The following is a 44,756-nucleotide window of genomic DNA, read 5'->3' on the forward strand; positions in this document are numbered from 1 at the left end:
GATACGTCGGGTTTTAGGAGAAGGTCGGTACGGGGACCCCAGGATGTGGAGCCTGCCGGCACTTCTTCGTCGCCCCATTTGATTTTGTCATTTAAAAATTCCACGGAGAGACGCTTTTCCTGTCCGATGGCGGGTTTGTGTGCGTCGAATGCCTTCATGTCGATGCGGTAATCGCCTTTTTTGTTTTGCTTTTCATCGGCAGTCGTTTGTTTGCCGGTGATCATATCCCAAAGATCCCTGCCGTCGTTGCCGGATACAGAGAAGACTTGTACTTGTGTACGTTCATCTTGTTCGTAACCCATGGCAGGGACATTTTCCCAGTCGTCGCGGTTGTAATAGTTTACGGTGTTCACGACGATAACGCCGACGGCGCCTTTGTTTTTAACCTTTTGGAAGGCGTATTTCATGTCGGTGGAGAAAATCCGGTCCATGACGACGATTTTGCCTTTCACGTCTTTTCCGGCAATGTCTGCATCTTGGCATTTACCTAAGTAAATAAAGTCGTAATCTTTTTGGTTGAAGTGTTTTTTGTCGAAGAAGGCGCCGATTTGTGCATAGCGCATATCTTTTCCGCCGATCTTTACGCCGTTAAATTCCACGACAGTGTTTCTCGACGAGGCGACGGCGATGGCATCTTCGTGTGCCGCCGTACGGGTGACGTTCCCCGTGTCAGTCATTTTAAGGGCATTGTTGCTGTAGCGGTCCCATGAGGAGTCCGACGCAGATGTAGCGTAGTTCCCCGTGGCGACACAAACGGGAATGTCGGCTTTCCTCAAGCCGCGAATGGCTTGCCAGTATTTTTCGCCTACGAGGCCCGTGCCTGTAAAGCCCGACGAAATGGAAATAACGTCGGCGCCATGTTGGATACAGTCTTCAAAGGCGTGGAACATGGTTTCGTCGCCGGCAAAGCCGTCGCTGGCATCGGAGTACATTTTGTACGCCATTAATTGAGCATTGGGGGCAATGCCGCGGATCCCGTTTTTAGCCTGAAGATCCTGTTTCGTGGCGTTGGCTGCTAAAATCCCGGAAATGTGCATGCCGTGGGGATCGTGATAATCGCTGCCGTCGTCGTACATTTCCTTCGTAATCGTGCCGCCGCTTAAATAGTTGAAGCTGCGGGGCACTTTCGGCGACAAGTAAAAGGGCTTGTCCTCAGGTTTTAAATTCTTTTCCTGCATTTTGGCGGCAGACAAGGCATCGTCATCTAAACGCATGTCCTTGTGCTTATAGTCCATCCCCGTGTCGATGTTGGCGATAAGCATGCCGCGGCCGTCGTAATGTTTCCCGATTTCGGGATTGGTGGCATTAATGGCCTTTAAGTAATCGGTGGCTTTATCCACTTTGACGACTTTGCGCGCGTTTTCCATTAAAGGCTCGAGGGTTCCGCACCGCTCCACGCTCTTGACCCCCTGCAAGGTTCGGATAACTTCCGCCTGTTCGGGATAGGTCTCCACGGAAACCGCATTAAAAAGGATGTGATAATCGTATAGAATTTTCACATCTTTCATCTTTTTTAATTTTTCCTTCACCGGAGCACGCATCGCTTCCTGTGAAAATTCTACGATATAGGAAAATTTCTCGTTCTTCACTGCCACATTTTTCTGTGACGCTTCGAATTTTTTTACAATGGCACTGGCTTGCGGTGCTTTCTTATGAACCGTCGCCTCTTTAGTGCCGTCAACAGCTGCTGCAAGGGCGCTTTCAGCCGACGAAAAAATCATCGTCGCCGCCAAGAGCAAGCTAATTATCTTCTTCTGCATCCAAAACCTCCTATGGTGGACCGCTAAACTATTCTTGGGAACGATACCCATTATCGTCCATTTGGGATTATAAGCTTCTAACTATTTCACGTCAAGGGGCTTTTTACTTTATTGAAAACAAAGCAAGTCTTTCATTGGATGCGAATCATTATGATCGATTTTTTCGCGCGAACGGTATAGTTGATAATATTAATCGAAATTAATTTGTTCCTTTCTCGAAAATTCTTCGATTACTTTATCTTCTCTTAGAATAAAAAATGCCTCCTTATAAAGAAGGCATGCAAAAATTACACGTCAAGCACGATTGGTCGATGGCGAGGATTTCTCCAATACATCGATGGAATTAATTTCATCCGGAAAAAATAGAATAAGATGATTTCCCACACTCACATCGATGCTTTCTTCTCCCTCTGGATTATTATTGGAATCCGCATAGCCCTCCACAAAGCCGATCCACTCGCCATCATCAACGTCCACCAGCCTAATGGTTTTACCCCAATAGTTTATTAAATACGCCATCATTCACCTCATGCTTTTGCTCTATTAGGTTGATGTAGACTCTCTACTCGTCGTCACACATCCGAATTGCTTTTCTTAATGTGTCGTTTATTATTTCATCAATTCTTGAAGAAGCATCATATTCAACACCGATGTCCATAAATGATTCGTTCAGAAACTCCAAGATCGGTTTGTTCTCTCTATTTTTTTCCAGTCGTTCATAATCGTCTGCAAATTCGATTGCGAAGTATTCATTGATATTGTATGGCGATTTTGATATAAGGGATAACAAAATCTCTCGCAACGTTTTTTCCAATGTTCACTCTCCCTTTTTTCGCTATACATCACAAGCCAAGTTTCGGGCTCTGCCACACTTCTACCTCCGAAGCACAGCCCTTTTTTCTTCTATCCTCTACTGGGAAGATAAAAGCATCTTGTCCATAATGGAATGGATGATTTTTCTTCGTCACATGCAAAAAATCGGGATCGAAGTCGGGAAATGGGGATCAACGCCCAACAAAGAGATGGCGTCGGACAGTGAAGGAAAATGAAAAAACGGCTGATTTACGCCGTTAAACGTAATCAGCCGTTATCACAATTGGTCGAGATGACAGGATTTGAACCTGCGACCCCATGTCCCCCAGACATGTACGCTACCAAACTGCGCCACATCTCGATGCAATAATGGTATTATAACAACTTTGCCTCGCCTTTGCAAGTACATGATTCTATTTTTATTTTTCACATATTCACGCGGCTAAAGAATAGTCTTTTTATCCACGATGTTGTACAATAGTCGTGGTACATCTGATAGGAAAAAGAGGAGGGTACTATGAGTGAGAGAGTAGACGGAAAGGCCATTTTGGAATTGTTGGCCAAAAATGAACTGGAGGTGGCGAAAGTCTATCGCTACCTTGCCGAAGAGGCAAATTTCGGCGATCTGTTTTTTGAATTGATGGCAAAAGAGGAAGATCGCCACCACGATGTGTATTTGAATCTGGCGAAGCAGGCCGAAGCCGACGGCGGCTGGGTCGTAGAAAAAGACGACTACGACTACTTCCGCCTTCGCTTCGAGCGAAGTCTCTTGTCGAAACCGGAAGAGCTCGTGGAAAAGGCGAAGAAAATCCGCGACAAGATGGATGTTTTAGAATTGGCCGAGCGCATCGAGCGGGAAACCGTGGAAATCGTGCGGGAACTCCAAGACATCGTGCCTCGCTTTGCGCCAAAGGAATTAAAACTCATCGAACAACAGGAAAAGGCCCACTTGAAAAAAGTGACCCAGCGAATTCGCGACAATATGCTTAATGTAAGAGGCATGTAGTCGCACGAAAAGAGCGTCCCGAGGGACGCTTTTTTTATTAGCTGCGGTCACGCTCTTTTCTGTAGCGGACAAATTCGTCGAAATCGTCGATGACGAGGAAAGGATTCACCTGCTTTTCCTTTCCCATGGTGGTGGGGAGAGTGACGGCGCCCTCATCTCTCAGGCTCCGCACTCGCTCCAATTCGTTTTTCGTGGCGTCGTTTTTTAAATAGTTCACGCTCTGTTCAAGATTGGACAGGGAGTATTCGTGGGCGGAATAGATTTTTACTTCATCGTCCATGGCTTTTAAATCCTCCAGGGTCTTAAACATGGCTTCGTAATCGCCGCTGAAGACCCGCCCGCAGCTGGAGAGGAAGAGGGTGTCGCCGATAAAAAGATGCTCCTTCATTTTGTAGGCCACGTGCCCTTGAGTGTGGCCCGGCGTGGCGATGACATCAAAATTTTCTCCGAGAAGGTCGATTTTCTCGCCGCCTTTTACGATTTCCGTGGCCAGGCCCGTTTCCTCGGGGCCGTAGATCGGCGCCGGGTTAGATGCGATTAACTCTTTCACGCCGCCGATGTGATCCGGGTGCTTGTGGGTCAAGAGCACGGCATCGAGATCGTAGCCCTTCGTCGCCATAAGCTGCAGGAGGAGATCCGCTTCCGAGGGATCCACGACGACGATGTGCTTGTCTTTTTCGATGATCCAAATGTAATTATCCGACAGTGCCGGCAGGGGCATAATGTTCATTTTATTCACCTCATTCACCTTATACCCTATTTCCCTCATCTTTCAAAGACGTTGTTGTTTCCTTTGTTCCCGACGTGCGATCGGTATTCAACAAAAAAAGAGCCCTCGAGGCTCTTTCTTATTGCAAGCGTTCCACCACGCTCTTTAAATATTTTCCAACGACCACGGAGAAGCGCTCCAGGTCTTTGATGCGCACGAAGTCCGTGCCGAAGATGAGTCGTTCCTGATCCAATTCCTCGTCTTCGCCGGTAAAGACGCCTAAAACGGCGCGCTGCTTCAGTTTGCCCTGAAGCACTTCCGCCGCCGTGTCGTAGACCGCGTCTTCCCCTTCGTAGTCGACGACATCACCTTTGCCCGTATCCAGGCCGACGGAGAGCAAGTCGTTGGGCATGCCGTCGGAGAGGACGATGAGCACTTTCGTGTCCGACTCGATTTCTTCCATGGTTTCGAAGACGTAGCGCAGGGCGAAGCCGTCGCGATTGGATCCGCTGGCTTTGTAGGAGAAAATCTCGCGATTTTCTTTGCTGTCGTCTTTGTAGTCTCGGAAGATGCGAATAATTTGGTAATTAAAGAGATTGCAAAAGCCCATGACCCGCGTGGGAATGCGAAGTTGGGTTAATGCCTCGGCGATGAGAAAGCCCTGAATGGCCACTTCCGCCTGCCGATCCTGTTGGGAACCGCTCATGTCAAGAAGAATGTCCACGGCAAAGGAATTTTCCTGCTCGAAGGAGTTTTTCTTGAAAATGCGGTCGTCGCCTAAAATGACGTGGCGCCACAAAAGGCCCGTGTCGATGGCGCCGTTGGCGGCCCGCACGGATTCCTGGGAGGAGTCGTCCAGCAGGTTTTTACGAATGATTTCTCTTAATTCAAAGATGGATCGTTCGTAAATGTGGCGGTCTTTTTCGTAGATAGCTTCGGTTTCTTGCCTTTGGGCGAGGATTTGATCCTCGAAAAACCGCGCTCCCATGTCGTTTTCGAAATTGCCCTTCGTGACGTGCAGGCGCATGCCTTGGTGCAGGCCCGTGGCGATGGTTGACTCGATTTTTTTTGCCTTGGCGGGAGAAAGGGTCTCCTTGCCGTAGTGTTTGCGTACCCGAGCCAAGGTGCGGGCTTCGTTGTCGGCGCGGGTCCTGGTAATGGATGCGTCGGATTCCACCACCTTCGACGTGTCCCGAATGACGCCGGAAAATTCCGCCGACTCGATGATTTCCGTGTCCTTGTCTTCGATTTGCTCCGCCTTGGTCTCCACGATTTGGCGGCGCTTCTTTTTCGGTTCCGGCTCCTCCGGCGGAGGCGGCACGTCTTTAACCTCGATCTTTTTTTCCACTTCGAAGGTTAAAGTGGGATTCACGTGGAAATGTTCCCGCCAAAGTCGCGCCAAGTACTCGTAAAATTCGCCTTCGCTTTTTAATTTGTCCCCGGCGATGAGCTTGCGCATTAAGGGCTCCAGGAACGTACCGGCGCTCATGGGCTTGCCCATGCGGTAGGCGGCGTATTGCATTTCAATTTCCTGCGCCAAGTCCCTTTTGTTTAAAAAATCCAAGGTGCGGTAGCGGGTTTTGTAACTATCTTTGGCCATGGCCTTGATTCCGGGCCGCTCGCTGTACAAGGTATTTTTCGTATACTGCAGGGCCAAGATCCGCGCCACGGCATTCATGTCCTTACCGTTGGTGACATTTTGCGTGTTTTTTGCCACGAAGTTCACCAGGCGATTTTTCGGAAAAGCCCGATCGATCATTCCCGATTCCGCCGCGTCGAAGCCGTCGCCCTCGCCGCTGTAGCGCCGCTGATAATTGCCGCCGACGGTCCAGTACACATTTTGTCGCCGCTTGTCCGTCCAGGTCATCGGAAGAGTTCACCTTTCGTCACGCCTTTTGCAAAAAGGGTATCGATGACATCTTCCACCACTTCTTTTTCGAAGCGGTCGAAGGATTTATTGACGATGCCCATGTTCAGGGCCTCTTTCACATCAAGCCCCCGCTCGATCATGGTAAGGGCGCCGAAAAGGCCACGCATATCCACGGCCTTGGAGGAAATTTCGCCTTCCAAACTTTTGTTTTGCAGGTCCGTAAAGAGGCGGGCAAAGAGGAGCATGCCTTCTTCGTTTAAATGGGTTTCTTCCCGCAAAATTTGTTTCAGTCCTTCGCCTTCCAAAATCGGCATGTCGATGACCATAAAGCGGCTGATTAAGGCTTCGTTTAATTCACGAGTGCCCATGTAGCCGTAGTTCATGGTGCCGATGAAGCGGGTGGCATCGTCCAAAGGAATGCGGTCGTAGCCCGCCACATCGATCATGCGGCGAAAGTCCAGCGCCGAGTGCACCACGGAAAGGGATTCGTTTTTCGCCATGTTGATCTCATCGAAAATAGCGAAGCCGCCTTTTTCCGCCGCCAGGGTGACGGGGCCTTTTTTCAACACCACTTCCCCGTTTCTGAAAGTGTCCACGCCGATTAAAGAGGCGCTGTCTACATTGACATTAAGGGACATATTCCACATGGGGCGATTAAAAAGTTGGGCCAGGTTTTCGGAAAAGACGTTTTTCCCCGTGGCTTTCGGGCCGGAAAGCAAAATGTGGTAGCCGGATAAAATAGCGTAAATGGCTTTTTCCCAAATGCTTTTTCCGTAGTAGCGGTAAATGGATACGGGCACGCGATCCGCCACGGCGGGATCCACTTTGTGTTCTGCGACAAAATCTTCTACGTCTTTCAGCAAGGTGGCGTCGATGGCTTGTTTGTTTAAAAAATCTACCAGTTGTTCTCTCTTCATGCTCTTCCCTTCTCTATATGATTTATTAAATTTATAATCTCGCTCTAGTTTATACCTCTTTCTTCTTGGCATAAAGCAATTTTTTTATCTGTTCGATTTCATCAAATTTCATGACCAGGGCCAAGAGGAGGTAGCTTATTCCCGCCACGACCATGGCGCCCAAAAGGGCCACATTCGGCGAAAGAAAGCCCAGAAGGATTTTCTCCACGCCCTTGGCAATAAGGCCCATGACAATCGATGCCAAGGCGATTTTTGCGGGATTCTTCGCTCCGCAGGCGAGTTTCAAATCCATGGACGTGTTCTTTAAATGGATCAGCATGCCCACGGCCCCCACCCAAAGGGAGACGGAGGTGCCTATGGCCAGGCCACTTAGGCCCACGACTTTTCCGAGAATAAAACTTAAAGCCACGTTCACCGCCGCCATATAGGCCGCGTTAATTAAGGGAACTGCGGCGTCTTTTCGGCTGTAGAAAATCCGTACGCCGATTTCCCGAATACCGATGGCGAAAAGGCCCAGGGCGTAAAACAAAAGCACTTCCCCTGTGGCCCGCACATCTTCTGCGGAAAAGGCGCCGCTTAAAAACAAGAGCTGCACGATTTCTTTGTGAAAGCACAGGACGCCGACGGTGGCGGGCAAGACGAAGGCCGCCATCAAAGAGAGGCTCTCCCGCATCACACGAGACAGTTCCTCGCTGCTTTTATCTTCCACCAGCTTCGCCATGCGGGGATAGGTGACGGTAACGATGCTGGTCACCACAATGCCCGTAACGAAGCCCTGAATCTTTGTGGCGTAGTTAATCACCGCGACCCCGGTGGGGGCGATGACGGAGGCCATGGCCTTGCTAACGATGTTGTTCAGCTCCAAGACCGAAGTGGAGATTAATATGGGAAAAATTAAGCGCCACATATGCCCCATGGCCGCCCCTTTCAGGGGGTAGCCTCTACGCAGGTGAAAGCCGCTTTTTTTCAGATAGGGCAAAAAGATCACGTATTGAAAACAAAAAGCGAACAAAATTCCCAGGGCCAGAAGGCGCAAGTCGCCGGCGCGGCCCAAAAACATGGCCACGATTAAAATGCTGTTCATGACCACGGAGTGGAACATGGAGACGATAAAGTGTTCGTGAATTTGCAAATAGGCTTTAAAGATGGAAAAGACGGCGCTTACCGTCATGCTCAGTGCCGTCACTCGGCTCATGGCCACGGTTTTCTCGAAGGTGGCGCCTTGAAAGCCCGGCGCCATCACATGCACCAGTACCGGCGCAAAGATAATGGCGAGGACGCTGAGGATTAAGGCGATGACCGCCACGGCAAAGACCAAGGTGGTGGTGAAGCGATTCGCTTCCTCCTCGCCTCCTCTGTGGGCCATTTCCGTGTAGACGGGAATGAAGCCGCCGGCAATGGAACCTGAAAAAAGATTGGATAAGACCATAGGCAAAGTAAAGGCGATAAGAAATATATTCGCCACATCGGATGTACCAAAAAAATGGGCTAGGGCTTTTTCCCTAGCCAATCCAAAACATTTGGTCCCTATGGTAATGAGCATTAAAAGTAGGGATGTGTGCTGCATAATTCCCTACTTTAAGATACCGAAGCTGTAGCCGTCGTCCCGAAGGGCGTCGATGACGTGGGGCAAGGCGTCGGCGGAAAGCTGTTTCGTTTCCGCATCGTGCATTAAAATGACGATCACCGAAGCGTCGCCGTTTTTCGGCATGGACTTCTTCAAAAATTCCACGAGGCCTGCAGCCGTAGTGGGGCGGCGACTGGCCGGTTCCGCATCGCCGGTGAGGGCGTTCCAGTCGATCCAGGAAATGCCCATGTCTTTCAGCTTTTGATCGGCCGCATCCAGGCCCTTCCAGCTCATGTGCCCGCCGGGGTAACGCCAGGCGCCGGAATGAAAGTTTTTCCCTAAAATGCTTTGCAGGGCTTTTTGCGTTTTAATGGCTTCCCCTTCGATGGCCGCCGTATCGGCGATGCGTCCGGGATAAAGCTTGGTGTAATCGTGGCTGTAGGAGTGCAGGGCAATGGCGTTGCCTTCGACTAATTCCCGTAGCAAAATATCGCGATTTTTTTCATGGACGCTTTTTCCCACGACAAAGAAAGTTCCGTGGACACCTTTTTCTTTTAGCGTGTCCAAAATTTGGGGCGAAATCTTGTGATTCGGGCCGTCGTCGAAGGTTAAGAAGGCGATTTTTTTCTTGCCCGTATATTCCCGCTTGCCTTGAATGATTTCGGAAATTTCTCCCGCATCGTAGGCGTAACTCGAAGCGCGGGTAATGTGGTTTTCACCTTTGGCCAGGCGAATTTCAATGCGGTCGTTAATAATATTATTGGTTAAGTTGCCGATTTCTTGCGGCGTGTAGCTGCCCACGGTATGTAAGGCATCCATGTTTTTAAGGACAAACCATTCGATTTGGTTTCCGCCCCCATCCGATGCGCCCTCACCGGCGAGACGCTTTAATTTATGAAAGGCCCCGGCGAAGACGATTAAAATCACGGCCAAAAGCACGAGGCCGCGAAGGCGCGCCTGTCTCTTTCGCTTTTGAATGCGCATTTTTCTGCGCCGCCGTTGTCTTTCCATTTCTTCTTTATTCATAGCTCCTCCTTAAGGACGCACCGTAATGGTTTGCGCAATTTTTCTGCCGTCGCCGTAGACGTAGCCTTTCAGCACACTGCCGTTGTATAGCCACACCACGCGGCGGTCCTTTAATGTATCTTCAATATTGACCATGTCCAATAAATAGGTCGCATCGGAATCTAAATCCTTTAGCTGTACCAAGCGCCCCTGTCCGAAAGCCAGGTACCTGTCGCCCATGAGCTTGACGCTGTGGCCTTTGTTCTTGTCGTAGGCTGCAAAAGACACGGCCTGTAGCGTATCTCTATCGAGAATGGTGACAAGGCCTAAATCCCCGTCGTCCAGGAGAATGTAGGACGCACTGAGGCTGAAGTGGCCCGCCTTGGAATCCAAGGGCCTGTCCTCTCGGTCGTCTTCGTGTATAAACAAGGCGCCGCCTCTTCGGTAAATGATGCGTCCGTCTTGAACATCGAAGTCTTCCGTGTCCCGATCCACTACCCGCTTTAACACTTTCGATTTCGGCGAGTAGGCGTAGATGCCGCCGGGCCTTTGAAAGTACACGTGGCCGCGGTCGTAGCAGATTCTTTCTGCGCCTTCCATGGCGTAGGGCAAGGGATAGAATTTGCGGCTCATTTTATCGAGCGAATAAATGACTAGCCGCTGACCGTCCACAGCCAAGGCCGATTTCGTTTCGTCGTCGTAGTACACCGGCGCGTCTAAGGCCAAGTCGCCGATAAAGCGAATGGACTGTTTTTCGTTGATTTGAAAAAAGCTGCCCATGCCTCCGGGCACTTTTTCGCCCCAGCCCCTGATCTGCGTGGTGCTGATATCGTAAATTTCCGTGGCCATGGTGCCGTCGCGATAGGGGGAGATGCTTCCCACCTTCACGGCGCGATCGGGGACCACTTTCGCTTGATCCTCCGGCGGCAGAATCAACAGGCGGGATCCGTCGTCTGACAGATTGATTCCATAGCCCATTTCCTTCAGTGTAAAGACCAGGGGCACATAGAGTGCGTCGCCGTCAAATGTGGGATAAGACGCGGCCTCTGCCCGCCCCGATGGGCGAACCACCACGGCTTTATCCGCCGCCATGTAAATGCGATTGATTTGATTGATGGTAATGATTTTTTCTTCGGGAAAATAGCCCATGCGCTTTTCTCCCACCAATCGGATAAAATCCTTGTAGGCAAGGGCCCAATCGCCGTTTATTTTTTTTACGGGATAGGTGTAATGCACCGGGACCGCGCCCTTGGATCGCCGAAAGATAGAAAGCTCCGGCACATGGTTGGGCGTTTCCACCACCGGCTTTTTCGATGGTATGTCGCGAAAAAATTTCTCCTCCGGCGAATAAGGCTTCGCCGCCACTAGGAAGGCGAGAAGAAAACACGCCGCCAAAAGGGCTTTTCTTTTCATCATCTTTCGCCTCCGCCATTATTTTACCACAGCCCGAGGGCTTGAAATTCTAAGATAAATAGGATTTATCACTCAAAAGGTGCGATGACATTGTCCTTTTCCAAAAGGCCCAGATAACTAAACGCCGCCTCGCCGAAAGCCGTGGGACGGAAGATGATTTTCCCCTCGTCGTTTACGGCCATGTCGTATAAATCCAGGTCCCGACCCAGATCCATGATGCGTCTCAGAATCACGTCGTCTTTTTCACCGACCACTTCCCTGAAAAGCTTGGCGCCCGGCTTGAGGCATTGGGCATAAACATCTCGAAAAGGCCATTGGCGGAAATACATATCTGCGCCTTGGAATTTTTCGTTAAACAGAGTGCTTACCCAAAGCACCAACTTTTCTTCGTCTTCCATTTGCATGTATTGCTCCAGGCGAATGGTGGGAAGAAGCAGGCCCTCTTCCACAAAGACCAGGCTCTTTAAAAGGGCGAATTTTCTGAAAAACACCAGCTCCGGAAAGCTGCTCTCCCGATTGGCCTGGCTCTTTTGCAGAAAAATCGGCACATTTTGCCGCATGCGCGCCAAGCTCTTCTGGTTCAAGGCGCCGGTTTTCGTCACCATTAAATCTTCGTCGAGAATGGTTTCCATGTAGCGATCGAACTGATCGAGCCAGCGGGAGGAGCGCTTCATCTCGCCCCGGGCCTCTGCCAGGCTGTTTACCCGGTACATTCCCCGCACCGAGTGGGCGAGGCGCTTTTTATAGTCGAGAATTTTTTTATCCGCCGGCTCCAGGGAGCGAAGGCCCGCATCGTTTCCCCGCATGCGGCACCAGTGGCGAAAGAGGGCGTAAATCCGAAGCATTTGGGCGTCGTCAGCGAAATCCCCGTCGTTTGAGGCCGCCACCATAAGCTCGTCGTAGTGGGTGAAGCCATTGTCTTCCAGATTCACCCCTTCCGCCATAAGCACCGCCGAGTCCATGTGCTCGAGAAGGTACATATCCGCCACCACGGCGGCGTCGTCATCGGCAAATTCCGGTGCCAGGGCGAGAATGCCCTCGGAGACATCCAAAAGCGCTTCCTCCTCGTCGAAAGGCAAACTTTCCTCGTCCTCCGCCCGAGCATAGGCCAGGGCAAAGAGAAAGAGGATTTCCGGATTCCCGTTTTTTAAGGTGTCCTCATAGGCCTTTGTGTTTTCCTGCATCATGGGCTGACGCTTTTTCAGTTCCATGACCTGTTCTCCAAAGGCATCCCGTAATTTTTCAGGCACAACCTTCGCCTTGTTGAAGAGAAAATGGCCCACGGAAGTTTCCACGATGCGACCCAAAAAGAGATCTCCCTCTTTCAGCGCCTTCGCCTCTTCCGTGGCCTCGAGGATGACGGCAGGCTCGGGAAACAAAAGGCTTTGCACATAAATGCCCGCCTCGCTTTTGTAATTGACGCGGTAAATGGACAGATAGGAATCGAAAATCCGCTCCAAATAAGGCTCCACGCCGCGCATTTTGTGAATGTGGCGCCACAACTGGCCCACCAATTGGCTCGTCGTGGGGCGATTTTCCTCCGTGTCGAACATGAGCCAGGCGGCCAAGTCGAAATGAGGAATCGACACGCGCATGGGCGCATACATTTCCTCGTCTTTAAATAAGTCGTCCATGGGAATGTTGTGGCGAGTGGAATCCACAATGGCCACAATATCCTCCAGGGTTTTCAGCCAAAGCTGTGTATTAGACATGGGTTACTCCTTCGTCGTAAAGGGCTTTTGTGGCTTGGAGCTTTTCCAAAACCACATGGACGTGAAAATTCACAATGGGATCGGGAAGCACCTCGTCCATGCCCTCAAACAGTTCCGTGTAGTGGAACAGTTCTTGAATAATCAATTTATTTTCCGTCGTTAGTTTGCTTTCCATCAGATTCATATGAGACAAAACCCGCAGCGAAATAAAGCATTCGCTGAAATGATCCAGGAGATTTTCCACGCCGTAAAGGTCTACGTCTCGGGCAAAGGGCTCAGACATTTCTTTTTTGATGAGCTCAAAGGATTCCTGGGTTTTGGCGAGCTCTTTTTGCAGCGCATCGAGCCCGATCTTTTCGTCGGCGAGAATCACGGCCTCGGAAAGGCGGAAAATATCTTCGTATGTCTGCTCCAAGAGGTTTTCGAAACTGCGCTTCGGCGTGGGCCGAGCGATGAGGTAATTAATGACCAGGGAAACGAAAATCCCGAGAAAGGTCCCAATAAGGCGGTTGACGCCGTAAATTAATTGGGATTGCGTCGATGAAAAGCTGGCCACGAAAATAATATTCGTGAGATTAATAAAGCGGTTCATCTTAAATTTCAGCAGGGTTAAGATAATAATGACGATGCCCACGCCGGCGATAAAGGGACGAATGTAAATGTTGTCGGTGATCAGTGCCAAAACATAGCCCAGGACCACGCCCATGACGCAGGTAAACATTCTGAGTCTGACGGCTTTGTGGGTTTCGTGAACCGAAGGCTGCATGGTGGTCATGGCGGCGATGGCCACAAAAAGGGGCGTATGAAGCCCCAGTATATTCGATAAAAACAATCCGATGACGACGGCCAGAGCCGTTTTAAATGTACGCATGCCGACATGGGGCAAATGATCTTTTACCGGTGGAATGTTCAAATTCTGTTCTCCTTTTTGCACTTCTAGAAAAAGTATAGCAAACTGAAAAAAAACTGCAAGGGAGAGGCCCGTTTCAATCTCAGGAATCGGGGTATTATAATAAAAAGTAGTGAGAGGAGACATGACTATGCGTATTGAATTTTACGGAAAGAATATTGAAGTGACGTCGGCTTTAAAAAATCAAGCGGAAAAGAAACTGTCGAAACTGGACAAGTACTTTGCCGAAGAGGTAAAAGCGAAAGCCACATTCTCTGCCACCAAGGGCGATCACACCACTGAAATTACGGTGTTCTTACCGACCAGCATTGTCCGCGCAGAAGAAACGACTCAAGACATGTACGCCTCCATTGATTTGGCCGTGGACGCGCTGGAAAGGCAAGTCCGCAAGTACAAGACCCGCCTGAAACGGCGCCACCAAAATGCCGATACCATTCGCTTCGAAAATTTCGAACAGGCCATGCCGCAAAGCGAAGAAGACGAACAGGGCAAGATTATTTCCAAGCGGAAGCACTTTAAACTTCTGCCCATGCACGAAGAAGAAGCCATGCTTCAAATGGAACTGTTGAACCACAATTTCTTCGTCTTCTTAGATGCCGAAGACAGCGCACCGGCCCTGCTTTACAAGCGCCGCGACGGCAATTTCGGTCGCATCGACTTCGATATTTAATCTTAAACACGCCCTATAATAAAGAAACCGGACGCTCGTCCGGTTTTTTAATTGGATTCAATTTCTTTCGGTAGCTCGATAAAGACCTGGAAGTAGTCTCCGTCGATAATCATGCGAAATTCGCCGCCTAAAATTTCCACCAAGTTTTTGGCAATATAAAGACCCAGGCCGCTTCCTTCCGTGGTGCGGCTCTTGTCCCCCCGAATGAATTGATTGGACAATTCGGCGGTGGACTGGTTAATCTTGTTTTTCGACAGATTCTTCATATTGAAGTAGATCTTTTCCCCCACCACCGAGGTGTTGGCGGTGACGGTGGTATTTTCTTTCGCATACTTATAGCAATTACTAAAGAGGTTTTGAATGACGCGGCTCAAAACATTGCCGTCGGTGTAAATGGGAATGTCTTCCGCATCGGAGGTGTAGACGAAATTTAAATTCCTGGATTCATAATCGGCGGCAACGTCGCCGTAGATCTGGCTGACTAATTCATTGAAGTCGATAATCACCGGCTCCAGAGTGACATTGCCGCTTCCCGTCTTCGAGGCTTCGATCAGATTTATAATCATGCTCTTGAGCCGCTCGGAATTGCGCCCCAGAATATGAATGTAATTTTTCGCCTCGTCGTCCATGACGTCTTTTTTGCTTAATATGTCAGCGTAGTTAATGATGCTGGTCAAAGGCGTTTTTAAATCGTGGCTGATGTTGGTGATGAGCTCGGTCTTCATCTTTTGCGACTTCACCTGGGCCTGAGCCGCCTGATACATGCTGTCTTTGATCCGGGTCAGATCCATTAATGCCTCGTAGGTGGATTCCTTCATCATAGGCGAGAAGGCCGTAATGTCCACATAGCTTTGGGTCTCGGCAATGGCGGCGCGAAGGATGCGGTTTTGAACCACCTCGTCTTCCCCCATGAGCATGAGCCGCAAAACGGGCATAATTAACATGCCGTAGAGAACGGGAAAGCCTGTAAACACCATGAGAAAGTAGATAATTAAAAACAGATTCATGAAGCAAAAGAAGCCGTAGATGGTTTCTTTATTCATTTCTTTAATCATGCTCGCCGTGAGCCAGGTGCGGGTGGTGGCCCGCATAAAAAGCTTCACGCACCAAAAGACCAACAGAAGCACCAAGACCGTCAGGCTGTAGAAGGCGGAGCGGGAAGGATCGTAAACGTGTCCGCCGAAAAAAGACGCGAAAAGACTCATGCACCCCATGATAAACCACAGGTCCACCCAAATGATTTCCAGGTAATTGCCCCGGCAGTACTTATAGGCGCGGGCTTTGATCCCTTCGAAAAATTGCCGACTCTTGTCGGTCATTTAGTCCACGTCCTCGAATTTGTAGCCCATGCCGTAGACGGACTTAATGTAATCGGGCTTTCTCGGATTGATCTCCACTTTGTCCCGCAAATGGGAGATGTGTACGGAAATAACTTTTTTTACGTCGTGGGCCGATTCTTCCCACACAATTTCGTAAATTTCGTCGCTGGAGAAGACCCGCCCTTTGTTTTTCATGAGCAGACGCAGAATCTTGTACTCGTGGGGCGTTAAATTGGCCACTTCCCCGTCTACCCGTACTTCCTTGGCGTTGTCGTTTAAGCTGATGCGGCCCACGGTGTAATTGCCGTCGTCGATTTCCGCAGCACCTAAAGAGGTGTAGCGGCGAATGCCGGAGTTGACCCGGGCGATGAGTTCCACGGCGTTAAAGGGCTTGATGATGTAGTCGTCCGCCCCCATGTTCAAGCCGATGATCTTGTCTGTGATTTCACTTTTTGCGCTTAAGATAATAATGGGAATGTTGCTGGTTTCGCGGATTTTTAAAATGGCGGACATGCCATCCATATTAGGCATCATTAAATCCATTAAGACCAGGTGAATGTCCTCTTTTTTCATTACTTCCAGGGCCTCGAGGCCGTCGTAGGCGGGAAACACCCTGTATCCTTCCGCTTCCAAGTAGATTCTTATTGCCGAGACGATGTCCTTTTCGTCGTCGCAAACCAAAATATTGTATTGCATAAATCATCCTCCATCTTGGGTCTATTCTATCATAACTATGATATAATCGCCTTAGGAGGGAAGAAGGATTCTATGAATAAATTGAAAAGGAAACTCAAAGGTTTCGTTACAAAAAAGCCTTTCGCTTTTTTCGATATCCTTTTCTACAACATTTTGAAAAACGATTCGATACAAAAGGCGGCGAGCCTGTCCTACTTTTTTGTTTTGGCCATCTTCCCCTTTTTTATCGCCCTGTTAAATATTCTCAACGTGGTGAACCGAAGCTATCTTTCCAAAGTGTCGCAAATACTGGACAATTTGCCGCCGGAGATTCAAAGCATTGCCACGAGTTTTTTTAAAGACCTGCAGCTGAACTCGTCTTCGGCCCTTTTGTCGATTTCCTTAATCGGTACGATTTATGTGGCCAGCAAGGGCATTAAGCAGCTGATTAAGAGCATTAACGACAGCCTTTCCATTGCGGAAGATCGAAACATTTTGTCTCTCACCGTCCTGTCGTTTATTATTACCATCGCCCTTTTCGCCTTGGTGATTTTGCTCTTTGTCACCCAAGTCATCGGCTCCAATGCCCTGCGCTTTGTTTTTCAGTTTTTGCAGCTGCCCCCGAAGGCATTTACATTCATCCGCCGCATTACCACCTTCGTGCCCCTGGTGTATATGTTTTTGAGCTTCTACTGCCTCTACCGCTTCGCACCGAAGTGGCCTGAAGGCACGAAGCCGAAAGCCGGTGTACACTTGGCAGCGGCTTTATTTTCCACCGTAGGCATTTTACTTTCCAACGCGGTATTCGGCTATTATGTAGCGAATTTTTCCAATTATTCCAACACCTACGGATCCCTGGCGGGGATGATTATCTTTTTAGTATGGCTCTATCTGTTCGGCTTGATTCTGCTCGTCGGCAGTTCCGTTCAGGCGAGTCTTTATCTATTGAACACGAAAGGCGCCCAATGGCCACGGGAAGAAACCCTGCTTTCGGGCCTGATCTCGTCGCACACGCAAGTGCTCTGATTAGTATAGGAGTTATTTATGAAACAATTTATCGTCGATACCTTTACGGAAAAAGTATTTAAGGGCAATCCCGCGGCGGTCTGCCTGCCTGATCGCCTCTTAACCGATGAGCTCATGCTGGCCATTGCCAACGAAAACAATTTGTCGGAAACGGCCTTTGTCATTAAAAACGGAGATAAATACGTGCTCCGCTCCTTTACGCCGGAAGAGGAAGTGGATTTTTGCGGCCACGCCACCTTTGCCGCCGCTTACATCGTATTTTTGATTTTGGAGCGGGAAAAGGACACGATTTATTTCGAAACGAAATCCGGCACCATGCCCGTCTCCAGAAAGGGCGATCTCTTTACCATGGACTTGCCCACTTTCCCGCTGAAAAAAGTCCCCGTTACCGATGAAATGACAGCAACGGTGGGCGCCACGCCCAAGGAAGCTTACATGGGCAGGGATTTACTCCTGATCATGGAAGATGATTTTGATTTGGCGGGATACGATCCGGACATTTTAAAGATCAAGACCTTGGAAGGCTCCATGCTCCACTTGACCAAGGCAGGCGACGGGGATTACGACTGCATCTCCCGCTCCTTTGCGCCGAAGCTCGGCGTGGACGAAGACCCGGTCTGCGGTTCCGGCCACTGCCACATTTGCGTCTACTGGTCGGAAAAATTAAACAAGCCCGACATTTTGGCCTACCAAGCCAGTCGCCGCGGCGGCATTTTGGAAACCTACGTCACCCCGGGCCACGTCAACTTAACGGGCCACGCCGTCATGTTTTATCGAGGCGACATTCACATCTGATCCCCTGCACAAAAAAGCGATCCCTCTTTTTAGAGAGATCGCTCTTTTATTGCCTTTATTCGTAATCAACATCCCGGGCCTTCATGCACACGATGCCGGAAACAGACGCCGCCCCAGCGTCCATGCATGCTTTTTGCGCGGCCCTCATGGTGGCGCCGGTGGTGTAGGTGTCGTCGATTAACAAGAGGCGCTTCCCCGACACATGGCTTGCGGCGAAGGCGTTCTCGACATTCAATGCCCGAGCCTTGGCCCCGAGACCGATTTGATCCTTGACCTTTTTTGTGAGCACAAGCCCCTCTTCAAAGGGCAGATCCATCTGTGTCGCCACTTTGCGGGCGATGAGCCCCGGCGGATTGTAGCCCCGAATGCGCCGCTTCTTCGCCGAGGTGGGCACGCAGACGATGGCGTCGAAGGGTCCGAGGCCGCTGTGGCGCAAAAAATCCGCCGCCATTTCGCCGAAGACATCCGCCCAATACCGCTCTTCGCGAAATTTTAAGCCTTCGATCATAAAGGACGCCGCCTTATTTTCCCGAAGCAGAGCATAGACGGGAAAGGCCTTTTCGCTTAAAATTGCCTCCCCCATAAAAGAGAGAGTGTCTAAACAGCTTTCGCAGAGGTGAAATGTGCTCGCCGCCTCTTTTTTGCAGAGTGCGCAGTCTCCAGATGCGAAAAATCCTCTTACCATGCTCGCTTCTCCTTTAAAATGACATCCAAATCGGAATAGCGCCAGCGAATGCGGTTGTTTTCAACCATGCGCTTTAAGACCTGAAAGCTTCCGACGATGACCACGAGCTTCCGCGCCCGGGTGACGCCGGTGTAGAGCAGGTTTCTCGTATAAAGCATGGGCGGGCCGTTTAACAGGGGCATGACCACCACGGGAAATTCCGATCCCTGAGATTTATGCACGGTGCTGGCATAGGCGGGCATAAGCTCCGGCAAGTATTCGCTCGTGTAGGTGCAAAGCCTATCGTCGTAGAGGACCTTGATCCACCCGCCGGCGGGATCCACTGCCGTGACTCGGCCCAAATCGCCGTTAAAGACGCCTTCGCCCTCGTTGTCGAAGACTTTGTTTTGTGACTTCCAGGGCATTTGGTAATTGTTTTTCGTCTGCATCACCTTGTCGCCGACGCAGTAGGTGAAGCCCCGGCTTTCAAGGCCTTTCTTCCCGGGATTCAATGCCTTCTGCAGGGCTTCGTTTAAATGCTCGATGCCGCAAATGCCCTTTTTCATCGGCGCCAGAACCTGTATGTCTTCCATGGAATCCACGCCGTAGTAGGCGGGCAGGCGGTTTTTCACCAAATCGCAAATAAGCGCCAGGGCCTTGTCGGGATCGCTCTCTTCCATAAAAAAGAAATCCGTGCCCTTTTCATTGACCCGGGGCAGTTCCCCGTGATTGATGCGGTGGGCATTTTTTACGATGTAGGAGGTTTCCGCCTGGCGAAACACTTCGTCCAACTGCACGGAAGGCACTTCCCCGGAATCCAAAATGTCTTTCAACACATTTCCCGCCCCCACCGGCGGCAGCTGATCCACGTCGCCGACGAGTATGAGGCGGGTTTTTTCCTTTAAGGAGGTGAGCACGTCCCGCATCAGGAGCAAATCGATCATGCTGGCCTCGTCGATAATCAACACATCGGCATCGATGTCGTCGCCGGAGACGATGGAATCGGTGCCCTCTTCGTCGATGTAGTCATATTTTAAGAGGCGGTGGATCGTGGAGGCGCCTCGGCCCGTGGCCTCTTCCATGCGCTTCGCCGCCCGTCCCGTCGGCGCAGCCAGTGCGATGGAAAGATTCAGCCGATCCATGGCTTCCACAATGGCCCGAAGGGTGGTGGTCTTCCCCGTGCCGGGCCCGCCGGTAATGACGAGGAGGTGGGAATCCACGGCCCGCATGAGGGCCTCTTTTTGCTTCTCCGCCAAGGTCATGTCCAGCTTTTCGCACACGGCACTCACCATGTCTTCCGCCATGTGCTCGGCGAGATCCACTTTGCCCCGCTTTTTAATCTCCCGCGCCACCAATTGCTCGGCGCGAAAGTAGTTGAGGAAGTAGATTTTCACCACGCCGCCGCGCTGGGCCAGGTAAATGTCCGGATCCACAGCGAGGATTTGCAGAAACTCCTCCACAAATTCCACGTCCATGTTTAAAACCCGGGCCGCCTCTTCCATTAAAAGATCCTTGGGCAGGTAGCAGTTGCCGTCTAAGACGCCGTTGGTCAAGACGTATTTCATGGCGGCGACGATGCGCTTCGGGTCGTCTTCCGCCATGCCGATTTTTCTCGCAATCCCGTCGGCCTTTAAAAAGCCGAAGCCCCGCACCTTCCCCGCCAAGGCGTAGGGATTCTTTTCGATCATGGCCGGGGCATCTTTGCCGAAGACTTTGTAAATGGCCATGGCTTCTTTATTGGTGAGATCGAAGGCCGCCGCATCGAGAAAAAAATCCCGCATGCCCTTCTGCTCTTTCAGGGCGTCTAAGATCACGGCGAGCTTTTTCTTGCCGATCCCTTCCACCTCATTCAGCCGCTCCGGTTTCTCTTCGATAATCTGCAGGGTCTCCTCACCGAAGGTGTCCACAATGCGCTTCGCCGTCACTTTTCCCACATGGGGAATAAGGCCGCCGGAAAGGTAAGCGGTAATGGCTTCCTTCCCTCGCGGCCTTATTTTTTCCGCCCGGTCGAAGGCGAACTGCTCCCCATACTTCGGGTGATAAATCAGCTCGCCTTCCAGGCGCAAATGCTCTTTTTCATGAAAGGCGATGGACGTGCCTACAATGACGATATCCGTATCCTCCGTAATAAATTGGGCGACGGTATAGCCATTGCTTTCGTTTCGAAAAATAATATGATCCAAAACGCCTTCGATGATCACAAAGTCCCTACTTTCTGTTTTTCAATGCCTCTAAGATGGCTTCCACCTTATTCGTTTCTTCCCACGGTGCCGTCACATCTTCGCGGCCGAAGTGACCGTAGGCGGCGACATTTTTGTAAATGGGGCGCAAAAGATCCAAGTCGCGAATAATCGCTGCGGGACGCAGGTCGAATACTTCGTGGACCAAGTCTTCGATTTCGTTGTCGGTGAGATCCGAGGTGCCGTAGCTTTCCACGTAGACAGACAGGGGCTTGGCGATGCCGATGGCGTAGCTCAAGCCGATTTCGCATTTGTCGCAAACGCCTGCGGCCACGAGGTTTTTCGCCACGTAGCGGGCGGCGTAAGCGGCGGAGCGGTCAACTTTTGTCGGGTCTTTGCCGCTGAAGCAACCGCCGCCGTGGCGGGCATAGCCGCCGTAGGTGTCCACGATAATCTTGCGGCCCGTAAGCCCTGCATCGGCCACCGGTCCGCCTTCCACGAAGCGGCCCGTGGGATTGATGTAGATCTTCGTGTTCTCATCCATCCACTTGTCGGCGACCACGGGATCGATGACGTATTTTTCGATGTCCCCCCGAATGGTATCCAGATCCACCGCCGGATCGTGTTGGGTACTGACTACGATGTTTTCGAGGCGCACCGGCGTACCGTCGTGGTATTCCACGGTGACTTGGGTCTTGCCGTCGGGACGGAGATAGGTTAAGGTGCCGTCTTTGCGCACGTCGGAAAGCTTCTTCGCCATTTTGTGAGCGAGGGAAATGGGCAAGGGCATAAGCTCTTCCGTTTCTCGACAGGCGTAGCCGAACATAATCCCCTGATCCCCGGCGCCGAATGCGTCCAACTCCTCGGTGCCCGCTTCTTTAAAGCGGTCGACGCCCATGGCGATGTCCGGGCTTTGTTCTTTAATGGCGGAAATAACCGCCACGGATTCGGCTTCGAAGCCGTTTTGCACGCCGTGGACGTAGCCGATGTCCGTTAAAGTTTGGCGGACTACATTGGTAAAGTCCACATAGGCATTGGTGGAAATTTCACCGGTGATGACTACCATGCCCGTAGAAACCAAGCTTTCACACGCCACGCGGGCGTTTTTGTCTTTTGCGAGAATCGCATCTAAAATCCCGTCGGAAATTTGGTCGCACACCTTGTCCGGGTGGCCTTCGGTGACCGATTCCGAGGAAAATAACCATTTATTCATTTTTTCCTCCTTATGATTCAATAAAAAAAGCCTGCACGCGGCAGGCTTTCATTCTTATCTTTCAGACCTGTCGCGTCTGTAGGATTTAGCACCAAAAAGGGTTGCCGGGTTTCACAGTGCCTAGTCACTCCACCGCTCTTAATAAGAATGTTAAACAGTGATAACAGTATAGACGAATCAAAAGGAAAATGCAAGTCACGATTTCCAAAAACCTTTTTTCATAGCGGCCTTTATGAGTTCATCGCGAAAATCCGGATGGGCGATGGCGATTAACGCCTTGGCCCGCTCGTAAAGGCTCTTGCCCTTTAAATTGCAAATGCCGTATTCCGTGACCACATACTGGGTCACCGGGGCGGGCAAGGTGACGATGGTGCCCGTTAGAAAATCGGGGACGATGTTGGAATGGCGCAGGCCGTTTTTGTCCACGCGGGATGAGCGCAGGCAAATAAAGCCCTTGCCCTCCGGCGCCAAGTAGCTTCCCACGGCAAAATCGAATTGGCCGCCGGCGCCTGAGATTTGCCGCGTACCCACGCTTTCCGAGCTCACTTCGCCCCTGAGGTTCACCTGAATCGCCGTGTTAATGCTGGTCATTTTGTGTTGGGCGGCGATGGTGGCGGCACCGTTGACGTAATCCACCGGCCCCACGACGATGGAAGGATTTTCGTCGACGAAGTCGTAGAGGGCCTCGGTGCCCGCCAAAAAGGCACTCACCTGCCGACCGCGGTCCAGGGTCTTTTTCATACCGGTGATTTTTCCCGCCAAGGTCATTTTCATAAAGCTGTCCACGTACATTTCCGTGTGCACGCCTAAATCCTTTAAGCTGCTGCCTGCGATGACATCGCCGATGGCGTTAGGCAATGCGCCGATCCCCAGCTGCACCGTGGCTTCATTTTCCATGCGTTCCACCACGATTTCTGCAATTTTTCTGTCTAACTCGCCGTAGTCTCGATTGGGTAAGACGCCCATGGCGTGGGGCTTTGCCTCAATGATCACATCCACCTGATCGATGTGGAGTTCGCTCTCACAAAGGCCGAAAATCCGCGGCTGCTTTTCGTTGACCTCCACGATCACCCGCTTCGCCTTTTCCGCCAGTCGGAAAAAGTGGCTGCCGTCGATGCCGAAGTTAAAGTAGCCGTGCTTGTCCATGGGCGAGACGGAGATCACCAGGGCGTCCGTGTCTCTGTTTTCCGTAACGTAGCGAATGATTTCCGAGTAGCGCACGGGAATGTGGTTGGCCGTGCCCGCATCCATGGCGCGGCGCACTTGGCCGGTGCCGTGCCAGCTCTGCCACAAAAAGGGGCCGCCTGCATCTACCAAGCGGGAGGAATCCACGAGGACGCCGTTTCTGATGGCCACGTGATTCAGCTCATGGGCCCTCTCCGCCAGGGCCGCATCAAATTCCACGGGGAAGTTTGCGCCGAAACCAATTTCGATTTCATCGCCGTCTTGAATCAGGGCCGCCGCTTCTCGTGCCGTCTTCAGTTTTTCTTTGTAAATCTTCTCGTACATACTTTAAATTCCCTCACAAAAAAAGCCGACCGCAGTCGGCTCTTTCTTATCGTTTGTTGCTTCTGCGCCAAATACCCATTTCTTCAGCACTCTTAATGAGTTCATCTCTGAAGTCGGGATGTGCTAAGTTAATGAGTCCTTCGGCTCTTTCCCAGGTGCTGCGGCCTTTGACATTGAAGATGCCGTATTCCGTACAGATCATGTGGGTGTTGGGGCGTGCCACGGTAATGGCGGAGCCTGTTTGGAAATTGGGGAGAATCCGGGAGACGGTTTCGCCTTGTTTGTTGGTAAAGGTGGAGCTTAAGCAGATAATGCTCTTGCCGCCTTTAGCCAGGTAAGCACCTAAGGCGAAGTCTAATTGACCGCCGGCGCCGGAGATGTGGCGAAGGCCGGTGGATTCGGAGGATACTTGTCCCCACAGGTCCACGTTCAATGCGTTGTTAATGGAAATAAAGTTGTCGATTTCTGCGACGACGGCGGCGCTGTTGGTGTATTCAACCGGTGCAGCCATACATTCCGGGTTTTCGTCCAGGTAGTCGTATAATTCCTTGCTGCCTGCAGCGAAGGCGTAGACTTGACGGTATTTGTCGATGGTTTTCTTGGAGCCGTTGACTTTCCCTTTTTTCGCCATGTCCACAAAGGAATCGACATACATTTCGGAGTGAACGCCCAGGTCTTTTAAGTCGCTGTCTGCGATCAATGCGCCGACGGCGTTGGGCATCCCGCCGATCCCTAATTGAAGGGTGGCGCCGTTGGGAATTTCATCGACGATGAATTCAGCTACTTTTTTGTCGACATCGCCGTAACCCGAAGCGGGGAGTTCCACGGGAGCAATGGATCCCGCTTCAACGATGTAGTCGACATTGTCGATGTGGATTTCCGATTCGCATTTACCCGGGCAGTAGGGGAATGCTTCGTTGACTTCCACGATGACGGTTTTGGCTTTTTCCAAAATCGCCATTTGGTGAGATGTATTCAAACCGAAGTTGAAGTAACCATGTTTGTCCATGGGGGTGGTCATAACGACGGCGACGTCGATGTCCACTTCATCTCTGTAATATTTCGGAAGTTCCGAATAACGCAGGGGAATGTAGAATGCGCCGGGACCTGCATTAATGGCTTTTCTTTCGGATCCGCCTGCATGCCAGGAGTTCCAGGTAAAATGTTTGCCTTCCGGGTCTACTTTAAGTACTTCAGGTGCGGCGAATGCTAAACCGCCGTAAACCAATACGTCTTCTAATTCATCGACGCGTTTTGCCAGTTCTTTGTCCACTGCTTGACTGATCCCTGCAGCCCAGCCAAGTTCCACACGGTCGCCGGATTTTACCTTGGCGGCGGCCTCTTTTGCGGAAATCAATTTTTCACTGTATTTCTTTGAATAGTCCATGATAGTCCTCCCTGGTTTTTGATCATAAAAACGTTCGCTTGTTTAATAATACACGATATTGTATTGTTTTTCAATTTAAACTTGCCCAAGTTTGTTATTTTTTTATAAAACTTTTTTCGGTGCACGGAAAAAAGCCCTCATCTTTTTCGGATGAAGGCGTTTCATTTTTCTTATTGCTTAAAGGCCGTGTTTCCTGTATAAATCCCCGCGGCGGTCGTTTAAAAAGTGTTGCCAGCGCCGGGCTTCGTCCAGGTGCTTTTTTTCGAAGACGGCGGAATAAATTCCCTCGTCGCTTGCACCATAGACCAAGAGATCCCCTCTCGGGCTGACCAGGCCGCTGCCGCCGCTTCGCATATTCCCCGCCTTGTCGGATTTGCAAATGCCCGCCGCGGCGACGAAACATTGGTTTTCGATGGCCCGACTGCGAATCACAAGACTCATGTGTTCCAGCCACTTAGCGGGCCAGGCAAAGGCGGCAAACATAATGTCCACGCCTTTTAAAGCATAGCAGCGAATGTATTCGGGAAAATCCATGTCGTAGCAAATGGCCACGCCGCAGGGGATGCCGTCGATGGTCATAAAGCCCGGCCCGTCCCCCGCCGCGTAAAATTCCTGTTCGATGCCCGCCTGATACAAATGGGCCTTGTCGTAGACCAACACTTCTTCCCCGGCGCGGTCGAAGACGTGGCAGGTGTTGTAGAGCTTATTCTCCCGCACTTCCGCCACGCTGCCGCCGACGATGTTCACCTTGTATGCCTTCGCCAGGCGAGACAAGAGGGCCCGGGTTCTGTCGCCGTTTTTGTCCGCCCCGTCGAAATGGGTGGAGGGGGATGAAAACAGATTCCACTTTTCCGGCAGAAGAATCACGTCGGGCGCATCTTCCGCCGCCCGGTGAATCCACGCTTCCATGTAGCCGAAAGGATCCCGCCTTGCCATTCGCTCGTCGATTTGAACGCTGCTAACCTTTAAACGCCAGTCCATGTTTTCTCTCCTCGTCTGTCATTGAAAAAAGACCTTGCGTCAGCAAGGCCTTTGGTTTATTCTTCGTCGTTTTCGTCCCACGATTCGCTTTCCCCTTCGCCTAAGGGTTTCATGGTGGGGAAGAAGAGCACGTCGCGAATGCTGGATTGGTTGGTAAGAAGCATAATCATGCGGTCTACACCGATGCCCAAACCGCCGGTGGGGGGCAGGCCCACTTCGATGGCGTTAATGAAGTCGTAGTCCATGGGATGGGCTTCGTCGTCGCCTTTTTCCTGATCTGCCACTTGCTCTTCGAAACGGGCCCGTTGATCGATGGGGTCGTTTAACTCGCTGAAGGCATTGGCAAATTCCCAGGTGTTGATGAAAGCTTCGAAGCGGCGCGTCTTTCTAGGATCCTTGGGATCGCGCTTGGCCAGAGGGCTCACTTCCACCGGGTGGCCGGTGACGAAGGTGGGCTGAACCAGCTTTTCTTCGCAGAATTCTTCAAAGAGCTCGCTGATGACGTGGCCGCGGGTCCAGAAGGGTTGCACTTCCAGGCCCTTTTCCTTGGCGATGGCCAAAGCTTCTTCGTCGGTTTTTATAGCGGAGAAGTCTACGCCGGCGTATTCTTTTACCGCATCTTCCATGTCCACGCGGTTCCACGGCGGCGTCAGGTCGATTTCCGTGCCTTGGTAATTAATGACAGCCGAGCCCAATACTTTTTCCGCCGCATAGGCAAACATGTGCTCGGTAATGTGCATCATTTCGTCCATGTCCACATAAGCTTGGTACAATTCGATGTTGGTAAATTCCGGATTGTGACGGGTATCCATGCCTTCGTTTCTGAACATCTTGCCCATTTCGTACACTTTGTCAAAGCCGCCGACGATGAGGCGCTTCAGGAAAAGCTCGTTGGCAATACGCATTTGCAAATCGATGTCCAAGGCGTTGTGGTGGGTCAGGAAGGGACGGGCGTTGGCGCCGCCGGCTACATTGCCCAAAATCGGCGTTTCCACTTCCAAAAAGCCCTTGTTGTCTAAAAATTCCCGAATGGACTTAATAATGGCGGAACGCTTGAAGAAAACGTCTTTTACATCCGGATTCACGATAAGATCCACATAGCGTTGGCGATACCTGAGGTCCATGTCTTTGAGGCCGTGGTATTTTTCCGGCAACACCTGAATGCTCTTGGATAAGAGAGCCACTTCTTGTGCTTCCACGGAAATGGCGCCGGCTTCGGTTTTAATGACCTTGCCCTTGACGCCGAAAAAGTCGCCCACATCGGCGGCCTTCACCACTTCATAGGCCTCTTCCAAAATGTTTTTCTTGGCGAAAATTTGGATTTGACCGTAGGTGTCCTGTACGTCTAAAAAGGCGATTTTTCCGTGACGGCGCTTGGAAATAATGCGGCCTGCTACGGAGACGATCTTGCCTTCCATGGCATCGAAATTTTCGACGATGTCTTTGGTGTAGGTGTCCACGTCAAACTTTTCGACGATGTAGGGGCTGTTGCCTTCGTCGATTAAATTTTGGACTTTCTTCAGTTTTTGATCTCTTACTTCACTGCTCTTTTGGCCCTTCGCCATGGTCTACCTCCCTTATGCGATGGAAATCTTCAATACCTTGAGTCGGACTTTGCCTTGAGGCACGTCGATATCGGCCACTTCGCCGATGCTCATGCCCATGAGCCCGGCACCGATGGGGCTTTCGTTGGAAATTTTGCCTTCCAAAGGATCGGCCTCGGCGCTGCCCACGATGTGGTAGGTATCTTCTTCCTGTGTGTCTTCGTCTAAAACCGTCACCGCACTGCCTACATTGACGATTTGATCGTTCAGGTCGTTGCCCTTGACCACTTTGGCGTTTCTCGCCATGTATTCCAGCTTGGCGATGCGCTCTTCCACTTGAGCCTGTTCGTTTTTCGCCTCATCGTACTCGGAGTTTTCCGACAAGTCGCCGTAGCCCAGAGCCACTTTAATTCGCTCTGCCACTTCCTTGCGTCGTACGGTTTTTAAGTAGTCGATTTCGCTTTCGATTTTCTCTAAGCCTTCTTCTGTAATTAACACTTCATTATTATTTTCTGCCATAGTATCACTCCACTTCGTTTCTCGTCGTTTATGAAGAAAGGACCCGACGCCGGGTCCATGTAATCAAGTCGCCCTATTATATAAGAAATTACTCCCTCTGTCAATTACAGGCTTCCTTCGCCAACCGATCCAAGTAATCGTCGATGGCGTCTTTCTCCGACAGGGACAGGATTTCGTTGCGCCGCCTCTTCGCTTCGCTGAAGCCTTTTAAGTAGCCGATGAAGTGCTTGCGCATTTCGATGACGCCGAGGTGCTCGCCTTTTTCCGCCACGCTCAGCTCCAGATGATGCTTGGCCACGGCGATGATCTCCCTTTGGCTCGGCGCGTCGATGGCCTCACCTGAAAGGGCTCTTCGAATTTCCCGAAAGAGAAAGGGATGGCCCACGGCGCCACGCCCGATGGCCACGCCGGCCAACGGTGCATCCATATGGCGTAGCACATCTTCCGCCCGGTAAATGTCGCCGTTTCCCACGACGGGAACCTTCACCGCCTTCGCCAGGCGCGTGATAAAGTCCCAATCCGCCACGCCGCTGTAGTAGGCTTCCCGGCTTCTTCCGTGAACGGTAATTTCCCTTACCCCCGCAGCTTCGGCGATTTTTGCGATTTCCATGCCCTCTTCGTCCCCTTCGCTAAATCCCTTTCGGATCTTGACGGAGACGGGAATGGGTGAGCTTTCCACGCAGGCTTTTAAAATGGCGTCGGCTTTTTCCGGCGTCTTTAACAGGGCGCTTCCCGCCCCGGTCTTTACGATTTTCGGTGCGGGACAGCCCATGTTGATGTCCAGGCTGCGATAATTTTTCAATTCGTCGCCGAGCGCATCGAGGACGGCGCGAAAAATCTCCGCTTCGTCGCCGAAAAGCTGCAAACTCACCGGCGCCTCGTCTGCGGCCACAGCCATGAGGCGGCGAGTCTTTTTGTCCTTATAATAGAGGGCTTTGGCGCTTACCATTTCCGTGGTGGCATAATCCATGCCGTAGGCCGTGCAAATGCGTCGAAAACTTTGATCCGTGTAGCCCGCCATAGGGGCCAGGGCAATGGTAAAGGCCATTAGCTGTTCATCTCGTAAAGGATTCTGAGACCGTCCATGGTTAAATCCCGGTCGATAATAATATCGAAGCGGCTGTCGGAGACCAGGAGATTGGAAAAACCGCCGGTGGCGATGATTTTAATGGCTTCGCTTTCCATGCCCAGCTCGTCGCAAATATGGCCGAGAATGCCGTCGATCATGGTGGAGAAGCCGAAGTAAAGGCCGTTTTGCATGCTGCTCACCGTGTTTTTCCCGATGACTTTCTCCGGCCGAATGATTTCGATTTTCGGCAGCTTCGACGTGCGGGAGACCAAGGCGTCGGCGGAAATGGAAATCCCCGGCAAGATCAAGCCGCCCAGGTAGTTTTTCTTTCCGTCGACGACGCAGAAGGTAATGGCCGTGCCCAAGTCAATAATGATGCAGGGCCCGCCGTATTTTTCCACGGCGGCCACGGCATTGACGATGCGATCGGCGCCCACTTCCTTGGGATTGTCGTAACGAATATTGATCCCCGTCTTTACGCCGGCACCGACGATAATCGGGTAGCGATGAAAGTAGCGCACGATCATGTTTTGCAAGGTATGCATAATATTCGGCACCACCGACGACATAATGACCGCTTCAATGTTCACCGGCTTTAACTGCACGTTGTCCAACATTTCCGTGACCAACATACCGAACTCGTCGCTGGTCTTGTTTTGATCCGAAGAAATGCGCCAGTCGTGGATCAGTTCTTTTCCCTTGTACGCCCCGAAGACGATATTTGTATTTCCGACATCAATTGCTAATAACATAATGCACCTACTTGATTCTAACTTTATTTACTTGCCTTCCACGCCGTGACGACGCCGGTGGAGACGATGCCCGCGAGGATTCCTTCGGGCACACCCGATGTAATAATCGTACCGAATATAACTGAATTCACCAGCACCTCCGACGCCCCGACGGCCCGCACAAAGTCTTGGGCAAAGAAAATATAGATGCCGCCCATGACCATGACGGAGTGGAGGATGGTGGAGACGAAGGCCGAAAGCACCACGGCGCTTGCCTTGTTTTCCGAACGCAGAACCCAAATAAACAGGGCCACGGATAAGATGAGGAAGCCGCCGTTTAAAAGGGCGCCTGCGCCAAAGGCTTTCGCAGCCATGTTTTTGTAAAGGCCCACGGCTAAAAAGACGATGACCCCAAGCCATGCCGCCATGCCCATTTTCTTCAAGCCCTTGCCGTCGAAGGATTTAAAGAAGCGGAAAATATAGGCGGAAATCACACCTAAAAGGATGCGCGGCAGAATGGATATAAGGGGATTGTAAAAGACAAAGGAGATGGGGGTGGGGCGGGTGATGGCGTTAAAGAGGGAGCTGAGCCCGAAAATGAGCCCAACGAAACCGCCCACCACCGGCCCTTCGATAAAGGCGGCGATTAAGACGGGGATGTGCATGGTAGTGGCGTTTAAGGGGCCGATGGGCACAAAGCCCAAGGGCGTCATGCCCAAGACCACGGTAATGGCACCGAGAATGCCGATAATGACAATGTCCCGTGTGGTGAGAAAGGGCTTCTTCAATTTGTTATTCATAAAAACCTCCGATCCGGCTCGCGAGGATGCCGGTCTGTTTCATGGAAAAATTATACGCTGTATAAACTGTTGGCCACGGCCCGCGCCATCACTTTCGGCAGGTAATGCTCCGCCAATTGCATGGAGCAGTCCACTTCATTGGTGGCCAGAGAAAAAATCGTGTCCCCGTCCAGGCCCGTGTGCACCGGGGTAATGGTTTTTGCGTAGCCGTTGTGGGCGACGGAGGCCAGTTTACAAAGCTGTGTCTTCGTAAAGCGCCCGTTGGTGGCTACCACGCCTAATGTGGTGTTTTGATGCTTGCCTTTTTCGAAATCCACGGCACCTTTCGACAGGGCCTCTTCCACGGAATAGGTGATCCCCTCGACTTCCGGTGCCGCCAAGATTTCGCCGGTTTCTGCATCTTGAATGTGGCCGAAGGCATTCACCACGACCAAAGCGGAAAACACCACGTCCCCCACGGTAATGGAGGCGCTTCCCACGCCGGATTTTTTCGCGTAGGCGGGGCCCATGGTCTTCGCCACCGTGGCGCCACATCCGGCACCGATTGCGCCCTGGCGCCTGTCCCCCGGGCTTGCGGCTTCGTAAGCCGCCCGGCCCATGGCTTTATCGGGCCAGACGTCGGCTTTTTTGTACGTCAAGTCGAACAACACGGCGGCGGGCACGATGGGCACCACGCCCACGCCCACATCGAAGCCGATTCCGTCGTCTCTTAAAGCTTCCATGACGCCGGTGGCGCTGTCGAGTCCGAAGGCCGATCCGCCGCTTAATACGAAGGCGTGCACTTCGCTCACGGCATAGGTCGGGCCCAAAAGCACACACTCGCGGGTGCCCGGAGCGCCGCCTCGTACATCCACGCCGGCGGTGGAGCCTTTCGGGGCGAGTATTACCGTCACGCCGGTGCCGGCTTCTGCATCTTCCTTGTGGCCGACAGCGATGTTCGCTACGTCCGTTAAATGTCCCGAATACATAATCCCTCCTTTTTTAACGAAACGATTATACCATATCTTCGCCTGCCTCACGGCAGGAAATGGCAATAGGGCGCCTTTCTTTCCCCGGAAAAGAAAATAAAAATCCATCTTTTTGTTAAGATGGTGAAATTCACGGAATTCCTGTCAATATGTGAGATCCTTTTGATATAATAGACAATTATGAAGGAGGTTTCTATGGGTAAACGATCCGGCCGGAATCAACATGAGGGCAATTCCCTTCGTTGGAGCTCGGCCTTTAAAATCCTATTCTTATTAATCGTCATCGCAGGCATTACCCTGGTGGGCATCGCCATGGCCTATGCCGTGACGGCGATCAGCCAGTCGCCGGCCATCGATCCGAAAAATATCCGCTCGGCTATTTCCGAGACCTCGGTGGTACGCGATAAAAACGGCGACAATGTGGAGCAATTGGTACAAAATGAATTCAGCGAGTGGGTGCCCATTAAGCGCATGCCCGATTACTTGCTGGATGCCGCCGTGGCCATTGAAGACCAACGGTTTTACGAACACCACGGCGTGGATTTCCGCCGCCTGGTTTCGGCCACTTTGCGCAATCTCCAAAGCATGGACTTCAGCCAAGGGGGCTCCACCATTACCATGCAGGTGGCAAAGAATCTTTACACCTCGCCGGTAAAAAGCTATGCCAGAAAATTTCAAGACATTTACTACGCCTTCCAATTGGAAAGCAATTTAAGTAAAAAACAAATTTTGGAGGCCTATTTAAATTCCGCCGCCTTCTCCAAAGGCACCAAGGGCGTGGAAGCCGCATCGAAAACGTTCTTCGACAAAGACGTCAGCGACCTCACCTTGGCCGAAGCGGCGATGATCGTAGGCATTACCAATCGTCCTTCGGAGTACACGCCTTTTAACGCCGTGCCCATCGAAGAAAGCGACGATTTAGATACCATCGAATTCAGCCTGGTTCCCGCCGAAAGCATTGGCGCGGAAGCCACGGAACGAGACAAGGAATTAGGCGATGCCCTGGCGGAAAAGGAATTAATCGATCCCTTCGAGCACAGTCAAATCGCATCCGGTGTTCTGGTGGCGAGAAAAGCCGTGGCCAATCCCGCCAGTAAAAAACGCCAGGAATTAATTCTTCACAAAATGAATTCCTTGGGCATGATCGACGAATCCACTATGAAGGAAGCCATTAACGAAGACATCCATCTGGACTTAGGCAGCCACACCACCAAGGGCATTTCGTCCTACTATGTGGATGCGGTGAAAGACGAAGTCCTCGATATTCTCAAAGAAAAGGGCTACAAAAAAGACGAAGCGCAAAAAATTCTCTACAACGGCGGCTTGGTCATCGACACGCCCTTGGATTTAAACATTCAGAAAATTTTGGAAGAGAAAGTATCCCAAAATAGCTTCTTCCCCGGTCGCCACACCAACAAAAAAGGCATTATTCAACCCCAAGTCGGCATTACCATTATGGATCACCACACCGGTGAAGTGGTGGCCATCGTCGGTGGCCGCGGCATCGGCGGCAACAATATTTTGAACCGGGCAAAAAACCCCCGTCAACCAGGTTCGTCCATTAAGCCCATCGGCCCCTACCTCGCCCTCTTAAACAAGGGCGGCACTGCCGGCGACGTCTACCGCGATCTTCCCCGACCCGGCGGCTGGCCCAAAAACTCCACGGGCTACCAAGGTTGGGCCACGGTGCGCAATTTGATTCGCAATTCTTCCAATGTGGGCGCCTATTTAGTCGGCAAGGGCCTGGCTCCGGGAGAAGACGAGGCGGCTCAAATGATGATCGACAATCTGGAAAAAATGCAGATCTCCAGTTTGGTTCTTCCCGACGATCAAAAGAAGTACCCCAACATCGATACGATGAAATACAACGACGTGAATTTGGCCTCCCTTACTTTGGGCGGCATGACCGTGGGGATCAGCCCCCTGGAAATGGCCGGGGCGTTCAGCACCTTCCCCAACGGCGGGAAATTCATTAAGCCCACCTTTATCGATAAAATTACCGATAAGAGCGGCAAGGTTATTTACGAAAATCCCAAAGAAGAAGTGGAAATCACGTCCCCGCAAAATGCCTACATTATGACCTCCATGCTGGAATCCGTCGTAAAAAGCGGCACGGGGACCTACGCCAACTTCTCCGGCATGCACATTGCCGGCAAGACCGGTACTACCAACCGCAAGCGGGACAGCTGGTTTGTCGGCTTCACCCCCTACTACACCGGCGCCGTTTGGATCGGCAACGACGACAACACGCCCCTGTGGGACTACTCCCGTATGGCGGCCAATTTGTGGCGCTCCATTATGCGCGACGTCCACAAGGACTTAGACGACAAGAATTTCGACGAACCGGAAGACGGCCTGTACAAGAAGTACATCCCCGTTTCGGGCTACACGGAAATCTTCGCCGAAGGCACTTCGCCCAAGGGCCTGAAAAATCTTTATCGCAACGTTCCTCCGAAACCGAAGGAAGAAGATAAGGATAAAGACAAGGACAAAGACAAAGATAAAGACAAACAAAACGGCAATTCCAATTCCCAATCCTCGAAAGGCGGCAACAAAGGCGGCCAACAGGGCGGAAATAACGGAAACTAATTGCCTAAAGAAAAGAGCAAGACTTCGGCCTTGCTCTTTTTTCATGGGATTTGAAATTTTTCAGCTCTATCCACAATTTATTCATAATAAAAACACCTTTCTTTTTTAGCACAGAGTGCAAGAAAGGTGTTTTTGTTGTTCTTACAGGATATCGACTTCTTCGCCGGCCAGGGCTTTGTTCATGCTTCTGACGGCGCAGAATTTACCGCACATGGAGCAGGTTTCTTCCACTTCCGGGGAGCGGTCGTCGCGAACGGCCTTGGCGTGTTCCGGATCCATGGCTTCTTTAAACATGGCGTCCCAATCCAATTCCCGACGGGCTTTGCCCATGCGGTCGTCGGCGTCTCGTGCGCCGGGAATGCCTTTGGCGATGTCGGCGGCGTGGGCGGCGATTTTCGATGCCATAATCCCCTCTTTCACGTCGTCGGCATTGGGCAGAGCCAAGTGTTCCGCCGGGGTGACGTAGCAGAGGAAGGCGGCGCCGCTCATGGCTGCCACGGCCCCGCCGATGGCGGCGGTAATGTGGTCGTAGCCCGGGGCGATGTCGGTAACGAGTGGCCCTAAAACATAGAAGGGTGCGCCTTTACAGAGGCTTTGTTGGATTTCCATATTGGCCTTGACTTGATTCAAGGGCACGTGACCCGGGCCTTCCACCATGACTTGAACATCCTTATCCCACGCCCGTTGAGTCAATTCCCCTAAGCGAACCAATTCTTCGATTTGAAGCAAGTCGCCTGCATCGGCCAAGCAGCCGGGGCGGGCGCCGTCGCCGAGGGAAATGGTCATGTCGTATTCACGGCAAATATCCAAAATGTCGTCGTAGTATTCGTAGAAGGGGTTTTCGTTGCCGGTCATGCTCATCCAGGCGAAGACCAAGGAGCCGCCGCGGCTTACGATATTGGTGGTGCGGCCGAAGCGCTTTAATTGTTCCACGGTGCGGCGAGTGAGGCCGCAGTGCAGGGTCACGAAGTCCACGCCGTCTTCCCCGTGGGCGCGGATGACTTCGAGAAAATCTTGTGCCGTCAATTGACCCAGGTCTTTTTTATGATAGATGACCGAGTCGTAAATAGGCACGGTGCCGATCATGGCCGGGCATTCCGAGGTGAGTTTCCGTCTGAAAATCTTCGTGTCCCCGTGGGTGGATAAGTCCATAATGGCATCGCCGCCCAGTTTAACCGCGTGGTTCACTTTTTCCAGCTCTTCGTCTAAATTTTCAACGTCTTTGGAAACGCCTAAATTGACATTGATCTTGGTCTTTAACATGGAGCCGATGCCTGTGGGATCCAAGCATTTGTGATTAATGTTGGCGGGAATGGCGACTTTACCTTCCGCCACCCATTGCCGGATTTCTTCCGCCGTGCGGTTTTCCTTTTCGGCGACGATTTTCATCTCGTCGGTAATGATGCCTTGTCGTGCAGCGTCCATTTGTGTTGCATATGCCATTATTTTCTTCTCCTAACCATGTGATTGATCGGTCCTCGTCCTCGTCCCAGGTCGAGACCGTCAGCGATTGCATCGTACACGTAATTTTTTGCTTCTTCCACGGCCCGCACCTCCTCAAGGCCCAGGGCCAAGTAGGAAGCGATGGCGGAAGACAGGGTGCAGCCTGTGCCGTGGGTGTTGGGATTGTCAAGCATGGGCTTTTCGAAGTGGTGAATCCCTCCGTCGTAAAAGACGTCCACCGCTCGACCGGTGCCGTGGCCGCCTTTCACCAAAACCGACACACCGTAGGCGTCGCGAAGGGCCTTGGCCGCTTTCTCCTGATCCGCCACCTTCTCGATGGCCATGCCCGTCAAAAGTTCCGCCTCGGGAATGTTCGGCGTAAGCAAGGTGGCGCAGGGAAAGAGGATGGTCTTTAAACTTTCCATGGCCGCCGCTTTCAACAGGGGCGATCCGGAGGTGGCCACCATGACCGGATCGAGGACCACGGGCCCTTCATAACCCGCCAGTTCCTCGCCGATGGTTTTTATTATTTCAGGGGATGAGACCATACCGATTTTCACGGCATCCGGCGGAATGTCTGTGAGGACAGAGCGGATCTCTTGTGCCACAATGGCAACGTCCAAATCGACGATGGCCTGCACCCCGGTGGTGTTTTGCGCCGTAATGGATGTAATGGCCGACGTGGCAAAGACCCCCAGGGCCGTGGCGGTTTTAATGTCCGCCTGGATCCCCGCGCCGCTGGAAGAATCGCTTCCGGCGATGGTCAGCATCGTCTTCACTTCGCCGCCTCCCACTTTTGTGCCAGTTCCACGGCTGCGGCTTTGGGATCTTCCGCCGAGGCGATGGCGGAAACGACGAAGAAGCCGTCGACGCCGGTTTCGGCCAAGGCCTCCATGTCCTCGGCCTTGACGCCGCCACCGATGGTAATGGGCAGAGGCGAAATGGCCACCAGGGCTTTAATTTCATCCAAGGTGCGGTAGATGATATTGCCCTCTTCATCCATGCCGCAGTCTTTTTTCGTGTCCGTTTCGTGCAGGGGCCCGGCGCCGAAGTAATCCACGTCTTTAAAATTGCCCTCTTGCACGTAGCGGGTCAAATCCCCTGTGGGCGCGGAAAGGCCGATGACCGCATCGGGCCCTAAGTATTTTCGACACACGGACACGGGAATGTCCGATTGGCCCACGTGGATGCCGTCTACTTTTGCCCCCGCATCCCTCGCCGCCAGCGCCACGTCCAGGCGGTCGTTGATGAGCAGGGTCACTTCATTTTCTTTGTTCATGGATGCGATAAGATCCGATGTGCCGCAGGCCAGGGCGATCATTTCCCGTGCCGATGCGGTTTTGGAGCGGAGCTGAATGCAGGTGAATCCCGCTTCGATGGCGTCTCGAATAATGGGAAGCACCGGGCGGTTCCAGGTGTTTTCCGGGCCGACGACGAAATATTTTTCAATGCTGAATGTCATTTAAATCGCCTCCATGGGGCAGGCGGCCAAATCGTCGCCGGTGAGATTGGACAGGGCGTCTAAAAAAGCCACCTTGAAGCTCGCCGTGCCTTCCGCCTTCTTTTCTGCTATGGCACCTGCCACATTGTAGGCATTAGTCGCCGCCACAGCCGCCGTAAAGGGATCGGTGACCGAATGATAAACGGCGCAAACGCCGCCTAAGGAGCAGCCGCTTCCCGTAATGCGGGCGAAGTATTCGCTGCCGCCGAAGGAGAGGATGGTGCGCTCGCCGTCGGTAATTAAATCCTCTTTTCCCGAGACGCACACGGCGCCTTTAATGAAGCGGGCCAAAATTTCAGCCGCTTCTCTCGCCGATTCCACGCTTTCCGTGGAATCCACGCCGCGAACCTTGCCCTCGTCGGTGTCGATTAGATCCCACATTTTCGCCAGGGTAATCACTTCCGATGCGTTGCCGCGAACGATGGCCGGCGGATAATTTTTCATCCCCTTTAAAAGGGTGGTTCTCAGCTCACCCATGCCTGCCGCCACGGGATCCAACACATAGGCACACAACTCGTGTGCAGCCTTTGCCGCATTGGGAATGGTTTCGGCGTGAACGGGAATCAAGGTGCCTACGTTAATGTAGAGGCATTTGGCGATCTGTGCCATGGTGCGCCCCTCATCGGGCATGTAAACCATGGCTGCGGAGCCGCCAACGGCGATTTGCGCGTTGGCGACAAAATCGATGGTGACGAAATTGGTAATGGAAGGTGCCATGGGGCAAATCTTCCGTACGTCGTCTTGTGCTTTTTTCAAGGCATTTTTTAAATCGTTCATTTTGTCCTTCCTTTCGAGACAAAAAAAGGTATCTTCCCGTGAGAAGATACCTAAAAAAAGGCCGCCCGAAAAGGCGGGCCATGCATTCCTACGCGAGTATTAACTCACAGGTTCAAAGGGTCAGGTTTTACCTTCTCAACTTACAAAGTTCCCCTTGCGCTATTCATTTAAAAAGACCTTACCATTCAGCAAGGTCTTTGTCAAATAGTCAACACGACAAATAAGCCGTCCCTTTCTTCCGAAAAGTCGAAAGGCGGCTTATTTACGCCCGTAGGCGCAGGTCGATTTTTTTGTCTTTTGTGGCATTGAGATCATCGGCCACTTACTTCTCAAGGACTTTTTCCAGCGTGTAGCGGAATTTTCCGGCGGATTTTTTTCCGTACTCGATGGCCTCCACGGGGCAGTAATTCATGCAAGCCATGCAGTGGGTGCAGCGGTCGTACCACACGGGCCGCCCCGCTTCAAGCTTTACATTGGCCAAAATGCAGCGCTTTTCGCATTCGCCGCAGCCGATGCAATTGTCTTTGGCGTAAAAGGGCCGGGCCTTTACAAACAGGGCGTAGTAGGCGCCGTTAATGGCGGTGAGCAGCCGGCCGAGAAGGCCCGCATTTTTCTGCCCTGCTTTTTTCTGTTCGATTGTGTCTGCGATTCTTTCGATTGTTTTATCGGCCTCGGCAATGATCCCCCGCGCCTCGGCTGCCTTCGGCGCATCGAACATGGCGATGTAGTTTTCCGGCATGATCACTTCAAAGACGCCGCCGTAGACCAGGTTTTTCTCCCGTGCCATTTTTTCTTCATAGACCGGGGCACCGCCGATGCCGGAGCCGCAGGTCATGACCAGGTAAAGAGTCTTTCCCTCCACCTCGATTTGATGCCAATAGTCTTCCACGATGCGGGGCAGGCGCCAGCAATAGGTAGGCGTCACCAAAATCACGGTGTCGTCATGGATAGCGTCCATAACCCCGTTTTTTATGCGCTCCCCTATGTCCACCGCGTCCATACCTAATTTGTCGGCCAGTTTCTTCGCCACATAAGCGCTGTTTCCCGTGCCGCTGTAGTAATAAATCATAAACCCCTCCTATGGGAGCAGTATAACATATTACAAGGTCTTCATTAGGCTGCGGAGGCTTTTTACCGCCGCTTCCGGATCGACCGCGTATTGAATGGCGGAGACCACGCAGATGCCGTCAAAGTCTTCTCCCTTGAGCTCGGGGAGCGTCTTTTCGTTGATGCCGCCGATGGCATAAACGGGCACCTTCGCACATTTTTTTATGGCGCGGAAGGTCTCCATGGAGGTGTGACGGGTAATGACTTTGGTCTGCGTGGGAAAGAGGGCGCCGGTGCCGAAGTAGCTTGCCCCTTCTTCTTCCGCCTCTTTGGCCCTCGCCACGGTTTTCACGGAAGCGCCGATGAGGGCCTCATCCCCTAAAATGGCCCGGGCCTCTTTAATGCTCATATCGTCGTCGCCCAAGTGGAGGCCGACACCTAATTTTTTCGCCACCTCCACCCGGTCGTCGATAATGAGGGGCGTGTTGTATTTATCCGCTTCTTTTTTTATGCGAAGGGCCCGAGCATAGACTGCCTCGTCGGAAAGCTCTTTTTCCCTGAGCTGGATCAAGTCCACGCCGCCTTTTAAGGCCGCGAAGACGTCTGCAAAAAAAGCCTCTTCGTCGTCGTATTTTGTGGAATCCGTAATGAAATAAAGGGTCTTCATAGGCGAATGTAGTCGTTTCTCAGGACGTAGAGGCCTTCTTCTTTCAAATCCTTTTCGATTTCATCCAAGGTGCGGGTATCGGCGATGACGAATTGTTCTTCCCCTTCGTCTTCATCGGGCTCTTCGCCGCGGCGACCGATGCCCGTGTCCACGGAAGCGGAAATCTTCGTGGCGGCATAGAGCATGGCCTGATCTCTGAATTCTTTTCTTTCCCGCGTGGAAATGGTAATGGATGCGAAGGGCAGGAAGATGCGCATGGCCGTAATAAATTGCATGAGCTTCTTTTCGCCGATGCGATTGGTATTGTCCACATCTTCCGCACCGTGGGTGGGGCGAATCCGAGGGAAGGACACGGCGATTTCCACATGGGGGTATTTCCGTTGCACCAAGTAGGCGTGAAGGCCCAGGCGGAAGCAATCGGCTACGGGATCGGCAAGGCCGAATAAGACACCGAAGCCAACGCCCCGCATACCGCCCATGGCGGCACGCTCTTGGGTGCCCATTCGGTAGATAATGCTCCGCTTGTTTCCCCGAGGATGGTAGTAATCGTAAACTTCCGGATCGTAGCTTTCCTGGAACACGGTGACAAAGTCGGCACCGGCCTTTTGCAGCCGTTCGTAATCGGCGACATTGGCGGGATAAATTTCAAGGCCTACGACGCGGAAGTATTTTCTCGCCAGCTTCACGGCTTCTTCGATGTATTCCACCGGCGAGTAGTGATTGCTTTCGCCAGTTAAGATCAGCACGTCTTCGATGCCGTCTTTGGCCAAAGCCCGCATTTCCACTTCGATTTCATCGGAATTCAGCGCCGCCCGCTTAATGTCGCTCTTGGCGTTAAATCCGCAGTAGCGGCAGCCGTTTTCGCAGTAATTAGCGATGTAAAGGGGCGAGAAGGAATACACATTGTCGCCGAAGTATTGCCGACGAAGGCCGCGGGATTTTTCCATCATACGTTCGAGATAGGGTTCCGCCGCGGGAGAAAGCAGGGTGTAGAAATCGTCGGGAGTAAGGCGATCTTTTCTGAGCACTTCCGCCACTTCCGCGCCGGTTACCGTCCTTTGGCTTTCCCGTTCGTAGGTGGAGGCAATTTCTTTGGGAATGGCTTCGGAGATTTGATCCATGCCCGGGGCGTAATCGAATACTGTTTTAATCATCGTACCCTCCTCAATCAAAGAAGTCTCTTAACGGAGACGAGGGATCGGCGCCTTTGTCCAGGATGCGGCCCGGTCCGGATAAATGGCCCAAGCGGCCCGCTTCAATGGCCAGCTTAAAGGCTTTGGCCATCATGGGAATGTCGTTGGCCGTGGCGATGCCCGTGTTGGCCATAATGGCGGCGGCGCCCATTTCCATGGCTTCGGCAGCTTGGGACGGGCGGCCGATGCCGGCATCGACGATAATGGGCAGGTCGATTTCGTCGATTAAAATTTGGATAAATGCCTTCGTGGCCAAGCCGCGATTGCTGCCGATGGGAGACGCCAAAGGCATAATGGCGGCGGCACCGGCATCACGCATATCCCGAGCATAGTTCAAATCGGGATACATATAGGGCATGACGACGAAGCCTTCCTTGGCCAAAATGTCCGTGGCCTTTAATGTTTGTTCGTTGTCGGGGAGTAAGTACTTGGAGTCCCGCATGATTTCGATTTTGACGAAATTGCCGCAGCCCATTTCCTTTGCCAGGCGGGCGATTCGAATGGCTTCATCGGCATTGCGGGCGCCGCTGGTGTTGGGAATCAAGGTGACGTGTTTCGGAATAAATTCCAAAATATTCGTCACATCCGCCGTGTTTGCCCGGCGAAGGGCCACGGTAATCATTTCCGCCCCGGCGTGGGTAATGGCGGCGTCGATTAATTCCGGCGCATACTTGCCCGATCCTAAAATAAAGCGAGACTCAAAGGTCTTGTCCCCTAATTTCCACGTATCTTTCATGCTAATCCTCCTATTATCAGTTCGAATACAACTTGACACTCCATGGCGGCGATGGTCATGACCTTGGGCAGGTAACAATCCCTGCGGTCCTCGCCGTTAAAATCCCCCACCATATGAATGTGACCGAAATCCTTGCGCTTCACAGCCCCTGAGGGCCCCGCTACGCCGGTGGTACAGACATAAGGTGTTCTGTGGTCTTGAAAAAAATCAAAGGCCTCTATTTTCGACTGAACGCCGTCATAGGCCTCCACAACAATATCCGCCTCGGCCTCGATGGCCTTCAGCACTTCGGCGTCCACAAATTCATCCCGCGCCTCCACACATACGTGGGGCAGCCAATCGGTGATCTTCTCCGCCGTGGCCTGTACCTTTTTCTTTCCTATATCTGAAACGCTGTAGTTTTGGCGATTTAAATTCGACGCCTCCACCACATCGAAATCGTACAAAATAAGTTTTCCTACGCCCAGGCGGGCCAAAATCCACGCCACTTGGGATCCTAAGCCGCCGCAACCTAATACGGCGACGGTAAAATCCTCCACGGCATCGTTGATCTCGGGCCTTTGACGCGCCAAGACGTCTTCTCGTTTAACCTCCACCGGTAAAAGAAAACACCTCCAACATATCATCGTCATCGACCATTGTCTTCGCCATGTCCGCCCGCTTCACCAGCTGCCCGTTCATTTCCAGGGCCACGCCACAAGCGTCGTAGCCTGCGCGAATCAACACGTCGATTAAAGGCGCGGGGCCGTCTAATGCCACGACCTTCCCGTTAATCTTCACGGTCACCTCCTCACAAAATAAAAAAAAGCACGAAGGAACTACACCCGCGGTGGTGTACCCCTTCGTGCCTTGCACTCTTTTTCGAGTATAACACGGTCGCCTTTCCCTGACAAGTCATATAGGTGTAAAAAAATCGTTCTTACCACCTTCTTTCATTCCCCGGCCTTTGATTCGGCTCACGCTGCGCCCAGCGGCATACCATTTTTAATGGCCTCCCCGCACTTTCTTAACAGGGTGGTGAAAGAAAAAGCGGATCCCCTCGCTTTTTTTCATCCGCTCCGCTAAAACTGTATCCCCTTCTGAAAGAAGCAAGATTTTCGGCGAAAACCCACCCTCTCCCACGGTCAATTAACTTATAGATCATTCATTATTTTGATATTTAATCTTATGTGGAGATGGCCTCCCCGATTTTAACGCATCCATCCGCCCCCCTTTTTTGCCTTAAATAATTTTCTCACAGCCTCTGTCGTTATAAATTTTAATTTTAACAACCTGCATTTCTTGATATTTTTATGACTGATGGTTTTCTGCGAAAAAACATTTTTAAAAAACGTCCGTTTTTTTGTAAAAAGAGGTTTAATTTTTTAAAAAGAGGTGTATAATGTATTCACAAGCAGTTATTCATACTTATTCGGAGGTGACTTATGAGTTTAGCAGATGTACTAGGTAAAATTGATGCGTTCCTATGGGGTGTTCCTTTAATCGTATTACTCGTCGGCGCAGGCATTATCCTATCCGTCCGCACCGGCTTCGTCCAAGCCCGTCGTTTCGGCTATATTATGAAAAATACGATGGGCAAAATGTTCGAAAAGCACGAAGTTGAAGAAGGCGCCATCTCGCCTTTCCAAGCCTTATCTACGGCACTGGCCGCTACGGTCGGTACCGGTAACATCGTCGGCGTATCGGTCGCCATCTTAGGCGGCGGTCCCGGCGCCGTATTCTGGATGTGGGTTGCCGCATTCTTCGGTATGTGTACGAAGTTCTCTGAAGTAAACTTGGCAGTCGCCTATCGCGTTAAAACCGAAGACGGCTATGCCGGCGGCCCCATGTACTACTTAGACCGCGGTTTAAAGAAACCCTGGTTAGGCAAGTGCTTCGCCTTCCTGGCAGGTGTTGCCTGCTTCGGTATCGGTTGTTCCGTACAATCCAACGCCATCGCCGGTACGTTGAAATCATCCTTTAACGTTCCGCCCATGATCACTGCCGTGGTCATCACCGTCGCCGCTTCCGTCGTTATTATCGGCGGGATCCAATCCATCTCCAAAGTTACAGAAAAGCTCGTTCCCTTTATGGCAGCCTTCTATATCGCAGGTGGTTTAATCATCATTATCTCTAACGCCCACATGCTTCCCTTCGCCATTCGCGCCATCTTCGTCGGTGCCTTCAATCCGTCGGCAGTCGGCGGCGGTGTCATCGGCTACACCATTATGTTGGCTATGCGTAACGGCGTCAGCCGCGGCGTCTTCACCAATGAAGCCGGCTTAGGTTCTTCGCCTATCGCCCACGCCACGGCATCTACCGACCACCCGACCCGTCAAGGGATGTGGGGTGTTACGGAAGTCTTCTTGGATACCTTCGTTGTCTGCTCCATTACCGCACTGGTTATTATTACATCCGGCGTTTTGGATAAAGGCATAACCGATGCATCGGCCCTCGTATCCACGGCATTCGATATGCACTTGGCCATCGGTCGTTACATCGTATCCTTAGGCTTATTGCTCTTCGCATTCTCCACCATTCTCGGTTGGGAATACTACGGCGAAACCTCCGCCCGCTACCTCTTGGGCGCAGGCATCGGCAAACCCTACAAGCTCGTTTATATCATCATGATCTTCGTCGGTTGCGTTATGAACTTAGACCTTGCATGGACCGTCGCTAATATTCTCAATGCTTTAATGGCAGTCCCGAACTTAATCGGCTTGATCGGACTTTCCGGCGTCGTCGTCGCTTTGGAAAAAGACTTCTTCAAAGACGACCGCAAACGGACGTCCCCTGCAGAATACGAACACTTATTGAAATAAAAATAACTCATACTGCTAAAGACCCCTCGGCAATTGCCGGGGGTTTTCTTTTTGGCTCTATAATATCCATTGGGGAGTAACCTCCTTAATGGATATTTTTGTGCAAAAAGATAGCACTTGTTTTCCTAATCACCTAAAATTAAATCACCACAAAATAATAAAGGGGGGCAAACAAGTGCAAAACAATATTACCACATTACTTTTAGGAATCCAAGATGTCGAGGTCACCGGTGTTTCAGAAGAAAGACGCCTGATTACCATTGATTGCAA

42 protein-coding genes, 1 tRNA gene and 2 riboswitches (1 of these 45 only partly in view) are annotated in these 44,756 nt (G+C 51.7%); of the genes, 7 read left to right on the forward strand and 36 right to left on the reverse strand.

Going from position 1 to position 44,756, the window contains the following annotated elements; all coding sequences use genetic code 11:
- The 4 genes from KO087_RS04290 to KO087_RS04305 all read right to left on the reverse strand — a co-directional run.
- On the reverse strand, positions 1 to 1,760 hold the start of the coding sequence (locus KO087_RS04290) for a S8 family serine peptidase (RefSeq protein ID WP_215508063.1). The gene continues 4,909 nt to the left of window position 1, outside the view; 1,760 of the gene's 6,669 nt are visible here — the first part of the coding sequence; its start codon is at positions 1,758 to 1,760; the stop codon falls past the left edge of the window.
- A 294-nt stretch (positions 1,761 to 2,054) separates the two neighbouring features.
- Positions 2,055 to 2,282, reverse strand: a complete 228-nt coding sequence (locus KO087_RS04295; protein ID WP_215508064.1) for a hypothetical protein — start codon at positions 2,280 to 2,282, stop codon at positions 2,055 to 2,057.
- Positions 2,283 to 2,322: 40 nt separating this feature from the next.
- The gene (locus KO087_RS04300) at positions 2,323 to 2,574 is read right to left on the reverse strand and encodes a hypothetical protein (RefSeq protein WP_215508065.1); all 252 of its coding nucleotides are present in this window, start codon (positions 2,572 to 2,574) and stop codon (positions 2,323 to 2,325) included.
- A gap of 283 nt (positions 2,575 to 2,857) precedes the next feature.
- Positions 2,858 to 2,934: transfer RNA gene (locus KO087_RS04305), tRNA-Pro, on the reverse strand.
- Positions 2,935 to 3,090: 156 nt separating this feature from the next.
- Here KO087_RS04305 and KO087_RS04310 point away from each other — a divergent pair.
- Complete coding sequence (locus tag KO087_RS04310) at positions 3,091 to 3,579, forward strand: ferritin family protein (protein ID WP_215508066.1); 489 nt, start codon at positions 3,091 to 3,093, stop codon at positions 3,577 to 3,579.
- A gap of 37 nt (positions 3,580 to 3,616) precedes the next feature.
- Here the strand turns inward: KO087_RS04310 and gloB are convergent, their stop codons facing one another.
- The 8 genes from gloB to KO087_RS04350 form a co-directional block, all read right to left on the reverse strand.
- On the reverse strand, positions 3,617 to 4,309 hold the full coding sequence (gene gloB / locus KO087_RS04315; RefSeq protein WP_215508068.1) for a hydroxyacylglutathione hydrolase: 693 nt from the start codon (positions 4,307 to 4,309) through the stop codon (positions 3,617 to 3,619).
- Between the two features lie 118 nt (positions 4,310 to 4,427).
- Positions 4,428 to 6,155 carry a vWA domain-containing protein gene (locus KO087_RS04320; RefSeq protein WP_215508075.1) on the reverse strand — a complete coding sequence of 576 codons (1,728 nt, stop codon included), beginning with the start codon at positions 6,153 to 6,155 and terminating at the stop codon, positions 4,428 to 4,430.
- Positions 6,152 to 7,060: an AAA family ATPase gene (locus tag KO087_RS04325; RefSeq protein WP_421949889.1), complete on the reverse strand. Its 909-nt coding sequence runs from the start codon at positions 7,058 to 7,060 to the stop codon at positions 6,152 to 6,154. Before KO087_RS04325 ends, KO087_RS04320 begins: the two co-directional genes overlap by 4 nt.
- Positions 7,061 to 7,124: 64 nt before the next feature.
- Positions 7,125 to 8,642, reverse strand: coding sequence for a murein biosynthesis integral membrane protein MurJ (gene murJ, locus KO087_RS04330; protein WP_215508077.1), 1,518 nt, complete (start codon positions 8,640 to 8,642; stop codon positions 7,125 to 7,127).
- Positions 8,643 to 8,648: 6 nt separating this feature from the next.
- Positions 8,649 to 9,668, reverse strand: a complete 1,020-nt coding sequence (locus KO087_RS04335) for a polysaccharide deacetylase family protein (RefSeq protein ID WP_215508078.1) — start codon at positions 9,666 to 9,668, stop codon at positions 8,649 to 8,651.
- Positions 9,669 to 9,677: 9 nt separating this feature from the next.
- A complete protein-coding gene (locus tag KO087_RS04340; RefSeq protein ID WP_215508079.1) occupies positions 9,678 to 11,063 on the reverse strand; it encodes a hypothetical protein in 1,386 nt (461 codons plus the stop codon).
- 65 nt (positions 11,064 to 11,128) lie between these two features.
- Positions 11,129 to 12,772, reverse strand: coding sequence for a hypothetical protein (locus KO087_RS04345; RefSeq protein WP_215508080.1), 1,644 nt, complete (start codon positions 12,770 to 12,772; stop codon positions 11,129 to 11,131).
- A complete protein-coding gene (locus tag KO087_RS04350; RefSeq protein ID WP_215508081.1) occupies positions 12,765 to 13,643 on the reverse strand; it encodes an FUSC family protein in 879 nt (292 codons plus the stop codon). Before KO087_RS04350 ends, KO087_RS04345 begins: the two co-directional genes overlap by 8 nt.
- 169 nt (positions 13,644 to 13,812) lie before the next feature.
- Between KO087_RS04350 and hpf the strand changes: the two genes are divergently transcribed.
- Positions 13,813 to 14,352, forward strand: coding sequence for a ribosome hibernation-promoting factor, HPF/YfiA family (gene hpf / locus KO087_RS04355; RefSeq protein WP_215508082.1), 540 nt, complete (start codon positions 13,813 to 13,815; stop codon positions 14,350 to 14,352).
- Between the two features lie 47 nt (positions 14,353 to 14,399).
- On the opposite strand, the gene KO087_RS04360 is transcribed toward hpf, so the two are convergent.
- Together KO087_RS04360 and KO087_RS04365 are read right to left on the reverse strand one after the other, a co-directional pair.
- Positions 14,400 to 15,671 (reverse strand): sensor histidine kinase, encoded by a 1,272-nt coding sequence (locus KO087_RS04360; RefSeq protein WP_215508083.1) that lies wholly within the window; start codon positions 15,669 to 15,671, stop codon positions 14,400 to 14,402.
- Positions 15,672 to 16,367: a response regulator transcription factor gene (locus tag KO087_RS04365; protein ID WP_215508084.1), complete on the reverse strand. Its 696-nt coding sequence runs from the start codon at positions 16,365 to 16,367 to the stop codon at positions 15,672 to 15,674.
- A gap of 72 nt (positions 16,368 to 16,439) precedes the next feature.
- Here KO087_RS04365 and KO087_RS04370 point away from each other — a divergent pair, with 72 nt between their 5' ends.
- Entirely contained in the window at positions 16,440 to 17,372 is a 933-nt protein-coding gene (locus tag KO087_RS04370; protein ID WP_215508085.1) for a YihY/virulence factor BrkB family protein, read from the forward strand.
- A gap of 18 nt (positions 17,373 to 17,390) precedes the next feature.
- Positions 17,391 to 18,167: a PhzF family phenazine biosynthesis protein gene (locus KO087_RS04375; RefSeq protein WP_215508086.1), complete on the forward strand. Its 777-nt coding sequence runs from the start codon at positions 17,391 to 17,393 to the stop codon at positions 18,165 to 18,167.
- Positions 18,168 to 18,222: 55 nt separating this feature from the next.
- Here KO087_RS04375 and KO087_RS04380 read toward each other — a convergent pair whose 3' ends face one another.
- The 12 genes from KO087_RS04380 to KO087_RS04435 all read right to left on the reverse strand — a co-directional run bounded on the left by KO087_RS04380 (position 18,223) and on the right by KO087_RS04435 (position 31,732).
- Complete coding sequence (locus KO087_RS04380; protein ID WP_215508087.1) at positions 18,223 to 18,750, reverse strand: ComF family protein; 528 nt, start codon at positions 18,748 to 18,750, stop codon at positions 18,223 to 18,225.
- A 95-nt stretch (positions 18,751 to 18,845) separates the two neighbouring features.
- Positions 18,846 to 21,014 carry an SF1B family DNA helicase RecD2 gene (gene recD2 / locus KO087_RS04385; protein WP_215508088.1) on the reverse strand — a complete coding sequence of 723 codons (2,169 nt, stop codon included), beginning with the start codon at positions 21,012 to 21,014 and terminating at the stop codon, positions 18,846 to 18,848.
- Positions 21,015 to 21,039: 25 nt separating this feature from the next.
- Positions 21,040 to 22,224, reverse strand: coding sequence for a methionine adenosyltransferase (gene metK / locus KO087_RS04390; RefSeq protein ID WP_215508089.1), 1,185 nt, complete (start codon positions 22,222 to 22,224; stop codon positions 21,040 to 21,042).
- A 51-nt stretch (positions 22,225 to 22,275) separates the two neighbouring features.
- Positions 22,276 to 22,372: riboswitch (SAM riboswitch) on the reverse strand.
- A gap of 47 nt (positions 22,373 to 22,419) precedes the next feature.
- Positions 22,420 to 23,733, reverse strand: coding sequence for an acetyl-CoA hydrolase/transferase family protein (locus KO087_RS04395; RefSeq protein ID WP_215508090.1), 1,314 nt, complete (start codon positions 23,731 to 23,733; stop codon positions 22,420 to 22,422).
- Positions 23,734 to 23,779: 46 nt separating this feature from the next.
- Positions 23,780 to 25,120, reverse strand: a complete 1,341-nt coding sequence (locus KO087_RS04400) for a butyryl-CoA:acetate CoA-transferase (protein WP_215508091.1) — start codon at positions 25,118 to 25,120, stop codon at positions 23,780 to 23,782.
- A gap of 177 nt (positions 25,121 to 25,297) precedes the next feature.
- Positions 25,298 to 26,101 carry a nitrilase-related carbon-nitrogen hydrolase gene (locus KO087_RS04405; protein WP_215508092.1) on the reverse strand — a complete coding sequence of 268 codons (804 nt, stop codon included), beginning with the start codon at positions 26,099 to 26,101 and terminating at the stop codon, positions 25,298 to 25,300.
- A 56-nt stretch (positions 26,102 to 26,157) separates the two neighbouring features.
- Entirely contained in the window at positions 26,158 to 27,666 is a 1,509-nt protein-coding gene (lysS, locus tag KO087_RS04410; protein WP_215508093.1) for a lysine--tRNA ligase, read from the reverse strand.
- A 12-nt stretch (positions 27,667 to 27,678) separates the two neighbouring features.
- On the reverse strand, positions 27,679 to 28,164 hold the full coding sequence (greA, locus tag KO087_RS04415; RefSeq protein ID WP_215508094.1) for a transcription elongation factor GreA: 486 nt from the start codon (positions 28,162 to 28,164) through the stop codon (positions 27,679 to 27,681).
- Between the two features lie 100 nt (positions 28,165 to 28,264).
- Positions 28,265 to 29,212, reverse strand: coding sequence for a tRNA dihydrouridine synthase (locus KO087_RS04420; protein ID WP_215508095.1), 948 nt, complete (start codon positions 29,210 to 29,212; stop codon positions 28,265 to 28,267).
- Entirely contained in the window at positions 29,212 to 29,985 is a 774-nt protein-coding gene (locus KO087_RS04425) for a type III pantothenate kinase (RefSeq protein WP_215508096.1), read from the reverse strand. The genes KO087_RS04420 and KO087_RS04425 overlap by 1 nt, the downstream gene beginning before the upstream one ends.
- A gap of 23 nt (positions 29,986 to 30,008) precedes the next feature.
- Positions 30,009 to 30,764: an ECF transporter S component gene (locus KO087_RS04430; protein ID WP_215508097.1), complete on the reverse strand. Its 756-nt coding sequence runs from the start codon at positions 30,762 to 30,764 to the stop codon at positions 30,009 to 30,011.
- Positions 30,765 to 30,814: 50 nt separating this feature from the next.
- On the reverse strand, positions 30,815 to 31,732 hold the full coding sequence (locus tag KO087_RS04435) for a P1 family peptidase (protein WP_215508098.1): 918 nt from the start codon (positions 31,730 to 31,732) through the stop codon (positions 30,815 to 30,817).
- A gap of 195 nt (positions 31,733 to 31,927) precedes the next feature.
- On the opposite strand from KO087_RS04435, the gene KO087_RS04440 reads away from it, so the two are divergent.
- The gene (locus KO087_RS04440; protein WP_215508099.1) at positions 31,928 to 34,321 is read left to right on the forward strand and encodes a transglycosylase domain-containing protein; all 2,394 of its coding nucleotides are present in this window, start codon (positions 31,928 to 31,930) and stop codon (positions 34,319 to 34,321) included.
- A 141-nt stretch (positions 34,322 to 34,462) separates the two neighbouring features.
- Here KO087_RS04440 and thiC read toward each other — a convergent pair whose 3' ends face one another.
- From thiC to thiS, 10 genes are all read right to left on the reverse strand, one after another.
- Complete coding sequence (gene thiC / locus KO087_RS04445; RefSeq protein ID WP_215508100.1) at positions 34,463 to 35,764, reverse strand: phosphomethylpyrimidine synthase ThiC; 1,302 nt, start codon at positions 35,762 to 35,764, stop codon at positions 34,463 to 34,465.
- Positions 35,764 to 36,534: a bifunctional hydroxymethylpyrimidine kinase/phosphomethylpyrimidine kinase gene (gene thiD / locus KO087_RS04450; protein ID WP_349665972.1), complete on the reverse strand. Its 771-nt coding sequence runs from the start codon at positions 36,532 to 36,534 to the stop codon at positions 35,764 to 35,766. Before thiD ends, thiC begins: the two co-directional genes overlap by 1 nt.
- A gap of 5 nt (positions 36,535 to 36,539) precedes the next feature.
- Positions 36,540 to 37,226 carry a thiamine phosphate synthase gene (locus tag KO087_RS04455; protein ID WP_215508102.1) on the reverse strand — a complete coding sequence of 229 codons (687 nt, stop codon included), beginning with the start codon at positions 37,224 to 37,226 and terminating at the stop codon, positions 36,540 to 36,542.
- The gene (gene thiM, locus KO087_RS04460) at positions 37,227 to 38,042 is read right to left on the reverse strand and encodes a hydroxyethylthiazole kinase (protein WP_215508103.1); all 816 of its coding nucleotides are present in this window, start codon (positions 38,040 to 38,042) and stop codon (positions 37,227 to 37,229) included. It abuts the gene before it with no gap.
- Positions 38,043 to 38,110: 68 nt separating this feature from the next.
- A riboswitch (TPP riboswitch) is annotated at positions 38,111 to 38,207 on the reverse strand.
- 157 nt (positions 38,208 to 38,364) lie between these two features.
- Positions 38,365 to 39,111 (reverse strand): EFR1 family ferrodoxin, encoded by a 747-nt coding sequence (locus KO087_RS04465; protein ID WP_215508104.1) that lies wholly within the window; start codon positions 39,109 to 39,111, stop codon positions 38,365 to 38,367.
- A gap of 30 nt (positions 39,112 to 39,141) precedes the next feature.
- On the reverse strand, positions 39,142 to 39,756 hold the full coding sequence (gene thiE / locus KO087_RS04470; protein WP_215508105.1) for a thiamine phosphate synthase: 615 nt from the start codon (positions 39,754 to 39,756) through the stop codon (positions 39,142 to 39,144).
- Positions 39,753 to 40,910 (reverse strand): 2-iminoacetate synthase ThiH, encoded by a 1,158-nt coding sequence (thiH, locus tag KO087_RS04475; protein WP_215508106.1) that lies wholly within the window; start codon positions 40,908 to 40,910, stop codon positions 39,753 to 39,755. Before thiH ends, thiE begins: the two co-directional genes overlap by 4 nt.
- Before the next feature lie 10 nt (positions 40,911 to 40,920).
- Positions 40,921 to 41,685 (reverse strand): thiazole synthase, encoded by a 765-nt coding sequence (locus KO087_RS04480; protein ID WP_215508107.1) that lies wholly within the window; start codon positions 41,683 to 41,685, stop codon positions 40,921 to 40,923.
- Positions 41,682 to 42,281 (reverse strand): sulfur carrier protein ThiS adenylyltransferase ThiF, encoded by a 600-nt coding sequence (gene thiF / locus KO087_RS04485; protein WP_215508108.1) that lies wholly within the window; start codon positions 42,279 to 42,281, stop codon positions 41,682 to 41,684. Before thiF ends, KO087_RS04480 begins: the two co-directional genes overlap by 4 nt.
- Positions 42,271 to 42,465: a sulfur carrier protein ThiS gene (gene thiS / locus KO087_RS04490; RefSeq protein WP_215508109.1), complete on the reverse strand. Its 195-nt coding sequence runs from the start codon at positions 42,463 to 42,465 to the stop codon at positions 42,271 to 42,273. The genes thiF and thiS overlap by 11 nt, the downstream gene beginning before the upstream one ends.
- A gap of 644 nt (positions 42,466 to 43,109) precedes the next feature.
- On the opposite strand from thiS, the gene KO087_RS04495 reads away from it, so the two are divergent.
- Both KO087_RS04495 and KO087_RS04500 read left to right on the forward strand, forming a co-directional pair.
- On the forward strand, positions 43,110 to 44,486 hold the full coding sequence (locus KO087_RS04495) for an alanine/glycine:cation symporter family protein (protein WP_215508110.1): 1,377 nt from the start codon (positions 43,110 to 43,112) through the stop codon (positions 44,484 to 44,486).
- Between the two features lie 88 nt (positions 44,487 to 44,574).
- On the forward strand, positions 44,575 to 44,756 hold a 182-nt coding region (locus tag KO087_RS04500; RefSeq protein WP_215508111.1), incomplete at its 3' end, for a hypothetical protein.

It is taken from the genome of Peptoniphilus rachelemmaiella, from assembly GCF_943169845.1.
Lineage (GTDB): Bacteria > Bacillota > Clostridia > Tissierellales > Peptoniphilaceae > Aedoeadaptatus > Aedoeadaptatus rachelemmaiella.

Coding starts and splice junctions, on each gene's coding strand:
- KO087_RS04310 (WP_215508066.1), top strand. CDS start 3,091: ATGAGTGAGAGAGTAGACGGAAAGGCCATTTTGGAATTGTTGGCCAAA.
- KO087_RS04435 (WP_215508098.1), bottom strand. CDS start 31,732: ATGTATTCGGGACATTTAACGGACGTAGCGAACATCGCTGTCGGCCAC.
- KO087_RS04405 (WP_215508092.1), bottom strand. CDS start 26,101: ATGGACTGGCGTTTAAAGGTTAGCAGCGTTCAAATCGACGAGCGAATG.
- KO087_RS04420 (WP_215508095.1), bottom strand. CDS start 29,212: ATGGCCTTTACCATTGCCCTGGCCCCTATGGCGGGCTACACGGATCAA.
- KO087_RS04400 (WP_215508091.1), bottom strand. CDS start 25,120: ATGGACTATTCAAAGAAATACAGTGAAAAATTGATTTCCGCAAAAGAG.
- KO087_RS04360 (WP_215508083.1), bottom strand. CDS start 15,671: ATGACCGACAAGAGTCGGCAATTTTTCGAAGGGATCAAAGCCCGCGCC.
- KO087_RS04335 (WP_215508078.1), bottom strand. CDS start 9,668: ATGAATAAAGAAGAAATGGAAAGACAACGGCGGCGCAGAAAAATGCGC.
- KO087_RS04375 (WP_215508086.1), top strand. CDS start 17,391: ATGAAACAATTTATCGTCGATACCTTTACGGAAAAAGTATTTAAGGGC.
- KO087_RS04350 (WP_215508081.1), bottom strand. CDS start 13,643: ATGCGTACATTTAAAACGGCTCTGGCCGTCGTCATCGGATTGTTTTTA.
- KO087_RS04495 (WP_215508110.1), top strand. CDS start 43,110: ATGAGTTTAGCAGATGTACTAGGTAAAATTGATGCGTTCCTATGGGGT.
- KO087_RS04440 (WP_215508099.1), top strand. CDS start 31,928: ATGGGTAAACGATCCGGCCGGAATCAACATGAGGGCAATTCCCTTCGT.
- KO087_RS04380 (WP_215508087.1), bottom strand. CDS start 18,750: ATGGGGGAGGCAATTTTAAGCGAAAAGGCCTTTCCCGTCTATGCTCTG.
- KO087_RS04465 (WP_215508104.1), bottom strand. CDS start 39,111: ATGATTTATTACTACAGCGGCACGGGAAACAGCGCTTATGTGGCGAAG.
- KO087_RS04320 (WP_215508075.1), bottom strand. CDS start 6,155: ATGACCTGGACGGACAAGCGGCGACAAAATGTGTACTGGACCGTCGGC.
- KO087_RS04345 (WP_215508080.1), bottom strand. CDS start 12,772: ATGTCTAATACACAGCTTTGGCTGAAAACCCTGGAGGATATTGTGGCC.
- thiC (WP_215508100.1), bottom strand. CDS start 35,764: ATGGCATATGCAACACAAATGGACGCTGCACGACAAGGCATCATTACC.
- KO087_RS04425 (WP_215508096.1), bottom strand. CDS start 29,985: ATGTTATTAGCAATTGATGTCGGAAATACAAATATCGTCTTCGGGGCG.
- greA (WP_215508094.1), bottom strand. CDS start 28,164: ATGGCAGAAAATAATAATGAAGTGTTAATTACAGAAGAAGGCTTAGAG.
- murJ (WP_215508077.1), bottom strand. CDS start 8,642: ATGCAGCACACATCCCTACTTTTAATGCTCATTACCATAGGGACCAAA.
- KO087_RS04430 (WP_215508097.1), bottom strand. CDS start 30,764: ATGAATAACAAATTGAAGAAGCCCTTTCTCACCACACGGGACATTGTC.
- gloB (WP_215508068.1), bottom strand. CDS start 4,309: ATGAACATTATGCCCCTGCCGGCACTGTCGGATAATTACATTTGGATC.
- KO087_RS04365 (WP_215508084.1), bottom strand. CDS start 16,367: ATGCAATACAATATTTTGGTTTGCGACGACGAAAAGGACATCGTCTCG.
- KO087_RS04370 (WP_215508085.1), top strand. CDS start 16,440: ATGAATAAATTGAAAAGGAAACTCAAAGGTTTCGTTACAAAAAAGCCT.
- KO087_RS04395 (WP_215508090.1), bottom strand. CDS start 23,733: ATGTACGAGAAGATTTACAAAGAAAAACTGAAGACGGCACGAGAAGCG.
- metK (WP_215508089.1), bottom strand. CDS start 22,224: ATGAATAAATGGTTATTTTCCTCGGAATCGGTCACCGAAGGCCACCCG.
- thiH (WP_215508106.1), bottom strand. CDS start 40,910: ATGATTAAAACAGTATTCGATTACGCCCCGGGCATGGATCAAATCTCC.
- KO087_RS04295 (WP_215508064.1), bottom strand. CDS start 2,282: ATGATGGCGTATTTAATAAACTATTGGGGTAAAACCATTAGGCTGGTG.
- hpf (WP_215508082.1), top strand. CDS start 13,813: ATGCGTATTGAATTTTACGGAAAGAATATTGAAGTGACGTCGGCTTTA.
- KO087_RS04340 (WP_215508079.1), bottom strand. CDS start 11,063: ATGATGAAAAGAAAAGCCCTTTTGGCGGCGTGTTTTCTTCTCGCCTTC.
- KO087_RS04480 (WP_215508107.1), bottom strand. CDS start 41,685: ATGAAAGATACGTGGAAATTAGGGGACAAGACCTTTGAGTCTCGCTTT.
- lysS (WP_215508093.1), bottom strand. CDS start 27,666: ATGGCGAAGGGCCAAAAGAGCAGTGAAGTAAGAGATCAAAAACTGAAG.
- thiD (WP_349665972.1), bottom strand. CDS start 36,534: ATGCTGACCATCGCCGGAAGCGATTCTTCCAGCGGCGCGGGGATCCAG.
- thiE (WP_215508105.1), bottom strand. CDS start 39,756: ATGAAGACCCTTTATTTCATTACGGATTCCACAAAATACGACGACGAA.
- thiM (WP_215508103.1), bottom strand. CDS start 38,042: ATGAACGATTTAAAAAATGCCTTGAAAAAAGCACAAGACGACGTACGG.
- KO087_RS04455 (WP_215508102.1), bottom strand. CDS start 37,226: ATGACATTCAGCATTGAAAAATATTTCGTCGTCGGCCCGGAAAACACC.